The 57671-nt window shown below is 66.2% G+C and carries 52 protein-coding genes and 1 pseudogene (2 of these 53 cut by a window edge); 32 read left to right on the top strand and 21 right to left on the bottom strand.

The genetic code is table 11. The features are described from left to right. On the top strand, positions 1-129 hold the 3' end of the coding sequence (locus IU452_RS03150) for a DUF4254 domain-containing protein (RefSeq protein WP_195107304.1). 405 nt of this gene lie to the left of the window's left edge; 129 of the gene's 534 nt are visible here — the last part of the coding sequence; the start codon falls outside the window, past its left edge; it ends in the stop codon at positions 127-129. Positions 130-148: 19 nt separating this feature from the next. Here the strand turns inward: IU452_RS03150 and IU452_RS37885 are convergent, their stop codons facing one another. Continuing rightward, complete coding sequence (locus tag IU452_RS37885) at positions 149-3451, bottom strand: MinD/ParA family ATP-binding protein (RefSeq protein ID WP_324192410.1); 3303 nt, start codon at positions 3449-3451, stop codon at positions 149-151. 337 nt (positions 3452-3788) lie between these two features. Here IU452_RS37885 and IU452_RS03140 point away from each other — a divergent pair, with 337 nt between their 5' ends. After that, entirely contained in the window at positions 3789-5048 is a 1260-nt protein-coding gene (locus IU452_RS03140; protein WP_195107303.1) for an MFS transporter, read from the top strand. A gap of 6 nt (positions 5049-5054) precedes the next feature. On the opposite strand, the gene IU452_RS03135 is transcribed toward IU452_RS03140, so the two are convergent. Further along, positions 5055-5627 (bottom strand): LppA family lipoprotein, encoded by a 573-nt coding sequence (locus IU452_RS03135; RefSeq protein ID WP_195107302.1) that lies wholly within the window; start codon positions 5625-5627, stop codon positions 5055-5057. A 1-nt stretch (position 5628) separates the two neighbouring features. Beyond that, positions 5629-7335, bottom strand: a complete 1707-nt coding sequence (locus IU452_RS03130) for an alpha/beta hydrolase (protein ID WP_195107301.1) — start codon at positions 7333-7335, stop codon at positions 5629-5631. A gap of 90 nt (positions 7336-7425) precedes the next feature. On the opposite strand from IU452_RS03130, the gene IU452_RS03125 reads away from it, so the two are divergent. The 10 genes from IU452_RS03125 (at position 7426) to IU452_RS03080 (ending at position 13628) form a co-directional block, all read left to right on the top strand. Then, positions 7426-7743: a WXG100 family type VII secretion target gene (locus IU452_RS03125; RefSeq protein WP_195107300.1), complete on the top strand. Its 318-nt coding sequence runs from the start codon at positions 7426-7428 to the stop codon at positions 7741-7743. 205 nt (positions 7744-7948) lie between these two features. Further along, positions 7949-8170: a translation initiation factor IF-1 gene (gene infA / locus IU452_RS03120; protein WP_003886926.1), complete on the top strand. Its 222-nt coding sequence runs from the start codon at positions 7949-7951 to the stop codon at positions 8168-8170. A 127-nt stretch (positions 8171-8297) separates the two neighbouring features. After that, on the top strand, positions 8298-8411 hold the full coding sequence (rpmJ, locus tag IU452_RS03115; RefSeq protein ID WP_025347279.1) for a 50S ribosomal protein L36: 114 nt from the start codon (positions 8298-8300) through the stop codon (positions 8409-8411). Between the two features lie 182 nt (positions 8412-8593). Beyond that, positions 8594-8965, top strand: coding sequence for a 30S ribosomal protein S13 (rpsM, locus tag IU452_RS03110; protein WP_195107299.1), 372 nt, complete (start codon positions 8594-8596; stop codon positions 8963-8965). A gap of 9 nt (positions 8966-8974) precedes the next feature. Continuing rightward, positions 8975-9388 (top strand): 30S ribosomal protein S11, encoded by a 414-nt coding sequence (gene rpsK, locus IU452_RS03105; protein WP_019929497.1) that lies wholly within the window; start codon positions 8975-8977, stop codon positions 9386-9388. 22 nt (positions 9389-9410) lie between these two features. Beyond that, positions 9411-10016, top strand: a complete 606-nt coding sequence (gene rpsD, locus IU452_RS03100; protein ID WP_195107298.1) for a 30S ribosomal protein S4 — start codon at positions 9411-9413, stop codon at positions 10014-10016. Positions 10017-10128: 112 nt separating this feature from the next. Then, entirely contained in the window at positions 10129-11187 is a 1059-nt protein-coding gene (locus tag IU452_RS03095; RefSeq protein ID WP_062509558.1) for a DNA-directed RNA polymerase subunit alpha, read from the top strand. 62 nt (positions 11188-11249) lie between these two features. Next, entirely contained in the window at positions 11250-11783 is a 534-nt protein-coding gene (rplQ, locus tag IU452_RS03090) for a 50S ribosomal protein L17 (RefSeq protein ID WP_195107297.1), read from the top strand. Between the two features lie 78 nt (positions 11784-11861). Continuing rightward, positions 11862-12713, top strand: a complete 852-nt coding sequence (gene truA, locus IU452_RS03085) for a tRNA pseudouridine(38-40) synthase TruA (RefSeq protein ID WP_195107296.1) — start codon at positions 11862-11864, stop codon at positions 12711-12713. A gap of 51 nt (positions 12714-12764) precedes the next feature. Further along, complete coding sequence (locus IU452_RS03080) at positions 12765-13628, top strand: hypothetical protein (RefSeq protein WP_195107295.1); 864 nt, start codon at positions 12765-12767, stop codon at positions 13626-13628. A gap of 178 nt (positions 13629-13806) precedes the next feature. Here IU452_RS03080 and IU452_RS03075 read toward each other — a convergent pair whose 3' ends face one another. After that, positions 13807-14259 carry an Hsp20/alpha crystallin family protein gene (locus IU452_RS03075; RefSeq protein ID WP_195107294.1) on the bottom strand — a complete coding sequence of 151 codons (453 nt, stop codon included), beginning with the start codon at positions 14257-14259 and terminating at the stop codon, positions 13807-13809. 160 nt (positions 14260-14419) lie between these two features. On the opposite strand from IU452_RS03075, the gene IU452_RS03070 reads away from it, so the two are divergent. Further along, positions 14420-15253 carry an LLM class F420-dependent oxidoreductase gene (locus IU452_RS03070; protein WP_195107293.1) on the top strand — a complete coding sequence of 278 codons (834 nt, stop codon included), beginning with the start codon at positions 14420-14422 and terminating at the stop codon, positions 15251-15253. Positions 15254-15319: 66 nt separating this feature from the next. On the opposite strand, the gene IU452_RS03065 is transcribed toward IU452_RS03070, so the two are convergent. Further along, a complete protein-coding gene (locus IU452_RS03065; RefSeq protein ID WP_195107292.1) occupies positions 15320-15652 on the bottom strand; it encodes a metal-sensitive transcriptional regulator in 333 nt (110 codons plus the stop codon). Between the two features lie 134 nt (positions 15653-15786). Between IU452_RS03065 and IU452_RS03060 the strand changes: the two genes are divergently transcribed. The 3 genes and pseudogenes from IU452_RS03060 to IU452_RS39390 all read left to right on the top strand — a co-directional run bounded on the left by IU452_RS03060 (position 15787) and on the right by IU452_RS39390 (position 18006). Then, complete coding sequence (locus IU452_RS03060; RefSeq protein WP_195107291.1) at positions 15787-16596, top strand: S-methyl-5'-thioadenosine phosphorylase; 810 nt, start codon at positions 15787-15789, stop codon at positions 16594-16596. A 42-nt stretch (positions 16597-16638) separates the two neighbouring features. Next, positions 16639-16875 (top strand): annotated as a pseudogene (locus tag IU452_RS39395) (NAD-dependent epimerase/dehydratase family protein); the annotation flags it as partial. Between the two features lie 327 nt (positions 16876-17202). Further along, positions 17203-18006 (top strand): NAD-dependent epimerase/dehydratase family protein, encoded by an 804-nt coding sequence (locus IU452_RS39390; protein ID WP_195107505.1) that lies wholly within the window; start codon positions 17203-17205, stop codon positions 18004-18006. Between the two features lie 26 nt (positions 18007-18032). Here the strand turns inward: IU452_RS39390 and IU452_RS03045 are convergent, their stop codons facing one another. After that, on the bottom strand, positions 18033-19028 hold the full coding sequence (locus IU452_RS03045) for a GAF domain-containing protein (RefSeq protein ID WP_195107290.1): 996 nt from the start codon (positions 19026-19028) through the stop codon (positions 18033-18035). 137 nt (positions 19029-19165) lie between these two features. On the opposite strand from IU452_RS03045, the gene IU452_RS03040 reads away from it, so the two are divergent. Then, complete coding sequence (locus IU452_RS03040; RefSeq protein ID WP_195107289.1) at positions 19166-19726, top strand: NADPH-dependent FMN reductase; 561 nt, start codon at positions 19166-19168, stop codon at positions 19724-19726. On the opposite strand, the gene eccE is transcribed toward IU452_RS03040, so the two are convergent. After that, entirely contained in the window at positions 19727-21370 is a 1644-nt protein-coding gene (gene eccE / locus IU452_RS03035) for a type VII secretion protein EccE (protein WP_195107288.1), read from the bottom strand. Positions 21371-21485: 115 nt separating this feature from the next. On the opposite strand from eccE, the gene eccB reads away from it, so the two are divergent. After that, positions 21486-22997: a type VII secretion protein EccB gene (eccB, locus tag IU452_RS03030; protein ID WP_195107287.1), complete on the top strand. Its 1512-nt coding sequence runs from the start codon at positions 21486-21488 to the stop codon at positions 22995-22997. 39 nt (positions 22998-23036) lie between these two features. Here eccB and lepB read toward each other — a convergent pair whose 3' ends face one another. After that, a complete protein-coding gene (lepB, locus tag IU452_RS03025; RefSeq protein ID WP_324192408.1) occupies positions 23037-23831 on the bottom strand; it encodes a signal peptidase I in 795 nt (264 codons plus the stop codon). A 296-nt stretch (positions 23832-24127) separates the two neighbouring features. Here lepB and IU452_RS03020 point away from each other — a divergent pair, with 296 nt between their 5' ends. The 4 genes from IU452_RS03020 to IU452_RS03005 are packed head-to-tail and all read left to right on the top strand — an operon-like array spanning position 24128 to position 26824. Then, positions 24128-24439: a hypothetical protein gene (locus IU452_RS03020; RefSeq protein ID WP_195107286.1), complete on the top strand. Its 312-nt coding sequence runs from the start codon at positions 24128-24130 to the stop codon at positions 24437-24439. Further along, on the top strand, positions 24436-26322 hold the full coding sequence (locus IU452_RS03015; RefSeq protein ID WP_195107285.1) for a hypothetical protein: 1887 nt from the start codon (positions 24436-24438) through the stop codon (positions 26320-26322). Before IU452_RS03020 ends, IU452_RS03015 begins: the two co-directional genes overlap by 4 nt. Next, complete coding sequence (locus IU452_RS03010) at positions 26319-26510, top strand: hypothetical protein (RefSeq protein WP_195107284.1); 192 nt, start codon at positions 26319-26321, stop codon at positions 26508-26510. Before IU452_RS03015 ends, IU452_RS03010 begins: the two co-directional genes overlap by 4 nt. 38 nt (positions 26511-26548) lie before the next feature. After that, positions 26549-26824 carry a hypothetical protein gene (locus IU452_RS03005; RefSeq protein ID WP_195107283.1) on the top strand — a complete coding sequence of 92 codons (276 nt, stop codon included), beginning with the start codon at positions 26549-26551 and terminating at the stop codon, positions 26822-26824. Positions 26825-26908: 84 nt separating this feature from the next. On the opposite strand, the gene mycP is transcribed toward IU452_RS03005, so the two are convergent. Further along, a complete protein-coding gene (gene mycP / locus IU452_RS03000; RefSeq protein ID WP_228816293.1) occupies positions 26909-28129 on the bottom strand; it encodes a type VII secretion-associated serine protease mycosin in 1221 nt (406 codons plus the stop codon). 266 nt (positions 28130-28395) lie between these two features. Beyond that, positions 28396-29862, bottom strand: a complete 1467-nt coding sequence (gene eccD, locus IU452_RS02995) for a type VII secretion integral membrane protein EccD (protein WP_195107282.1) — start codon at positions 29860-29862, stop codon at positions 28396-28398. A gap of 158 nt (positions 29863-30020) precedes the next feature. Between eccD and eccCa the strand changes: the two genes are divergently transcribed. The 3 genes from eccCa to IU452_RS02980 all read left to right on the top strand — a co-directional run bounded on the left by eccCa (position 30021) and on the right by IU452_RS02980 (position 35019). Next, positions 30021-34055, top strand: a complete 4035-nt coding sequence (eccCa, locus tag IU452_RS02990) for a type VII secretion protein EccCa (protein ID WP_195107281.1) — start codon at positions 30021-30023, stop codon at positions 34053-34055. Positions 34056-34388: 333 nt separating this feature from the next. Next, positions 34389-34691 carry a WXG100 family type VII secretion target gene (locus IU452_RS02985; protein ID WP_195107280.1) on the top strand — a complete coding sequence of 101 codons (303 nt, stop codon included), beginning with the start codon at positions 34389-34391 and terminating at the stop codon, positions 34689-34691. A 43-nt stretch (positions 34692-34734) separates the two neighbouring features. After that, on the top strand, positions 34735-35019 hold the full coding sequence (locus IU452_RS02980; protein WP_195107279.1) for a WXG100 family type VII secretion target: 285 nt from the start codon (positions 34735-34737) through the stop codon (positions 35017-35019). Between the two features lie 90 nt (positions 35020-35109). On the opposite strand, the gene IU452_RS02975 is transcribed toward IU452_RS02980, so the two are convergent. From IU452_RS02975 to IU452_RS02950, 6 genes are all read right to left on the bottom strand, one after another. After that, entirely contained in the window at positions 35110-36270 is a 1161-nt protein-coding gene (locus IU452_RS02975) for a DUF7373 family lipoprotein (protein WP_195107278.1), read from the bottom strand. 8 nt (positions 36271-36278) lie between these two features. After that, the gene (locus tag IU452_RS02970) at positions 36279-37397 is read right to left on the bottom strand and encodes a DUF7373 family lipoprotein (RefSeq protein WP_195107277.1); all 1119 of its coding nucleotides are present in this window, start codon (positions 37395-37397) and stop codon (positions 36279-36281) included. Positions 37398-37580: 183 nt separating this feature from the next. Further along, positions 37581-39110: a serine/threonine-protein kinase gene (locus IU452_RS02965; protein ID WP_195107276.1), complete on the bottom strand. Its 1530-nt coding sequence runs from the start codon at positions 39108-39110 to the stop codon at positions 37581-37583. Between the two features lie 122 nt (positions 39111-39232). Then, positions 39233-40402: a DUF7373 family lipoprotein gene (locus IU452_RS02960; protein WP_195107275.1), complete on the bottom strand. Its 1170-nt coding sequence runs from the start codon at positions 40400-40402 to the stop codon at positions 39233-39235. Between the two features lie 43 nt (positions 40403-40445). Next, on the bottom strand, positions 40446-41681 hold the full coding sequence (locus IU452_RS02955) for a DUF7373 family lipoprotein (RefSeq protein WP_195107274.1): 1236 nt from the start codon (positions 41679-41681) through the stop codon (positions 40446-40448). Positions 41682-41694: 13 nt separating this feature from the next. Continuing rightward, on the bottom strand, positions 41695-42783 hold the full coding sequence (locus IU452_RS02950; protein ID WP_324192407.1) for a DUF7373 family lipoprotein: 1089 nt from the start codon (positions 42781-42783) through the stop codon (positions 41695-41697). Between the two features lie 415 nt (positions 42784-43198). Here IU452_RS02950 and IU452_RS02945 point away from each other — a divergent pair, with 415 nt between their 5' ends. The 3 genes from IU452_RS02945 (at position 43199) to IU452_RS02935 (ending at position 44939) form a co-directional block, all read left to right on the top strand. After that, complete coding sequence (locus IU452_RS02945) at positions 43199-43678, top strand: hypothetical protein (protein ID WP_195107272.1); 480 nt, start codon at positions 43199-43201, stop codon at positions 43676-43678. Between the two features lie 80 nt (positions 43679-43758). Then, entirely contained in the window at positions 43759-44397 is a 639-nt protein-coding gene (locus IU452_RS02940) for a hypothetical protein (protein WP_195107271.1), read from the top strand. Then, positions 44394-44939 (top strand): hypothetical protein, encoded by a 546-nt coding sequence (locus tag IU452_RS02935; protein WP_195107270.1) that lies wholly within the window; start codon positions 44394-44396, stop codon positions 44937-44939. The genes IU452_RS02940 and IU452_RS02935 overlap by 4 nt, the downstream gene beginning before the upstream one ends. Positions 44940-44999: 60 nt before the next feature. On the opposite strand, the gene IU452_RS38805 is transcribed toward IU452_RS02935, so the two are convergent. Together IU452_RS38805 and IU452_RS02925 are read right to left on the bottom strand one after the other, a co-directional pair. Then, positions 45000-46523 (bottom strand): alpha/beta fold hydrolase, encoded by a 1524-nt coding sequence (locus tag IU452_RS38805; protein WP_195107269.1) that lies wholly within the window; start codon positions 46521-46523, stop codon positions 45000-45002. 86 nt (positions 46524-46609) lie between these two features. After that, positions 46610-47515 carry a PIG-L deacetylase family protein gene (locus tag IU452_RS02925; RefSeq protein ID WP_195107268.1) on the bottom strand — a complete coding sequence of 302 codons (906 nt, stop codon included), beginning with the start codon at positions 47513-47515 and terminating at the stop codon, positions 46610-46612. A gap of 159 nt (positions 47516-47674) precedes the next feature. On the opposite strand from IU452_RS02925, the gene IU452_RS02920 reads away from it, so the two are divergent. Then, positions 47675-48847, top strand: a complete 1173-nt coding sequence (locus tag IU452_RS02920) for a metallophosphoesterase (RefSeq protein ID WP_324192406.1) — start codon at positions 47675-47677, stop codon at positions 48845-48847. On the opposite strand, the gene IU452_RS02915 is transcribed toward IU452_RS02920, so the two are convergent. Next, positions 48837-50246 (bottom strand): type VII secretion-associated protein, encoded by a 1410-nt coding sequence (locus IU452_RS02915; protein ID WP_195107266.1) that lies wholly within the window; start codon positions 50244-50246, stop codon positions 48837-48839. The two genes, IU452_RS02920 and IU452_RS02915, sit on opposite strands and share 11 nt — an antisense overlap. Positions 50247-50292: 46 nt before the next feature. Further along, positions 50293-51498, bottom strand: a complete 1206-nt coding sequence (locus IU452_RS02910) for a DUF7373 family lipoprotein (RefSeq protein WP_195107265.1) — start codon at positions 51496-51498, stop codon at positions 50293-50295. Between the two features lie 183 nt (positions 51499-51681). Between IU452_RS02910 and IU452_RS02905 the strand changes: the two genes are divergently transcribed. Next, positions 51682-52944: an FHA domain-containing protein gene (locus IU452_RS02905; protein ID WP_324192405.1), complete on the top strand. Its 1263-nt coding sequence runs from the start codon at positions 51682-51684 to the stop codon at positions 52942-52944. Between the two features lie 33 nt (positions 52945-52977). On the opposite strand, the gene IU452_RS02900 is transcribed toward IU452_RS02905, so the two are convergent. Then, a complete protein-coding gene (locus IU452_RS02900; protein WP_416382264.1) occupies positions 52978-54423 on the bottom strand; it encodes a metallopeptidase in 1446 nt (481 codons plus the stop codon). Between the two features lie 112 nt (positions 54424-54535). Between IU452_RS02900 and IU452_RS02895 the strand changes: the two genes are divergently transcribed. Beyond that, complete coding sequence (locus IU452_RS02895; RefSeq protein ID WP_195107263.1) at positions 54536-57091, top strand: FHA domain-containing protein; 2556 nt, start codon at positions 54536-54538, stop codon at positions 57089-57091. A gap of 100 nt (positions 57092-57191) precedes the next feature. Further along, on the top strand, positions 57192-57671 hold the beginning of the coding sequence (locus IU452_RS37870) for a hypothetical protein (RefSeq protein WP_228816291.1). 1572 nt of this gene lie beyond the right edge of the window; only the first 480 of its 2052 coding nucleotides appear in the window; its start codon is at positions 57192-57194; its stop codon lies beyond the right edge, outside the window.

Genomic DNA, 57671 nt, shown 5'->3' with positions numbered 1-57671 from the left:
CTGATGACCCTCGACCCGAATGACGAAGTCCTGCACTGCGCTTGGCATCACCTGGCCGAATTGGCCGACGGCTACGACGATCTCGTCAACGACGTCCTCGCCGGCCGTCGCCGCCTCCCGGCCTGGTAGAGCTCCGCCCCCGCCGGACTCAGTAGCTCATATACCGCCGATGATCCGTCGCGAAGTCGTCGGCGACGGTGGCGGCGAGCTCCACCAAGGCGCGCTTGGTGTTCTTGTGCAGGCGTCCCAGGTCGATCTCGGCGCCCTCGGACAGGTGCGGGTCGTAGGGGATGATGTGCACCGCGCGGCAGCGTGACAGGAAGTATTCGCGCAGCTGCTGGATGCCCACATTGGGCGATCCGGGCCGGGGCAGGTTGATCACCACGACCGCATTGCGCACCAGGTGGTCGTGGCCGTGCAGCGACAGCCAGTCCAGGGTGGCGGCCGCACTGCGTGCACCGTCGATGGCCGAGGACGAGATCAGCACCAGCGAATGCGCCAGATCCAGCACACCCGCCATCGCCGAATGCATCAGGCCGGTACCGCAATCGGTGAGGATGATGTTGTAGAACCGCTGCAGGATGCGGGCCACCTGCCGGTACTCGTCCTCGCTGAAGGCCTCCGACGCGGCCGGATCCCGTTCGCTGGCAAGCACTTCCAGTCGGCTGGTGGCCTGCGAGGTGTGCCGCCGCACATCCGAGTACGAGCGAATCGACTGATCCAGCAACAGGTCTCGCACCGTCGAGCGCGTCTGCAACGGCACCCGCTGGGACAGCGTGCCGAAGTCCGGGTTGGCGTCGACGGCTATCACCCGGTCGCCGCGGATCGAGGCGAAGATCGACCCGATTCCCATGGTGGTCGTGGTCTTACCGACACCACCCTTCAGCGACAGCACCGCAATGCGGTAGTCACCGCGCACCGGCTGACGGATCCGCGCGACCAACTCCTGCAGCCGCCGTTCCTCGGCCGACATCCCCGGATTGATGGCACCACCGGACATGTGGTGCACCGCGCGCCGCCATCCCGATCCGGGTGCCTTCTTGGCCCGCCGCACCGGCACATCGTCGAGCGAGGGTTGCGGCCCGGCAGGAGGCTGATACTGCGCCGGATGCTGTTGCGGCGCATACGGCGCCGCTCCCCACTGCTGCCCCGCCTGCTGCCACTGACTGCCCTGCACCGGGGGTGCCCCATTCATAGGCGCGCCCCCATGCGGCGGATACTGCCCACCGCCCTGCGAGTACCCCGGCCCGTAAGCCTCGTCCCCCGGCGCCTGCGCCCCGCCCTGATTGGCAGGACCATATCCGGCATCGGGCGCGGCATACGGCACAGGCCCTCCGGCACCGACACCATGCGGGCCGGGCCCGCCCGGCCCGTGATGCGATCCCGTCGGCGGCCCTTCGGCCGCTGCCTGTCCTCCGGTGCGCGGCCCCGGGCCACCGGCCCGGTACCCGGCATCGGGAGATGCGTACGGCGCAGGGCCGCTGTCGATCCCGTTGACGGTGGGCGCTTGCGGGCCGGGTTGGTCGCTGCCCGCGGCGGTTTCCCATTGGCCGGGCGCGCGATGCCGCTCCGGTACTTCGGTTGGTGCCTGGCCCTCGGCGTGCGGGGAGCGGCCGGTCGGCTCGTATCCCGTGCTGGGGGCGGCCTTTTCGTTGCCCACATGGGTTTCCGCAGCGGTCGCCCGTGGGCCGGGCGTCGCTTCGGTCGGGGCCTGCGGTCCGATGGGGGATGTGGGGCCGGCGGGCCCGTAACCCGGGTTCGGAGTGGGGTGCCCGCTCCCCGAAGTGGGTGCACGATGGCGTTCGGGAGCTCCTTCGACCGGAGGCCGTGCGCCGGTCTGCGGGGCACGACCAGCGGGTCCGTATCCCATGTCCGGGGCAGGCCGCCCGCCGGTTTCTCCTGCGATGGGCGCCTCGGGCGGGGGGCGAAGCCCGGAGTCCGGGGCCGGGCTGAAGGGCTCGGCGGTGGTGGGCAGTGCGGGCGTTTCGCCGCGGAGATCCGGTGCGGCAGGGCTCGTTCCGGAGGCGGTGGCTCCGGACTCCGAATCCCGGACGGCGGAGCGGGACTCCGCAGACGGGGAGTCGTCCCGCGCCTGCAGGCCCGGCCGCGCGGACGGGTCGGCGGTTACCGGCACGTGCGGTCCCGGATCGCCGTGCGGGCGAACCATGGTGGTCGGTTCGCCGTTCGGGCCCGGGATCGTCGGGATCGGGGTTTCCAGAGCACGGTGTCGGCCGCCGGTGGGCGGCTGGACCGTCTCGCTCTCCGGTGCCCGCGGTCCCGAGGACGGGCCGCTGGTAGCCACGGTGTCGACCTGCGGCTCGCTCGTCGGGCGATCGATGGTTGCCGGGCCGGGGGACATGGTCGCGGTGCCGCGCTCGGGCGTCGTCTGTCCGGCGCCCTGGGCCTCGGTGGGACGCGCTGGGTGGTCGGGTGTTATCGGGCTCGGCGGTTCGGTACCGCTGTCCGGTAGGCGGGTCGGGGACGCACCCGAAGCCGCGGGGGCCTCCGGTGTGGCGGTAGCGCTGGTCGGAGCCGGGGCGCCGGAGGCGGTCTCCGTCGGACCCATCGAGCCCAGCCACGGTGGCTGCTTGCCCTGCGGTGTGACCGGGTGGGTGGGCACCGGAGGCGGGGGAGGTTCCCACTGCGGGGAATTCGGCAGCCTCGCCGGGGCCGGAGCGGGTGCCTCACCGGTCGGTGCCGGGCGGTCGCCGGGGCCCGGTGGCTCGGGGAGCGACGGACGGGCGGACGGCTGGTCGGACGGACGCGGGGCGGGCGGTAGGTCCGGTCGGCGGGTGATCCGAACCGTCATTTCCGAAGAATCGTCCGCTTCGGGAGGCGCGGGTACGGCGGCCGTCGGCGACGCCGAGTGCGGTTGCGGGGCAGGCGGAATCGACGGCCGTTCGGGAATATCCGGATGGCCCTGCGGTCCTGGCTGCCGAAGCCCCTGCGGCCCCGATTGCCACGGGTTGTCCCCGGGCATACCGGAATCCGGGCCGGACGTGTGCGGATGCGGCCCGACCCCGCGCTGCGGCGGCGCCGCGGGCCCGCCCTGAGCGGTCGGACCGGGTGCGGGAGACCCCTGCGCGGCACCGGTGTTGCGGTGCGGCAGTTGAAATTCACCACCGGTGCGCTGGGGGAGTGGCGGCAGCTCGGTCTGCGGCTGCGAGCGCTGGAACTGCGGATCACCCTGGGTGGCACCGGCATTCGGCACCGGTTCGGCAGGGCCCGCCTCGTGGCCCTCGGGCTCGGATTTGTCCCGGCGCCAGCCTTTGCGGCGCTTCTTCCCGCTCTCGGGCTCCTCGGACTTGCGGCGGCCCTTGCGCCGAGCGGGCTCCTCGGGAATCAAATCCTCGTGCGGCAGGTTCTGGACCGGTGCCTCGTAGCCGGTGTGGGTGATCTCGCTTTCGGACAGCCACGGCGGCAGCATGGGTAGATCGTTGTTACGACTCACGGCGTCACCTCGCCGGCGCTCGGTGCCGCCGTGCGCCGTGCACGCTGTGTTGATGGTTCGTTCGCAAGGTCACTCACGACTTGCCTCGCAGACGCTCCGCTCAGCCGTACCCGAGGGCGCCGCGTCAATGGTTCGCTCGCTGCGCTCCCTCACGGATCCCCCTGGATCTGCTGGTACCGGATTACCTGGACAGCCGGTAGTTTACGCGAGCCGAATCAGGCGTGACGGACCTGCCGCCCGGTCGGGACCGGGATGACGCCCGTGGAAGTTGCTGTAGTGTGCCTCACACCCGCCGTGCCGGATTGCCGAGCTGTTGCGAGATCGGGAGCATGACGAGATGACCACAACCGTCGACGATGGTCCGAATGCCCTGCGGCTGGACGAGCTTCCGGTCCGCCCGGTGCACCGCAAGCTGGTTGCCCTCGTCGGGATGGGACTGTTCTTCGATCTCTACGAGCTGTTTCTGGCCGGGACGATCACCGGGGTGCTGAAGCAGGAACTCGACCTGTCCACCTACGAACTCAGCGGCATCCTCGCCTCGGCCTTCGCCGGTCAGTTCCTCGGTGCGCTGGTGCTGGGCCGACTGTCGGACGTGATCGGCCGCCGCCGCATGTTCTTGATCAATATCGGTATCTACGCGGTCTTCACCTTCCTCGGCGCCTTCAGTCCCAACGTGTGGTTCCTCATGGCGACCCGGGTGCTGGCAGGCCTGGGCATCGGTGCGGAGATGACGGTCTCGGACACCTACCTGTCGGAGACCATGCCACCGCAGGTGCGCGGGCGGATGATCGCCATCGCCTACACGATCGGCTTCTGCGCGGTCCCGACCGTCGGCTTCCTGGCCCGCTGGCTGGTGCCGCTGCAGCCGTTCGGCGTGGAAGGCTGGCGCTGGTTGTTCGTCATCGGCGGCATGGGCGCGGCATTGGTTTTCGTCGCGCGCAGGCATATGCCGGAATCGCCGCAGTGGCTGGCGCGGCAGAATCGGGCGGCGGGGCGGGTACCGTTCGCGCAGATCCTGCGCCCGCCGGTGCGCGCTCGCACGCTGCTGTTCGGTGCGGTGATGATCCTGCAGGTCTTCGGCTACTACGGCTTCGGCACGCTCGCCGTGCTGGTGCTGCACGCCAAGGGCTTCACGGTGGTGAACTCACTGAGCTATCTCGCGATCACCTATCTGGGCTATCCGATCGGTTCGCTGCTGACGATCCCGCTCATCGAACGCGTGGAGCGCAAATATCTGGTTATCGGGACCGCCGCCCTGATGGCGGCCTTCGGGCTGGTCTTCGGCTTCGCCACCGCGGTGCCGCTGATCCTGTTGGCCGGTGGCCTGTTCACCATGGCCAGCAACGTGTTCTCCGACTCGATCCACGCCTATCTGCCGGAATCGTTCCCGACCAGCGTGCGCGGCACGGCGTCCGGTGCCACCTACTCGCTGTCGAAGCTGAGCACCGCGGTGCAACCGTTCCTGCTGCTCCCGCTGCTGGACAACCACGGGTCGGGGGCGGTGTTCACGGTGATCACGATCGCTCTGGTCGTGATGATCGGCCTGATCGCGGTGTGGGGGCCGCTCACCGGTCGGCGCCCGCTCGACGCAGAGTGAAGGCGATCAGTTTCCCGGCTGCTTTTGTAGGTCCTCTGCGCGGAAGCGGCAGCCGGTGGTGCCCGTGATGAGGGCGGCTTTATACGTGCCGATTCCGATCTCGTTGCCGTTGTCGGGGGAATGCAGTATGACGTCGTGCCGTCCGGCGACGTCAACGCGAACGGTGAGCGTCGTTATGCCATTTTGTGCGGCGATGTCGCGTGCGACCTTCAGGACGTCGGCCCACCGGCTGTCGGGGATTGGTACCGGCGAGATGAGATCGTCCGTTGTCATCGACACCCCGTCGGTCTCCATGTAGGCGCGTGGGCAGCCCAACGTGCCTTGTCCGCGATTGGGTTTGATACGCCAGTCGAGTTCCGGTGCCACGTTTTTCGTGGCATCTGCGATTTGCTGGATGACTGTGGAGAGTTGTCGCTCGGTGTCTTCGACGGACGGCAGCTTCCGCATCTCGGCTTCGGCGTGCGCGATCTCTTCTTTGGTTACCGGGTGGTCGGGGTCGTCCAAGTTGCTTCCACATCCGCTCATGATCGTCACGGCGATGATCGATCCCAGTATTCGTGCGGCCGTCCGCTTCCCCATGTCAGCGCACCACCAGTTGCGGTAGCCCGGCGACGACTACAGCCATGTTGTATCCGGATGTGCGAAGTTCGCCCTTGTATTCGCCTTTCGAGTCGCTCGGCCTCGGATACTCGGCGTGGCCGTTCGCGTCTTCTCTGCGTACACCGTCGCTGGTCGTAGTCTCGCGAACGGAGAGCTGCTCGAGATTCGTGGTCACGGGATCGGGGCCGAACTTGCCGAAACCATCTCCCCAGCTGATCTGGTCGTCCGGTGCCCGCATCACATAGCCGTGGCCCTGCCGCAGATTGAGATCCGGTTCGTCGTCGGCGTTGATCCCGGGTGAGCCGAAGAAGACCGCGTCGTCGACCGGATGGCCAGGGCCGAGATCCTGCAACGCAAGCGCGGTCGTGTAGGACCCGTAGGAGTGGCCCAATGCCGTGATGTGTGGATCCGATTGATTCGAGGCGGCATCCAGGCCTTGGAAGAAGTTCGCCAGCTTGGGTGCACCTTCCTTGGCCCGATCGTCTTTGACTGCTTCCGGCCCGATTTCCGGCGGTGGTTCGTATCCGAGCCAAGCGATCGACGCCACCCGCTGTTCGGGGTGCCCCGCCAAACTCAATTGTTTCGACGCTTCTCGCTGTACTGCCTCTGCCTCCTTGGTCATGTCGCTGAGCGACTGCGCCGTTGTCGAGACGCCGGGCACGGCAACCGAGACATGATCGGCGTTGTCGGGGTCGCCGACGGCGATCGCTGCCATTCCCTTGTCTCCCGATTGCATGTCCAGCAACAGCAATCGCGCCCCTTTGTCCGGGTTGGCAGGGTCGAGCGGATGGTCCGCCAGTGTCTTTTCGAGCGATTCCAGGTCCTTCAACTTCGCCTCGACCCGAGACAGCTCCGCCCTCTCCTCGCCGTACGGGTCCCGTGTATTCGGGTATTTCGAACCCTCAGGTTTTCCCTCCAACTCCTCTTGCAGCCTGTCCCGTTCCTGCGTCAACCGCGCACGCTCATCGTCGATACGGCCGACATTCGCTTCGTGCCGGGCCATGGACGGTATGCCGTCCCGGTTGCCGATCCATTCGGGATGCTTCTCGATGACCTCGCGCCGCTGCTGCTTGTCCATCGCATCCCAATACTCCTTGTTCTGCTGCGGAGTCCCGTTCTCCGGGGGAGCGGGTGCGGTCAGTCCGCCCTGGGCGGCTCCTGCCGTGGACGCCGCGGCGACGTCGGCGGCCCCGTTGTCGCTGATCTGTCCGTCGGCGGCCTTGTTCAGCACTGCCGCCGCGTCCGCATCGATGTCGTCGGCCTGGCGCATGACCGCGCGTGCGGCCTGGATCAGTTCCAGCCGTAATGCCTCCACCGACGCGGCATCGGGCGCATTGGGCCGGTCGGCGATGGTCACATGCCCGTTGTCCCAGACCTCGAGTCCGTTCGCCGCGGCCTGCTGGTCGATCGTGGCCAGCGTCTGCTTCAGGTGCGCGACGGCCGCGCGGGTTTGCTTGGTCAGTTCGCGGACCGCGCCCAGCGCCGCGGCCTCGTCGGTCAGCTGATCGGCGGTGACGGTGAACCTGCGATGTGCCGCGTCGGCGGCGTCGCCGATCCAGCCAGGGAGTTTCCCGATATCCGCCAGCTGAGTCGTGACATCCTCCAGCGTGGTTATGCGGCGAGTCAGCGACGCTTCGAGCATCTCGAGTGCCAACTCGTTCCACCAGCGAATGTCCGGTAGCAGCATCGAACGGTTCCCCCACTGAATCCGTAGAGCTTGCGCTGGCCGGTAGCATATCGGGCAATCGCGACACGTCAGTGCGAACGGGGGGAATTGGTGGCCGATCAGGTTGCGGTCGATCCGCAGATGCTGCGCGCCGCGGCGGGCAGGCTCGACGTTCTGTTCAACGACTCCGGGGCGACCCTGCGCGAGACCGATCAGGCCATCGCCGACAGCCGCGACGGATGGCAGGAATCGGCGGCGAGCGCGTTCGGCCGGTTCAACACCTATCTGGAGGGCCGCCGGACCATGCTGCTGGGGAACCTTGCCGACCTCGCGGAAACGCTCAAAGCCGCGGCCGACAAGGTGCAGGCGCAAGACGCGGCGGCGGGAGCGGCGATCAGCCAGGTGGCGACACCCCGGCTCAACATCTGAGTGCCTGGCGGCCCCATTTGGCCGGATAGCGCATGCACAGGTAAGCTTGATCGGCGGTGCACCTACCCGCCGGTCGCTCATGTCCGCATGCTGCTTCCGGAGAGTATGGCACCTGGTCGACACAAGTGCACGACAAACTGCAGTGACAAGCTAGCCGAAGAGCTGGGCCCAACCCGGGACCAGCGCAAACGGGATCGCGGAGGATATGGCGAAGAAAGACGGGGCCATCGAGGTCGAGGGTCGGGTTATCGAGCCGCTGCCCAATGCGATGTTCCGGATCGAGCTGGAAAACGGTCACAAAGTGCTCGCGCACATCAGCGGGAAGATGCGGCAGCACTACATCCGTATCCTCCCCGAGGACCGTGTGGTCGTGGAGCTGTCGCCCTACGACCTGAGCCGCGGTCGGATCGTCTACCGCTACAAGTGATCCCGGCGAAAAGCACGCCGGGAACAGGGGCCGGAAACTCCGGCTCGCGACAAAAGACTTCCCCGGCCATTAGGCCGGGGAAAACCTGTGTTCACACCCCTGTGAGCCACAACCAGATTGGACGGACGTGAAGGTTCAGCCGAGCGTCAAGAAGATCTGCGAGAAGTGCAAGGTGATCCGCCGTAACGGCCGGGTCATGGTGATCTGCGACAACCTGCGCCACAAGCAGCGCCAGGGCTAGTTCACCGGCCAAGCACCGATCGCCGATCGGATTGGCAGAACAAAAAGAAGACCTCCCAGCGCCAGTGGGCATTGACGAGCCCGAAAGGGCGGATGCCCACCTACCCCCGGTTCGGAGGCCGGGGCCCCACCCGAGGGGACGGACAGGGAGCAGACCTCCGCAACAGTTAAGGAATCGCCACCATGGCACGTCTGATGGGCGTCGATCTCCCGCGCGAGAAGCGCATGGAGATCGCACTGACCTACATTTTCGGCGTCGGCCGTACCCGCGCCAAGGAGATCCTCGAGAACACCGGCGTCAGCCCGGACACTCGCGCCAAGGATCTCACCGACGACGATCTGACCAAGCTGCGCGACTACATCGAGGCGTCGGAGTTCAAGGTCGAGGGTGACCTGCGCCGCGAGGTGCAGGCCGATATCCGTCGCAAGATCGAGATCGGCTGCTACCAGGGCATCCGCCACCGTCGCCACCTCCCGGTGCGCGGCCAGCGGACCAAGACCAATGCGCGCACGCGCAAGGGTCCGAAGAAGACCGTCGCCGGCAAGAAGAAGTAGGGATAACCGATGCCTCCGAAGAGTCGGGCCTCCGGCCCCAAGAAGACCCAGAAGTCGCGGCGCCGGGACAAGAAGAACGTTCCGCACGGCAACGCGCACATCAAGTCCACGTTCAACAACACGATCGTGTCGATCACCGACCCGCAGGGCAACGTCATCTCGTGGGCGTCCTCGGGCCACGTCGGCTTCAAGGGTTCGCGCAAGTCGACCCCGTTCGCCGCCCAGCTGGCCGCGGAGAACGCCGCCCGCAAGGCGCAGGAGCACGGCGTCAAGAAGGTCGACGTGTTCGTCAAGGGCCCGGGTTCGGGCCGCGAGACCGCGATCCGCTCGCTGCAGGCCGCCGGCCTCGAGGTGGGCACGATCTCCGATGTCACCCCGCAGCCGCACAACGGTTGCCGTCCGCCCAAGCGGCGTCGCGTCTAAGCGGGAAGGAAGGTAGAGCGAAATGGCCCGTTACACCGGCCCCATCACCCGCAAGTCGCGTCGTCTGCGCGTCGACCTGGTCGGCGGTGACCAGGCGTTCGAGCGTCGTCCCTACCCGCCGGGCCAGCACGGCCGCGCGCGGATCAAGGAGAGCGAGTACCTGGTCCAGCTGCAGGAGAAGCAGAAGGCGCGCTTCACCTACGGCATCATGGAGCGGCAGTTCAGCCGCTACTACGAGGAGGCCAACCGGCAGAAGGGCAAGACCGGCGACAACCTGCTGCGTCTGCTCGAGACTCGGCTGGACAACGTCGTGTACCGCGCCGGCCTGGCCCGGACCCGTCGTCAGGCCCGTCAGCTGGTCTCGCACGGCCACTTCCTGGTCAACGGCGTCAAGGTGAACGTCCCGAGCTACCAGGTCTCCCAGTACGACATCATCGATGTCAAGGAGAAGAGCCTGCCGACGCTGCCGTTCCAGGTGGCGCGCGAGACCGTCGGCGACCGCCCGATCCCGGGCTGGCTGCAGGTCGTGCCGAACCGGTTGCGGATCCTGGTCCACCAGCTGCCGGAGCGTGCGCAGATCGACGTGCCGATCAACGAACAGCTCATCGTCGAGTACTACTCGAAGTAAGCGGTTCGAGCTTGCTGTCCTCGCCCCGGCATTCCCTCAGAGAAAATGCCGGGGACCGGGGAACCAATTCGTGGGCGTCAAATAGCGGGCGCCCCTGAAGGAGGAGATCCTCATGCTGATTTCACAGCGACCGACGCTGACCGAAGAGGTCGTGACCGAGAACCGGTCGCGGTTCACCATCGAGCCGCTGGAGCCGGGCTTCGGTTACACCCTCGGCAACTCGCTGCGCCGCACGCTGCTGTCGTCCATTCCGGGCGCGGCCGTCACCAGCATCCGCATCGACGGCGTGCTGCACGAGTTCACCACCGTCCCGGGCGTGAAGGAGGATGTCACCGACATCATCCTGAACCTCAAGGGCCTGGTCGTGTCGTCCGAAGAGGACGAGCCGGTCACCATGTACGTCCGCAAGAGTGGCCCGGGTGCCGTCATCGCCGGTGACATCGTGCCTCCGGCCGGTGTGACCGTCCACAACCCGGACATGCACATCGCCACCCTGAACGACAAGGGCAAGCTGGAGATCGAGCTCGTCGTCGAGCGCGGTCGCGGCTACGTCCCGGCCGTGCAGAACAAGGCCTCGGGCGCGGAAATCGGCCGGATCCCGGTGGATTCGATCTACTCTCCGGTGCTGAAGGTGACCTACAAGGTCGAGGCGACCCGTGTCGAGCAGCGCACCGACTTCGACCGGCTCATCCTGGATGTCGAGACCAAGAACTCGATCTCCCCGCGGGATGCGCTGGCGTCGGCCGGTAAGACCCTGGTCGAGCTGTTCGGCCTGGCGCGCGAGCTGAACGTGGAGGCCGAGGGCATCGAGATCGGACCCAGCCCGGCCGAGGCGGACCACATCGCCTCGTTCGCGCTGCCGATCGAGGACCTGGACCTCACCGTGCGGTCGTACAACTGCCTCAAGCGCGAGGGCGTGCACACCGTCGGCGAGCTGGTCGCCCGCACCGAATCGGATCTGCTGGACATCCGCAACTTCGGGCAGAAGTCCATCGACGAGGTCAAGGTCAAGCTGCACTCGCTGGGCCTCTCGCTCAAGGACAGCCCGGCCTCCTTCGATCCCTCCAGCGTCGTCGGCTACGACGCCGCCAGCGGGACCTGGAGCGACAGCGGCTCGTTCAGCGACACCGACAGCGGCGAACAGGATTACGCCGAGACCGAACAGCTCTAGGCCAACCAGCGGACGCAGCGCTGTGTCCGACTCAGGGGGCCTTCCTTAAGGAGATTCCAACAATGCCCAAGCCCAAGAAGGGTGCCCGCTTCGGCGGGTCGGCGTCGCACCAGAAGGCGATCTTCGCCAATCTGGCGACGGCGCTCTTCGAGCACGGTCGGATCACGACCACCGAGGCCAAGGCCAAGGCGCTGCGCCCGTACGCCGAGAAGCTCGTCACCAAGGCGAAGGCCGGCACCCTTGCCGACCGTCGCGAGGTGCTCAAGGTGATCCGCAACAAGGATGTGGTGCACAACCTCTTCGCGAACATCGGACCGTCGTTCGAGGGCCGCGAGGGTGGCTACACCCGGATCATCAAGACCCTGCCCCGCAAGGGCGACAACGCGCCGATGGCCATCATCGAGCTGGTCCGGGAGAAGACCGTGACCAACGAGGCCGAGCGCGCGCGCCGGGTGGCCGCGTCGCAGCAGAAGGCGGAGGCCCCGGTCGAGGAGACCAAGGCCGACGAGGCGAAGGCCGACGAGGCCAAGGCCGAGGCGACCGAGGCGGAGACCCCGGCTGCCGAGGAGAAGGCCGCCGAGGACAAGAGCGAGTAATTCGCTCCCTCACATGCCGCGTGAGCCCGCCGTCCCCTCCGGGTCGGCGGGCTCGCCCATGTTAACCAGGAGGTCGCTGTGATCGCGGAGGATCCGGCCCAGCAAACCGTTGCGGTTCGGGTACGACTGGATATCGGTTACGACGGCACCGATTTCATCGGCTGGGCCCGCCAGCCGGGCCTGCGGACCGTGCAGGGCGTGCTGGAGGAGTCGCTGAGCAAGGTCCTGCGCGAGCCGATCCAGCTCACGGTCGCCGGGCGCACCGACGCCGGAGTGCACGCCGAGGGGCAGGTCGCGCACTTCGACACCACCTCCGCACCCGACGGCCCCGCATTGATCCACCGCATGGCGCGCTTCCTGCCGAAGGATGTGCGGATCACCGGCGTCCGCGTCGTCCCGCCCGAATTCGACGCTCGATTCTCGGCGATTCGCCGTCACTACGCCTACCGGCTGACCACCGCGCCGTACGGCGCCGAACCGCTGCAGGCCCGCAGCGTGGTCCCGTGCCGTCCCGGTGTCGATCTCGCCGCCATGCGCGAGGCCTCCGCAAAGCTGCTGGGCCTGCATGATTTCGCCGCCTTCTGCCGTCGCCGTGAGGGTGCCACCACGGTCCGCGAACTGCAGCGGTTCGACTGGGAGCAGGCAGGTGACCTGCTGACCGCCCATGTCAGCGCCGACGCGTTCTGCTGGTCCATGGTCCGCAGCCTGGTCGGCGCTGTCCTGGCCGTCGGGGAAGGCCGCCGCACCCCCGAGTGGGTCGCCGCGCTGCTCGACGAACGCGAACGCTCCAGTTCGGTCACCGTCGCCCCCGCCCACGGCCTGAGCCTCGTAGCCGTCGACTATCCGCCCGATGCCGAACTGGCCGCACGCAACGCTCAGACGCGCGAAATGCGCACCGTACCGGCCGGTGAGGGCTGCTGTGGCGGCTGAGCGGCGAGTTGCCCGGAGCCTCGGGCATCGCACGTGGCAGACTCGGCCCACATGAGTCCGGTAAGTCGTGGCCGCAAGAACGGCAAGAAGAACCAGGGACGCGTGGCCGAGCAGGCGGACACGCTCGTGCCCTCGGAGGAAGGTATCGGTCCGGACCATCCCGCGGTCCGCGAGATGCTCGACAGCGCCGCCGCCACCCTCGGGGAATTCGAGAACGTGCAGGACGCGGTGGACGGGGAATACCTGGCCGGTTCGCTGCTCGCGGTCGGCTACGGCACCGGCCCGGATACCGCGGAGATCTTCGCCCGCCTGTTCATCGCCGAGGCCGAGGAACTCGCGAGCCCGGGCTCGGTGGCGTTCCTGCGCTGTGTCGCGGCGTTGACCCCGGAGCCGACGCGCTCGATCGCGATGGAGGCCGCCGACCAGCTCGTCGCGGCGGGGATCACCGCCCCGGAATGGGTGAACGAACTGGCCGAACCGGTGACCGCCGGTGATTATTTCCGCTGGTCCGAGGGGAAGGGTGTGGGTTCGGTCCTGTACGGCAGCTTTCGCCGTGCCGGGCGCAGCGACGGCTTCCTGCTCTTCGTCGACGACGAGGACTGCGGCGCCGTCAACGACCTGGCCCCCTTCGTCGGGGAGGAGGGTCTCGCCGAGGCCCGCCGCATGACCAACGAGGAAGAATCCGCCCCCGAGGCGCCCATCTCGCCCGACGAATTCCGCTGGCAGGTCGAGGCCGCCCTCGGCGTCCGCGAAGCCCACGACCGCGAAGTCATCGAACTGGGCCTCGACCCCTCCGAGCCCGAGGAAGACGACATCCCGTATGCGGTGACCGACGTCGTCCTGCGTGCCCGCCTGCGGGCGCTGCCGATGCCCGCGAAACCCGTTCCGGAACACGTCCATCCGAACTTCGCGTAGGGCCCGCCGGCACGAAGAGGCGGCCGCGGGCGAAAACCGCGGCCGCCGTTGCCTATTCGAAGGTCGTGTCTTCTGTATTCGAGGTCGTCACTATGCGGCCACCACCTCCTTCACTTCTCGAGGGACGCCCCCGCCGGTGTCACCGTGACAGCGGTAGCCAGCGGGGGAGCTTGGCTCTTCAGCTGCTGCCCGAAGAGCCGGCCTCGATGGTCTTGGGGCCCTTCCCCATTCCGCTGATCTCGATCCGGCGCGGCTTGGCCTTCTCCACGATCGGGAGAGTGACCGACAGCACCCCGTCGTTGTAGGTGGCGGAGATGTTGTCGGTGTCGATGCCCTCACCGAGGGTGAGTTGGCGCATGTAGGTGCCCGCGAAGCGCTCGGACGCGACCCACTGCACGTTCTGATCGCTGGGCAGGCTGCGCTGGGCCTTCAGGGTGAGGGTGCCGTTGTCGACGCTGACATCCACCGAACCGGGGTCGACGCCCGGCAGGTCGGCGTTGAGCACATAGTGATCGCCGGCCTTGAACAGATCCATCGGCATGAAACGTGGCGCGCGTGCTGTGCCGGCAGTCTCTCCCAGGAGCTGGCGGGCAACGGTGTCGATGTCGTGGAACGGATCGAACCTCAGCACAGGAATCACCTCCATATCCAGTGGCGACACCCGCCACGGCGGCGGGCGCCGTATGCTGTCCACCGACAAATTTAGCACTCTCACCGCTAGAGTGCTAGGTCCCGGTGCGGCGTATTCGAGCCGCGGAATACTCTCGGGCGCACCGCGGTTCGGATCGAACATGACGACTCAGGGACTCGGACGGTACGGAGTATGGGCGCACTACTCGGTGTTCACGCCGGAGGCGGCGCGCGAGCTGGAAGGCCTCGGATACGACACGCTGTGGCTGGGCGGCTCGCCGGTGGCCGAGCTGCCGGGGGTCGAGGCCCTGCTGGAGGCGACCGAGGCCCAGCGCGTCGGCACCAGCATCGTCAATATCTGGTCGGCCCCGGCCAAGCAGGTCGCCGAATCGTTCCACCGGATCGACAAGCGGTTCCCGGGCCGCTTCATCCTGGGTGTCGGTGCCGGGCATCCCGAGCACACCGACGTCTACCGCAAGCCCTATGACGCTCTCGTCGAATATCTCGACGTGCTCGACGAGGCCGGGGTGCCGAAGGAGCGCCGCGCCCTCGCCGCCCTCGGCCCGCGCGTGCTGGAGCTGGCGCGCGACCGCACGGCGGGCGCCCTGCCGTACCTGACCACGGCCGAACACACCCGCCAGGCGCGCGAGATTCTGGGCGACGGGTCCCTCCTGGTCGCCGAGCACAAGGTGGTGCTGGATACCGATCCGGTGCAGGCGCGCCTGACCGCCCGGCCGCGGGTGGAGTTCTACCTGGGCCTGAAGAACTACGTATCGAATCTGAAGCGACTCGGCTTCACCGACGAGGACGTGGCCGCACCCGGCAGCGACCGCCTGATCGACGCGCTCGCGCTGCACGGCACCGCGGACCAGATCGCCGACTCCCTGGTGGCCCATCTCGCGGCGGGCGCCGACCAGGTCGCGATCCAGGTCGCCTCCGACGAATTCCTGCCGACCCTGCGCGCGCTGGCCCCCGCCCTCGCCGAACGGGCCTGACGTCACGAGGCCCCGGCGCACCACCCGAACACCTCGGCCCCGGCATGCTCTTGGCCGGGGCCGAGGTCAGGAGCGGACCAGGCGGGCTATGGCGTCGGTGGCCTCTTTGATCTTGGCCTCGGCGTCCGGCCCGCCTTTCACCGCGGCGTCGACCACGCAGTGGCTGATGTGATCCTCGAGCAGGCCCATGGCCACGGCCTGCAGGGCCTTGGTCATCGCCGAGACCTGGGTGAGGATGTCGATGCAGTACTTTTCCTCCTCGACCATGCGCTGCAGGCCGCGGGCCTGGCCCTCGATCCGGCGCAGGCGCTTGAGGTAGTCGTCCTTGGCGGTGATGTAGCCGTGCGTGGCGTGGTCGTGGCAGGGCTGGTCCGCCGTGGTGATCTGGTCCTCGGTCATCCTCGCTCCGCCTTTGCTCGGTCTGATACCCCCCTAGGGTACAACGTATTGTACGAATTGTCAGGTCGGCACGGATGCGCGCGTTCGCATGAGGCGATGCGTCCCGGCGATCCCGGGTGCGCGAGAATCGGCACATGAGTTCGGTTCCCCGGCCCGCGCTGGCCATCATCGGCGGCAGCGGCTTCTACGATTTCTTCGGCGACGACGCGACCACCCTCGAGATCGACACACCCTACGGTGCGCCGAGCGCACCGATCACCGTCGGCGACATCGACGGCCGCCAGGTGGCGTTCCTGCCGCGGCACGGCCGCAAACACGAATACTCTCCGCACACCGTGCCGTATCAGGCCAATCTGTGGGCGCTGCGGTCGATCGGCGTGCGCCGCGTCTTCGCGCCGTGCGCGGTGGGCAGCCTGCGTGCCGACTGGGGGCCGGGCACCGTCGCCGTCCCCGATCAGCTGGTGGACCGGACGTCGGGCCGGCCCCAGACCTACTTCGACAACGGCGGCATCCACGTCTCCTTCGCCGATCCCTACTGTGAGGAGCTGCGAGCATCGGCCATCGCGTCGGCGGTCCCGGAGCTGCCGCTGAAAGCCGCGGGGACGATGGTCGTGGTGCAGGGGCCGCGTTTCTCCACCCGCGCCGAGAGCCGCTGGTTCGCCGCGCAGGGCTGGGAGCTGGTCAATATGACCGGTTTTCCGGAGGCCGTCCTCGCCCGTGAACTCGAAATGTGCTACGCCGCCATCGCTTTGGTCACCGATCTGGATGCCGGGCTGGAGGCCGGTACGGGTGTGAGCGCCGTGGAGGTCTTCGCCGAATTCGAGAAGAATCTGGTGCCGTTCAAGAAGCTTGTCCGGCAGGCGGTGTCGGCGGCCGAGGGCACCGAGACCTGCGAACGCTGCCGTGTTCATGCGGGGGTCGCGCTGCCTTTCGAACTACCCTGAGCCCATGAGCACTCGGACGGCACAGGACGAGGGGGCGACATCATGCGCGTGCTGCTGACCGGGGCCGCCGGATTCATCGGATCGCATGTCCACCGGGTTCTCGCCGCGGCCGGGCATGACGTGGTGGCCATCGATGCCATGGTCGCCGCCGTCCATGGCCCAGATCCCGCTGTGCCCGAAGGTGTTTCGCTGATCGATATCCGCGACCCCGAGGCGCTGGACCCGCTGCTGCGAGGGGTCGAGGTGGTGTGTCACCTCGCCGCGGCCGTCCCGCCGGGTTCGGTGGCCTTCGGCCGTGAGGGTGCGGATGCTGCGGTGGGCGCGGTCGGGTCTGCCGCCGCGGGCTCGACCGAGGCCGGGGAACGCGGTTCGTCGGAACCGGGCCGGAAGGTGGTCGATCGAGGTAGCGCGGACTCGTCGGGGTCGGGTGACTCGGCCGAGGTCGGGCCCGGCACCCCCGACTCGGATTCGCCAGCGGTTTCCTCCGCCGAATCGCCCAGTGCATCAACGGGTTCCAACGCCGCACCGGATGGCGAGCGGGGGACCGAACCGACAGCGCGGCCGGTGAGCCGACCGAGCTCGGCGGTACGGCCCGGCGAGCCGACCATGCAGGACGCCTCGGTTTTCGCATCGCACAACGACTTCGGCACCGCGGTCCTGCTCGCGGCCATGGAACGAGCCGGGATTCGGCGGTTGGTGCTCGGCTCCTCGGTGTCGGTGTACGGGGAGGGGCGCTACCGCGGAGCACACAGCGGGCCGTTCTTTCCCGGCGTGCGGCGGCGCGCCGATCTCGACCGCGGCATGTTCGACCACCGGGCCCCGCGCACCGGGGAGATCCTGACCTGGGAGCCGGTCGGCGAGGACTCCCCGCTGCGTCCCCGGACCGCCTATGCCGCAAGCAAAGTCGCGCAGGAGCACTACTCGCTGGCCTGGGGTATCACCACCGGCGCGGCGGTCACCGTGCTGCGCTACCACCATGTGTACGGCGACCCGGTCAACGAGAATGCCGCCCTGGCCGCCCATTCCGGGGTGGCGGCCCGATTCCGCGCCGAACTCGAGGCCGGTCGTGCTCCGTTCGTCTTCGAAGACGGCGGCCAGGCCCGGGATTTCGTGCACGTCCGCGATGCCGCCGCCGCCACGCTCGCCGCCGTGGAACGTCCGCTCCCGGGCTTCGTCCCGCTGAACATCGCCTCCGGCCATCCGATCACGCTGTGGGAGGTGGCCTCCATCATGTCCCGCGCCCGCGGCGGCCCGGAACCGGTGGTCAGCGGCCAATACCGCGTCACCGACGTCCGCCACATCGTCGCCCACCCGGAGCGCGCCCGCCACGCCCTCGCCTTCACCGCCGAAATCGCCCCTGCCGAGGGCCTGGCGGACTACGCGACAGCCCGCACCTTCGCTCGCCCCTGACCCGAAGCTTTCTCGCCCGGGATGGGCTATGCGGTACCCGGGGTCGACCGCAATTCGATGCGGACGAGGGCGAATTCGGGTGGGCTGCCGTCGGGTGGGCCGTACGGGAGGGGAGAGACCTCGGCGTCGACGGTCAACCAGCCGCCGTCCACCGCGGCCAGACGCAGGCCGGGGACGGCGCGGAAGGGCATTCCGGCCAGAATGTCGCTGCGGGCGGCGAGGATTCGAGCACGGTCGCCGGGATGCGGCATGGTCCGCTCGTCGGTGTCGCCCGCCCAGCGCAACCCCGGCACCGGTGCGCTGATCCACCGGATCAACCGCACCCGTGCCGTATCGACCACCGCCAGATAGAGGCCCGGATTCGTACTGACCAGGGCATCGACCGTCGTCGCCTCGAACGATTTGCCCTGCGGCGGAACGCTGTCGGTGACATCGGCGAGTAGACCACGCCAGCGGTACCGATCGCCCGTGATGTTGCGGGTGGCCAGCAGCAGCGTCCGCAGGCCGTCGCGGGCGCGCACCGAGACCTCGCCGAGCCAGCGCGCGCCGGGCGCCGCGCGGCTCACCGTGGCGACCAGATCCAGCGCCCCGTCGAACCGTTCGACGTGTTCGAACGATTCCGCCCCGAACCACACCGACCGCCCGTGGTCGAACGCCGGCCCCAGCCCGGCCGACAGCACCTGGGTGCGGCGGCTGTTCGAGTCGAGCAACAACGGCGCCACCGGCGGCGGTTGCGGCGGATCGTCGCCGCCCACCCAGAACTGCACGCCGTGCACGCATCCGTCCGGCCCAGCAATGGGAACCGCACGCGCGTGTCGGCGCGACCAGGCGTGCCGGGACCTGGGCAACTCCCGGGCGACGGGCAGACGGCTCTCGAAGGCCTCGGCGACCAGCGGCAGCAGCCGTGCAGGCACGGTCCGCGACAGCGACTTCCACTGCCTCGGCGCGGTACCGACCGCCAGCACCGATCCACTCTCGAGACCGTCGAGCGTCTCGATCAGCAGCCACTCCCCGATAGTCACCGCATCCGCCCCCTTCCCGAGATCGCCGGTTCCGCCGCACGGCCGTGATAGCCGGCGAATATCGTGCACCATCACCGCCGCGGCGGTGTACGAGGGTGGTCCCTCCCCGTCGTCCGGGCCGCTATTAGGCTCGCGCCATGGACAATCCGCTGCGGCTCGAGGTCATCGTCGCCAGCGTGCGGCCCGAACGGTTCGCACCGGTGGTCGCCGACTGGTTTCTGCGCACCGCCCGCGCGGATCACCGATTCGACGTCGGCGTCATCGATCTCAGGGATACCCCGCTACCGGCGGATCTGTCGCCGACACCCGAGTCGCAGGCCTACCGCGAACGCCTCGCCGCCGCAGACGCGTTCGTGGTCGTCACCTCCGAATACAACCACGGCTATCCGGCGTCGCTGAAGACCGCGCTGGACACCGCCAAGCACGAGTGGCGGGCCAAGCCCATCGGATTCGTCGGCTACGGCGGCCTGTCCGGGGGCCTGCGCGCCATCGAGCAGCTGCGTCAGGTCGTGGCCGAGATCCACATGGTGTCGATCCGCGAGAGCGTCAGCTTCCACGAGGCCAAACGCAAGTTCGACGCCGACGGCGAAACCCGGGACGGCGCGGCCGTGGATGCGGCTCAGCGCCTGCTGCGCCAGTTGGCATGGTGGGCCCGGCATCTGCGGACGGCCCGCGAGACCGATCCGTATCCGGGCTGACTACTGGGTGGCCATTGCGCGACGGCCGCGGGGCTGGCCGATGTAGGTCGTCTCGCGCGGAATCGATACCAGGGTCAAATCCACCTGAGCGGTGCCGGTGCGCAGGACCACGCGGTTGCCGATCGCGCCGGGCTGGTAGATCGACAGGTCGGGACGGCCGCCGGGCCAGCTGCGCGGGTCGCCGCTGACATAGATCGTGGTGACGCCGGCGTGCGGTGCCGGCGCGAGGACCCCGTCGACCACGGCGGCGGTGAAATCGGCGTCGCTCTGGTGGGTTTCGACGGCAATGGCCAGCCGCTGCGGATTGCCGATGGTGGTGACCAGCTGCTCCCAGGCCTCCGGGCGATCGGTGCGGATCAGGATGCGTTCGCCGACGGCCAGCGCCCGGAACACGATCTGCTGCGCCAGATACAGCTCACCGGCCACGTACACGGTGGAAATGCCCTGGCCGACAAGCCGGATCGCCACACCGTTGCCCTCGTCGTCGGAGCCGATCAGCTGACCGCAGCCCGAGGACGGCAGCCGCAGCGCGTCCACGACATCGATCGGATATTCGGCCAGCGGTACCGTATCGTCCACGCTCCCGACGGCGATCGGCAGATGCGCGAGCAGGCCCTGGCGATGCCGCCCGTTCATCGAGACCATGGCCTTGCGCCTGGCCTTCTCCGGCAGCTCCCGCGCGGTCAATCGCCATGCGGCGCCGAGGTTCACGGTGTCGGCGGCGCTGCCCGGGCGCAGCCGCACCGCGACCGTGGTACCCCGCGACGGCGCCACCCACAGCTGGGCCAGCAGATCCGAATCCAAGCGCCGGGGATCGACGGCGGCGCCGATGTTGACGCTGTTGCCGAGTTCGGCGTAACGCCAGTGATGAGTGATGGTGCGCGGATCGGCACCGCCGGTGATCTGCCAAACCGCCGTGCGGATTTCGGGTGCCGTCAGGACGCGCGCGGAGCAGTCGGCGTCCTCGAGCGCCCGCACGATGCGCTGGGTGGCGATGGTGATGGCACGACTCGCGCCCTCGGTCCCGCCGCCGCGGCGGTCGGCGGCTTCCGGGCAGGCCAGCGCGTCGTAGCTGATGGCCAGCCACACCGTGCGATGGGCGGTGGCCGGCAGCGGACCCAGCAGCGACTCGTAGATCGGCCCGGCGGGCGTGCCGGAGCGGCTGCGGTGGCCGTGGCTGATGATGTCGATGCCGCTGAGCAGGATGTCGTGCTGGCTGAGGCACTGCGCCAGCTCGGGTAGCGGCAGCAGGTGCGAGGCGTGCACGGTATTGCGGTCGATGCGGGTGAGCCCGCCCTTGGGCGGCAGCACCTCGACCACCGCGACCACTCGGCTGCCCTCCCAGTACAGACCGAGCGAGCGGCCGTCCGGGCCACGGAAATCGACGGTGTCGCCGAGTTCGTAATCGGTGCGCGTCCAATACCGCCACACGGTGGCGATCCAGTCGGCGAGTGTGCGCTTGCCCAGGGGAATCAACAGCAGCAGACCGGCCGCGACCGCTCCACCCAGCGCGTACCACCACTGCACGCGCACGGCCAGTACTGTCAGCCCGACGGCCAATCCGAGCAGCTGCGCCGCCAACAGATTCGGCAGCGAAATCCGTCCAAACAGCCGGCGAGTGTTCGTCCCGCCCGGTTCGGCCATCGTCGTCGTCCCCCAAGTACCCCGTGTCGGCCTGTTCTCGGCGGCCGAGCTGAACTTCGGTCCTGCTGAACTGTACTGTGTTGAGCGAACGCGAGCACTGTTCGGGGGAGGACTCATGCCTTCAAAACCCACCACTCGCTGGCAGGTGAGCGGTTACCGCTTCCTGGTCCGGCGGATGGAGCATGCCCTGGTGCGCCGGGACGTGCGGATGTTGCACGACCCGATGCGCTCGCAGTCGCGCGCCTACGCGGCCGGCGTCATTCTGGGCTGCCTGGTCCTGGCGGGCGCCGGAGTGCTGGCGTTGCTGCGCCCCCAGGGTTCCATCGGCGACAACAAGATCCTCATCGGCAAGGACTCCGGCGCGGTCTACGCCGTCGTCGACGGCGTCGTCCACCCGGCCCTGAACCTCGCCTCGGCCCGCCTGGCGGTCGGCGAACCGGCGAAAGCCGTCTCCATCAAGGAATCCGAGCTGTCGAAGAAGCCCCTGGGCGCCCTGATCGGCATCCCGGGCGCACCGAGCTCCCTGAACTTCGCCACCGACGGCAAGGGAAGAGCGTGGACGATCTGCGATGAGTTGAAGGTCGACGGCAGCCGTGACCTGACCACGACGGTGATCGCGGACGATCCGGTTCTCGGCACCAAGGCCACGGTCATGGATCACGGTAAGGCTCTGCTGGTGCAGGGTAAGGACGCCGTCTACCTGATCTACGACAACAAGCGCGCCAGGGTGAACATGACCGAACCGGCCGTCACGAATGCATTGCAGATCCGTGGCATAACCCCGCGGCCCATCAGCGAAGGTCTGCTCAACGCGATCCCCGAGGTGCTGCCGATCGACGCGCCGAAGATCAACGATCCCGGCGGCATCCCGACCTATCCGATCGCCAACCACCGGATCAGCGATGTCGTCCAGACCCAGAACAACGACGGCAAGCACTATTTCGTGGTGCTCTACGAGGGCCTGCAGCCGATCTCGCCGCTGACCGCCGAAATCATCCGTGGCAAGTTTCCGCAGTCCACGCCGGATGAATTGATCGACAACTCCGTGCGCACGTATGCACCGCCCGCATCGGCACTGCCCGTGGACAAGTTCCCGGAGACTGCGCCGACGATTGTGGAGGGCAAGGATCAGCCGGTCGGCTGCATGTCCTGGAAGCCGATCGCGGGTGCGGAGGACAAGGCGGGCGCCACCAGCCACGCCGAATTGTCGGTGCTCACCGGCCATGTGCTGCCGCTGCCCGACGATGCCCGGACCGTGCAGCTGGCCCAGGCCGACGGCTCGGGCCCGAATGTCGACGCCTTCTACAAGACCCCGGGTTCCGGTGTCTTCGTCCAGACCACCGGCATCGAACCGGACAGCCAACGCAAGGACGCCAAGTTCTTCATCGCCGACACCGGCGTCCGCTACGGCATCAAGGACCCCGAGGCCGAGAAGGCCCTCGGGATGGACGCCGAAAAGGCCAAGCCGGAACCGGCCCCCTACGCCATCGTCGGCGGGCTCGCCCCCGGCCCCTCCCTCGGCCGCGAGGAGGCCATGGTCGCCCACGACGGCGTGGCACCGGACCCCAACCCCGCCAAGCAGTTGGTGAAGCCGAAGCAGGAGGGCCAGCAGGTCCCGCAGAACTGACAGCCGTCGGAGACGGTGAAGCCACCGCTGGCGTTTCGACTAGTGCTGGTGGTTTCGGGAGCTCAGCGGGCCGATGCGGTTCGGGGGCCAGATCTTGAAGACGGCCTTGCCGCGGACGGCCGATACCGGGACCGTGCCGTTGAATTCGTCGCTTTGGTGAAAGCGGGAATCGGAGGAGTTGCGGCGGTTGTCGCCCATGACCCACAGGTGGTCCGGTGGGATGGGGATCGGGCCGAAGGCTCGGCCCTTGTTCTCCACGGTCACATTCGGGTCGTTGGGGTCGAACGGGCTGTCGTTGATGACGTAGGGCTCGTCCAGGGGCTTTCCGTCGACCATGACTCGTCCGCGGCTGTCGCAGCATTGGACGGTTTGGCCGCCCACCGCGATGACCCGTTTCACCAGATCCTTTTCGTCGGGCGGGATAAGGCCGAAGTAGGAAAGAAAGTTCTGCACGGCGCGCAACACGGAATTGCTGGATCGAACCGAACGGTAATCCGAATTCCACGACTCGGTCGGGGCGGCGAACACCACCACATCACCGGGTTGGGGATCGCTCCAGTAGGACTCGATCTTCTCCGCGAAGATTCGATCTCCGGTGCAGCCGTAACAACCGTGCAGAGTCGGCTCCATCGATTCGGACGGAATAACGTACGGCCGGCCGATGAAATTCACCACCAGGGCCGCGATCACCGCGGTGGCCAGGACGAGTATGGGAAGTTCCCGGAGGAACGAACGTTTCTTCCGTTCCTTCGCTCGCTCTTCGGTTTCCGTCGACTCTTCGCTTGATCTGTCATCGGTCCCGGTCATGCGTGCCCACTCGCTCTCCTCGGCCACGGCGGACACGTTATACCGCAGTCACGAAAATGTCTTCGGTATCAAGGGTTTTCGGTGTAATCGATGGATTTGACGCATCATCCGACGAAAGCGTTCCATGGTGTGATGCAAGTCACAGACGTGGCTATTAGTTGCGGCTGCGAATGATTCGCCGAGGTGCGATGAAATGTATTATCCGGCTTGACATTCGAAGGTCGCTGTGCGACTTTGAGGCCGGGAGTCTGGGGGGAGTTGAACCTCGCAGATGCCTGCTGTTGAGATCGTTGGACGCAGGTGCGCGGACGGGGGAGGGCCCAATGAGAATGGATGTTCCAGCGACGCAAGCGATTGCGCGCGAGTTGAAGTCGTCGGCGCAGGTCGTCAACGACAGCGCCCGGCAGATCGCCGGGGCGGTGCAGGCCTTCGCGGCCGCCGATGCGGGTAGTGAGTACCGGACGCAGGGCGACCGGATCGGACGGGCCTTGGGCGGCATCGGCCAGCGCCTGTACGCGTGGGCGAACTGCGTGCACGACACCGGTACCGCGCTCGATCGGGCGGCGGCGTCGAACGAAAACGTCGACCGGTCGTCCTCCGCGGCGCTGGCGGCGGTGGGGAGTGAGTTGGTATGAGGTCGGGGGAGGCGTCGGTCACGGGCGTGGACAAGATCCTCGACTCGGGCCGCGACGGCTTGCGGTTCTTCACCACGTTCGTCCCGCGCTATCGCGACTGGACGGGCACGAATCCGCAAGGGAAGGACGAGAATTCGCTGACCGCGCGCTACGACCAGCAGCGTGGGATGAACGTGGATCCGCTGCGCGCCTTCGCGACCCTGCTCCGTCAGCAGCTCTCGGGCACCGTGGGCGACCAAATCGGAATCCAGCAGGCGCGCTTCGCCGAACTCCCCGCGCGGTGGAGCGATTCGGAAGGTGCGAACAGCGCGGTCCAGCACGCGCAGACGGTGAGCGGCCAGGTGGCAGCGGACCGCGACGCGTTGGGCGGCGTCGCGCAGGCGGTGACGACGGCGGCCGATAAACTGGAAGAGGTCGTGCGCACGAAGGCCGACGCCGTCCGGACCGATCTCTCCACCAAGAATGCGGCGGGCAAATCCGGCGAGCAGGTCGACAAGATCATCGCCTATGCGCGAGGGAATTTCGGCGCGGCGGCCGACGCGGACGCGCAGACCCAATTGGTGCAGCAGGTGCTCCCCGAGTTCACCTCCGGCGACCCGAAGGCATATTGCGAGCAATGGCTGAACGGGGTGTTCGTGCCGACCGTGGACAGCACGGTTCAGGCGTACACCGGGTTGACCGATGCGACACATACCGCGGTGACCGGGATCTACGACCAGCTGGCCGGCGCGCTGGAGAGTGTGAATTCCGCCGCCCCGTACAACTCGCCGGGTGGAACGCCTTCGGCGACAACGGATCTCGGCGACAATGCGGTGCCCGCAGTCACGCAGACCTTGTTCAGCGGCGGCAAACCCACCGACGGCACCGAGCCTGCCGCCACCAGCCCGGCCGCAGTGACGCCGGCCGCGGCGGATGTGCCGGTAGCGACACAGGTTTCAGCGTCCATGCCGACCGACACCAATCCGCAGCAGCCCGCTACCACCAATGCCAGCTTCATCGCCGGTAATACGGATCCGTCGAAGACCGGCACGGATCCGTCGAAGACCGGCACGGTCCCGTCGAAGACCGGCACCGATCCGTCCAAGACCGGCACGGACCCGTCGAAGACCGCCACCGATCCCTCCAAGACTGTCATACCGGAAACCCCGAAGATGCCCACGACCACAGGCGATATGGGCAAGGAGGGCGTCTGGCGCCCTGGCGACATCGCCAACGTGATCACGGCGACCAGCCAGATCACCGGCAAGGTCCCGGACATCCTGACCCATCTCGGCGATCCACTCAAAGCCGTCGGCTCCACCGCCGAAAGCTTCGGCAACGCATTCAAGTCCGTCATCGGCACCGATGGCATCACCGGCCTGATGAAGGAAGGCATCGACGTCGTGGAGCGGATCGACAAGATGATCGATCACCATGTGAACCCGACAGACGCGTCGACGGGCGCCTCCGGCCATCCGCCTTCGGGCCAACCGGGCGACAACGGCCAGAGCCACGGCAACGGACAGGGCCAACAACAACCGGGTCAGCAACAGCCCGGCCCGCAGCAGCCGGGGAACAATCCGCAGGCCCAACCACCCACGAGCAACGCGCAGACCCAGCACCAGACCGGAGGCACCGAAACCGGACGACCGCCGCAACCGGGAACATCCCAGCCACCAACCGCACAGGCGTCCTATGCGTCCGCCGACTCCGCCGCTCTATCCACCGCTGCCCCCGCCACCCCCACGGCGGCAACCCAACCCAGCGGCTTCTTCGGCTCCCCGGCAATGGCCTCTGCCTCCCGCACCGACGACGAGACCGACCACCGCTCAAAGGTCCAGTACGCCCCACCGATCATCGATTCACCCCCGCAGGACCCCGAGACCGAGGTGAAACAGCCGTGACCTGGACCCAGAAAATCGAACAGATAGCCGACGACCACGCCACCGAGGTCCGCCGAATCCGCTACCGCATAGAGGAAATCGACGACGAGGCGCGCGACGCCAACGCCCGACTGGGAATACTCGAGCCCGAGCCTATCGAAGACGTAGCGGTGGAACCGTCCGCAGCATCGGCGCGTCCAAACATATGACGGCACCTGCCGTCTGATGATGGGGGTAAGGAGATTGCATGAGTAAGAGAGTCTCGGCACTGGCATCGTTTGCTGCGTCGGTGGCCGTAATCGGGGGGATCTGCCTGATCAATGCCGGGTCGGCATCCGCGGATCCGATTGCGAAATTCGGCAGTCCGGAAGCCTGCGACCAGGCTGCCGCGCAGCGAAATGCCGAGTATCAGAGCCAACATCAGGATTCGACCGCGCCCGGCATCACCTACTACTGTGAGCCATACGAATGGGTGGAAAACAGGTCGTGGGGGCTGTACGTCAGGGAGAATCCCTGGCCCTGACCATCAGGCCGTGAGATTTTCTGGTAGCTGTGGGCCGTCGGAAGGCGGCCCACAGTTGTATCCGACTGTGCCGTATGGCGATTCTTACTCGTTCTCGCGGACGCCCAACATGCGGCGGACCGGGAACGAAGCCAGGTACCCGAGGATCACCAGCACGGCGACGATGCCGGTACCGATCAGCGCGACATTCCGTGCCGTATGGTCAGGTGGGGGAGGCGTCGCGGGCACCGGCAGCTGCGTCGACCGGTTGACCAGGCTGGTGGGCTTCTTCACCAGCTGAATGTTCGGGTCGACCTGATGCGTCAGTGCCGCAACGGGATCGACGATGCCGAAGCCGAGCCAGGGATTCCAGCCGTCCGGCGGCCGGTGCGCGGTGGCCTGGATGCGTTCGATGACTTCCTGCGCTGACAGTTCGGGGAAGCGGGCGCGTACGAGCGCTGCCACCCCCGCTACGTACGGTGCGGCGAAACTGGTGCCGCGCAGTGAATTCGGTTGTCCGTTGCGTCCTTGGAACTGATTGGTCAGGCCGGAAGAGTTGGGGTCCAGGCTGACGATGTCTTCGCCGGGGGCAGCGACACCGACCCACGGACCGGGGATGGTGAATTTCGATGGTTGCCCATTGAGGTCGACCGATCCGACGGCGAGTACAAGTCCGTAGCGGTCGTACCAGGCAGGACTCACCGCGGCCTTGACGTTGTCCCACGGATCCGCGGCCGGATTCAACGGGTCGATGCCGGTATTTCCCAGGCAGTCCTTATTGTCGTCATTTCCTGCGGCGACAACGACTACTACGTTCTTTACCTGCACGGCGTACTGCACGGCTGCGCCCACACTGGGGTCGTAAAGAGTGGGCGGCCCGCAGGCAACTTCGCTGATGTTGATTACCGTGGCACCCGCGTCGGCCGCATGGCGGATGGCCGACGCGAGTGTGTTGATATCGCCAAAATTTCCGATCGTGGGGTTGTTGGGATCCTTTGGCGCAGCACCTTTCTCACGGAAATATTGAGTGGTTTGACGTATGGCCATGATCTGCGCCGCCGGTGCGACGCCGGAGAATCCGTCTTCGGGAGACGGTTGTCCGGCGATGAGACCGGCCACGACCGTGCCGTGCCCGTCGCAGTCGACGGTACCGTCGTCAGTGCTCACATAGTCCCCGCCCGGTTCGAGATTCGGCAGTCGGGGATGCCGGTTGACACCGGTGTCGATTACGGCGACTTTTTGCCCTTCACCTCGGCTGAACTTCCAGGCGTCGGCGAGCCCTAGATATGCCTGCGCGGGTGGGACTCCCGGCGACTTCGTCGACATCGACCGGACACAGGCATCGGTCGGTTCAGTCGGTCTCGGCGGAGCGGGAGGGCCGTCCGGGGGTACCGGCGCTGAACCCAGCGGCAGTGGTCCCACCGCGGCAGCGGCGGGAGTGCCGATCGCGGCAGACAGACCTGCCATGGCTGCTACCAGCACGACACCGGCGGCCCGGCGCGCACTCTGCCGACCGGTCATTCCGCTACGCGCATCGCGCCTGTCCACCGCGCGTTTGCCCCTGTGCCCGAACACCTCTGCCCCCAACCCGCTCAGAGCGACCGAATCAGCGCGTACAGCTCCGCCACCCAGAACACCAGCGGCACCACCGCGGCGACGAAGGCGTATTCGAGCAGTTCCACCGCCCGGCGCATGGGTGGGGTGGCCTGCTGGTTGGGGACGATGATGCCGAGGATCAGTGCGCCGATCAGCATGACCATGGCGGCGCCGAAGACCGCCAGCGGCTGCTCCTGGGTGAAGGCGGCGCCGATCATCATGGTCAGCAGGATGGCGGCACCGCCGGCGATCAGCACGACAGCCTGCTCGGCGCCCGCGTAGGTGCGGCTGCGGAACATCAGGACCACCGCGCACACCAGCGCCAGCGCCACGCCCGGCCAGTACGGCGTGGTCGCCTTCGCATCGACGGCGGCCAGCGCGCCGACGACGGTCACCAGCGTGGTGGCGGCGACCAGACCCGCCAGATACATCCGGGCGCGTTCGGATTTCGCGCGCAACGCCTCCAGCGAGGGCAGCGCGCGATGATCGTCCGGATCGTCCTCGGTCGGATCGATCGGCGTGCCCGGCGACGGCACCGGAGGCAAGGGCAGCTTCGACAGCAGGATCGACACCCGCGGCGCCAGCGCCAGCCCGCCCAGCGCCAGCGCGGCCGCGACGGCCCCGATCGCCTTGACCGGCTGTGCGGTCAGCAGTCCCACCAGCGCCGCCGGAATCGCGAACACCGCAAGGGTTGTCACGCCGATGAACAACGCCAGACCCACGCCGCTGACCCGCCACGCGAGCACCGCGGTGGCACCCACGAGCACCGAACCCAGCAGCAGATTCGCCCAGCCATAGTGATCGGGCACGAACAACATGCCCGCGGTGAACGCCGTGGGCAGCGCGCAGCCGCCGAGGACCAGCGCCGTGGTGCGGTCGCCGTACATGCGGCTCAGCACGGTGCCGGCGACGACCAGCAGAAGTGTGATGAAGGCCGCCACCGCGCCCGGAATCCAGCCCGGCAGTGCGTCGGGCGCGGCCAGCAGACCGAGGCAGCCGACCAACATTGTCGCAATCGCGATGAGTGAACCGGTGATTCGCGCGACCTTCGGCGACCATGCGCGGAAATGGTCGGCGTCGGCAATCGCGACGTTGTACATGATGTCGTCGAACAGCGGGGTCGGCGCCACGTGATCGGCGCTTTCGAGCATGAGCAACTCGCCGTCGCGCACGCCTTGCTCGCCCAAACTCAAAGAATTCGAAAAGGGCGGTTGACCGATGCGCGCCAACACCCATTCGGCCGGTTCGAACTGTTCGCCCGTGTTGTCGAAATCATTGGTGCGGCTGTGTTGGGCAACCATGTCGACCACGCTGGGAATCACCAGCGCAACCGGTACGTCGACCGGAATCGCCATATCGACCTGGGTGTGTTTGGCCAGAATCGTGACCCGTGCCAGGTCCGGTGCGCGGACGATGCCGCGGCTCGCATCCTCTTCGATGTGATCAAGTCGCGCGTGCGTCACGCTTCCCCCAACCTCGTCTCTACCTCGTGTTTCCGCAAGCGCACCGGTTTGCGGTCCCGCGGCCGTCCGTGCAGAATGCTGCCCGAACTGTACGACATGTCGGCGCGGCCCTCTACACTGAGGCCGCAGTACAGTCGCCGAAGGGGGAACTTCCGTCGATGAGCACAGTCCGGTTCCAGCGTCGTCAGCGCCGGGAGGTTCCACGGTCTCCGGGCGGCGAGGTGACGCTGCAGCCGCCGCCGGAGATTCCGCGCGCGATACCGGCCAGCCTCATCAGCAAACTCATGCCCGTCGTGATGATCGTCGGCATGGTCGGGATGATGGCCCTGTTGTTCACTCGCGGTGGAGGTATTGCCTCCAACCCGATGAACATGATGTTCCCGATGATGATGGTCTTCTCGATGATCGGCATGTTCGCCGGCCAGGGCAGCGGGAAGGGCCAGAAGGCGGCCGAGGCCAACGAGGATCGCAAGGACTATCTGCGCTATCTCGACCAGGTCCGCAAGGACGTCGACGAGACCGCCAAACAGCAGCGCGCCGCCGTCGAGTGGAGTCACCCGGAGCCGGGACTGATCTGGATGCTCGCCGGCACCAGCCGCATGTGGGAACGCCGCCCCGGCGACAAGGACTTCTGCCATGCCCGCATCGGCCTGGGCGGTCAGCGACTCGCAACCCGCCTGGTCGCACCGGAAACCGGTCCGGTCGAGGAGCTCGAGCCGATCGCCGCGGTCTCGCTGCGCCGGTTCGTGCGCACCCACTCCACGGTCCCGGACCTGCCGACCGCGGTCGCGGTGAAGGGTTTCGCGACGATCCAACTCAACGGCGACCGCGCCCAGGCCCGCGATATGACCCGCGCGTTGCTGTTGCAGCTATGCATGTTCCAGGCGCCCGACCAGGTGTTGGTCGCGGTGGTCTGCGGCGCCGACACCTCCCGCGAATGGGAATGGGTCAAATGGCTGCCGCACACCCAGCATCCGGAGGCGCAGGACGGCGTCGGCGCCCAGCGCATGGTCTACGGCTCGATCCGTGCGATGGCCGCGGGCCTGAACCCGCTGCTGCACAACCGCGTCCGCTACTCGCGTAACCAGCCCGCCAACCAGAACCTGGTGCACATCGTCATCGTCGTCGACGGCGGCCTGCTCGAGGCCGAGGAGGATCACCTCCGCGAATCCGGCTACGAGGGCGTCACCATCATCGACCTGTGCAATTACGCCCCCCGCCTGGCGGTTTCGCGCGGCATCCAAATGGTCGTCGAGAACGGCGAATGCGTGGGCCGCGGTGCCACGGGCAATATGGAGCGCTTCGCGATGATCGACCGCATCAGTGCGCGGCAGGCCGAGCAGGCGGCGCGGCGGTTGGCGCCGTACCGGGTTGCGCCGGTCCAGCGCGGCGGTGAGGTCGTCGCCGAAGAGACCGAAGTGATTTCGTCCTGGTCCCAGCTGATGGGCCTGGGTGATATCGGAACCTTCAACCCGGCCACCGCCTGGAAACCGCGCTACAACCGCGATCGGCTCCGGGTGCCGTTCGGTGTCGGAACCGATGGCCTGCCGGTGTACCTGGATATCAAGGAGGCCGCCGAGAACGGTATGGGCCCGCACGGCCTGTGCATCGGCGCCACCGGTTCGGGTAAGTCGGAATTCCTGCGCACCCTGGTGCTGTCGATGCTGGCCACGCACTCGCCCGATCAGCTGAACTTCGTGCTGGTCGACTTCAAGGGCGGTGCCACCTTCCTCGGCCTGGAAGGCGTTCCGCACGTCGCGGCGATCATCACCAACCTCGAGGAAGAGGCCGATCTCGTCGATCGTATGGCGGACGCCCTGAAGGGTGAGATGAACCGCCGCCAGGAAATGCTGCGCACGAACGGCAATTTCAAGAACGTCGCCGAATACGAGGAGGCCCGCGCGTCCGGCGCCGAGCTGGACCCGCTCCCGGCGCTGTTCGTGGTGCTCGACGAGTTCTCCGAACTGCTCGCCCAGCACCCCGATTTCGCGGACCTGTTCGTGATGATCGGCCGCCTCGGCCGCTCGCTGCACGTGCACCTGCTGCTGGCCTCGCAGCGTCTGGAGGAGGGCAGGCTGAAGGGCCTGGAGGCGCACCTGTCCTATCGGATCGGCCTGAAGACCTTCTCCGCCAACGAATCCCGGCAGGTCCTCGGCGTGCCCGACGCCTACAACCTGCCCAACACCCCGGGTGGCGGTTACCTGAAGACCGACGCGGGCGAGATCGTCCGCTTCCAGGCGTCCTATGTCTCCGGCCCGTACGTCGGCGGCGGTGCGCAACGCGAGATCACCCAGGCCGGTATCGCGGGCGGCGAAATCGACATCAAGGCACGTCAGTTCACCGCCGACCAGGTCCCGTTCCGTGCCAGCGACCGCGTCCCCATGCCCCAGCAGGTCGTGGTCGAGGAAGCGAAGGAAGAGGGCGAGAAGATCTCCAACCTGGAGATGCTGGTCTCCCGCATTCGTGGCCACGGCCGCCCGGCGCACGAGATCTGGCTCCCCCCGCTGAACGAGCCCCCTACCCTCGATCAGCTCAGCCCGCGCTCGATCCTCACCGGCGACTACAACCGTGCGGCCACCCTGTCCGCCCCGATCGGCATCGTCGACCGCCCCTTCGACCAGATCCGCGACGTCATGACGGTCGACCTCGCAGGTGCCCGAGGCAATGTCGCGGTCGTCGGTGGTCCCCAGTCGGGTAAGTCGACCGCGCTGCGCACACTGATCATGGCGATGTCGCTGACCCACACCGCCGAGCAGGTGCAGTTCTACTGCCTGGACTTCGGTGGTGGCACGTTGGCCAGCCTCGAGGGACTGCCGCACGTCGGCTCGGTCGCGGCTCGGTTGGATCCGGACAAGGTCCGCCGCACGGTCGCCGAGATGCAAACCATCGTCCGGCAGCGCGAATTGCGCTTCCGCCAGCTGGGCATCGAGTCGATGGCCGACTTCCGCCGTCTGCGAGGGATGGATCCGAACAGCAGCCCGGCAGCAGCGGGCGCCCATCAGGATCCGTTCGGCGATGTGTTCCTGGTGATCGATGGCTTCGGGTCGATCCGCCAGGACTTCGACGCCCTAGAGCAGCCGATCATGAATCTGGCGACGCAGGGTCTGTCCTACGGCGTGCACGTCGTCATCTCGCTGAACCGCTGGATGGAGGCCCGCCCGGCACTGAAGGACCAGATCGGCACCCGAATCGAACTGCGCCTGGGCGACCCGATGGACTCCGACTTCGGCCGCAAGGTCGCCGCCCTCGTCCCGCAGGGCCGCCCCGGCCGCGGCATCACGCCGGAGCATCTGCACATGCTCACGGCTCTCCCGCGAGTAGACGGAAGTTCCGATCCGACCGACCTCAGCATGGCTGTGGCGAATGCCGTCACCCAGATAGCGGCACGGACGCCGGGGCGCCCGGCCCCAGCGGTGCGAATGCTGCCGGATCTGTTCACCAGGGAGCAGCTGCTCCAGATGCTCAACGGCTGGCCTGCCGGAATGGATCCGACGCGCAAGTGCACTCAGATCCCGATCGGGCTCAACGAATCCGAATTGGCGCCCGTCTTCCTCAATATGGACGAGCTGTCGCACTTCCTGGTGCTCGGTGACAGCGAATGCGGTAAGACGAACCTGCTGCGGGTCATCTGCCAGGGCATCGTGCAATCCAATTCGCCGAGCCAGGCGAAGCTCATCATCGCCGACTACCGTCGGACGATGCTCGGATTGGTGGAGACCGAACATCTCGCCGGATATGCACCCTCGGACGAGGTGCTGCAGACGATGATGTCCGAGCTGGCCACCATCCTCAAGAGCCGCATGCCCGGCCCGAACGTCACCCAGCAGGAGCTTCGCGACCGATCGTGGTGGTCGGGCCCCGATATCTATGTGCTCGTCGACGATTACGACCTGGTCGTGACCTCCACGGCGAATCCGATCAGCGTGCTGGTGGAATATCTGGCCCACGCCAAGGACATCGGCTTCCACCTGCTCGTGGCACGCCGTTCGGGCGGCGCCTCGCGGGCGATGTACGACCCGGTCCTGTCGCGCATGCGCGACGTGGGCACCACGGGCCTGATCATGAGCGGCAATCGCGACGAAGGCCAGCTGCTCGGAAATGTCCGGCCGAGTGAGATGCCGCCCGGCCGCGGCACTCTCATCACGCGAGCCGGTAACAACCTTTTCCAAGCGGCATGGAGCTCGATGCCATGACTGTCGACCGGGCCGCCAGCCCCGACCAAAAGTCCCGCACCCCGAGTGCCGGGGCCGGTCCCAATCGCTGGTGGCCCCCCATTCGACATGCATATACTCACGACCACGGCCACGAACCACGGTGCGTCGGAACCACGAAGGGGGGTGCGATCCTGTCCAGGCCGCACGCGATCAGGTGACGATCGACGCTGCGCTTCCGGAGGGGATCTCGAGACTTCGGAAGTCGAGGGAACCAACGACGTCATCAGTGCGTCGAATCAGTATGAAGAGGACCGAGGTGCTTAAGCATCTGACCGGACCGATCCAAGGCTATACCCAGGGAAGGGGACTTCAATGAGCCAGCCAACGCATGTAGATGATCAGGCGATTGCACGGGGCGCCCAGCAGGTGGTGGATGCCATCGAGAGAATGCGCGCGCACATCAACAAGGTGACCGCAACGGCCGAGGAAATGAAGGCCGGCTGGAAGGGTGATGCGTACAACGCATTCGTGGGTGTTGCCGACAGCTGGAAGCAGGAGGGTATCCGCCTGAATGCTCGTCTGAATGACATCAGCGACACTCTCACCACTGTTATCAAGAAGACCAATGCAAGCGAGGACCAGTCCAGCGGCTCCATCGGCGCGCTGCGGATGTGATTGTCGGCGGTAGTCGAACATTAGACTTGGAACGGAGTAGAAAATGTCAGTAAAAGAATACAACCTGGCTGTCATCACCCCAGGTCTCCAGCAGCTTCGGTCGGAGTTGGGCGGTCTCACGGCCGCGAACAACGATGTCGAATCGTCGGCCAAGAACCTGTTGGCAATCTGGACGGGTGCGGCCGCAGACGGCTTCAATAACGCCCACATCGCGTGGAAGCAGGAGTTTTCCGACACCCTCGCCATGCTGCAGAAGCTGATCGACGTGTCGGACCAGGCCGTGGCCGATGCCATCGCACTGGATGCCTCTCTGGGACAGAGCTTCTGAGTTCTGCTTCGGCTTGTACGACTGCGGCCGACTGGTATCAGTTCAGGATACCGGTCGGCCGCAGCTCATTGTCAGTGGTGAGTGACGAATTCAGCTTCCCGACGCCAAGAGCTTATATTGTGCCGCAGTTTGCTGATAGAGGTTTTGAGGCTGGTCGTCGGCCAGTTCGGCTACGAATCGGCCGTATGGGAAGTAGCAGATATAGCGGCCATCGATGGCGACCTGATCGGTCGTCTTCAGGCATTTGGCGGACGGGAGCCCGGGCGGCCCGTCCATCGGCTGATACTTATCGGCGCGTTCGGTAACAAATGTGGCGAGGAGCCGCTTGGCGGCTCCGGGATCTGCGGTGCGATAGACCGTAGCGGCTCGCTCCGCCACCAAATCGACTCCAGCATCCTCGAAGGCTCTCTTCGATAGCTCGGAATTCAGATGCCGATGCAGGGCTGCGTGTAGCGTATATACTCCGCCGCTAGAAGACGGCCCGTCAGTCGGAAGCGTTCGGCCCAGTAATCCGTCTACGTCCGCAGGCACTTCACTCAGCTTGTCCGCCGCGGTAGGCCTATAGTTCTCGAGAGAATCGAATAGTCGATCCAAGTAGCTCTTTGTGTAATTAATCAGAGGAGTCGGATCCGGAGGTATAGTTAGGTTATTGCTAACGTAGGTGTAAGCCATGTAGTTATTGCGCGCGACGATTGTCCGGACGCTGGCGAACGGATCGACGACAGCTCGCGATTCCGGATACCCAGGGATATCGACAGCTCCTTTCGGTGGGTACTTCGCATCGGAATCGTGAGTAACCACTTCGGTCGCTCGCGCGGCCTGTTCTGCTGTCGTAAATCGCATTACGCGTACCTCGACCTGGAAGCCGAGGAGAAGCTCTTTGTGTCTTTCCCCGTAGGTTCTCCAGCCGGCCACCAGCCCTGGGGCCAGGTCGTTGAAATTCGCCTGGCTATTCAGGCGCGGTGGAAAAGTCGGGGTAAGGGCGGAACTTTTCCGATGGCCATAGACCAGACGGTTGTCGATGTCATGTGCGAGCGGAATATGTTCGGCCATGCGGATCGACTCCTGGACCGCGCCTGCCTTCTCGTCCCTGGTAGTCGCCACGTCCTGCGGAACAACCGGATAATTTCCGGAATCGAGCTTGGCGACGTCAACAGTGGGAGACGATTCCAGTGACGGTTTTCCGCATCCAACTGTGCCGGTCAGCATGGCCGACGTAATGCAGAGGGCAATCATCAGGCGTGGATTCATCGGAGTGGTTATCCGCTCTTGGCGAGTATGGAGTACTGGGCGGTGACGCGCTCGAAAAAGGAAGGATCGGCGACTTCGGAGAAACCTCTTCTCGCGCCAACAACCGCAACATAGCGTCCATAGACCACGGCGCAAATGTAAATGTAGTCGCGAATGGGCTCCTTAACGTCCAGTTTGATGCAGCGTGCGTCCGTGATACCCGGAGGGTTGGGAATCTCCTCGTCGTCGCGCCCCAACTTTGTCAGGGCAGCCTGCAGTTTGAACGCGGATGCAAGATCCCGAACTCGGTATACGGTTCCGTCGTTCCATGCAACCAGATCGGCTCCGGTCTCTGCAAAGATCCGACGCAGACCGGTGATGTCGCGCTCGAAATGCAGGGCTCCGGCCGCAGCATAAAATCCTATGGCCTCCTTCTGCAGCCAGGCGTCGCCTCCCTTGTTCGGTTGTTGCAGCGCCAAGCGCATGATTCCCTCGGGGTTCTGCGGCAGGTCGAGCATGTCATCCGTTTGCGTCGGTTTCGTATTATTCAATCTTGCGGTCTGAGCCTCCAAAGTCTTATTGAGACCGTGCGTGAGCGCCGTGCGATCCGGCTGCGGGAGAGCGAGCAGCGCAGTGATCATATATGGGCCGTGTTGGGCAAATAGAGTTCCGCTCGAGTCGGAAAACAAAATTGCATGGGTATCGCCGTTGGTGGTCAGAGGGATCAAGAGGGCAAGGGGGTTCCCGGTTGTTATCACCTGCTCGAACTCTGCGGCTGCAGTTCGCGCGGAGCTGTCGGACGGGAATCGCATGACAGTTATATTCAAGGATTTTTTCGCGCGGATGCTACCGTTTGTTCTGGAGGTGAAGACCCCACCCAGCATGTTGTTTCTCTCGGCAACCGGCTGAAAAGACGAGGGCATCACGCCGAGTACGTCGTTGAAGGTGCCGTACGAAGTGTTCAGGATTCGAGTATTGGCCAGCACGTTGATATCCGGATCTATTTCGTCCGGCGCGACTAGGTAAGCGAGCAGCCGTCTCGATTCTATGGCGAACACATCGTCCTTTGTCCGGATCTCGGGCTTGTAATCAGTTGGAGCCCCGGTATACGGTCCGGTATTCAGCCTCGAAAGATCTGCAGGAGTCATTCCCGGTGTGGGGTGTCCTGTGGTTGAGACGCCACAGCCAGTGAGTACCCCGAGCAGCCCTCCGACGAGGAAAATGACGGTCCATCTTCTGAAGGCGGCGACAGCCCGCCCGGACTTATTTGTCCGGCACCCTTCCACACTCTCCCCCTTCTTGTGTAAGTCTCGGGCTGTATCCGAGACCGTTTAGGTGACGACCTTCCCAATTGCCGGAACCATCTTGTCTATCAATGTTTTCGTCGACTGGTCGGTCCAGACCTGGAAGGCTTGTATTGCTGATGGGTCGTCGATCGCTACGACCGTTGCATTGGTAGGCAGGAGCTTGCTGGGGAGACCGCCGAGGCCGCCGTTACCGGCCTTGTCGTCGGTGCGAAGGATGATAACGACGTCGGAGTCGATCAAATCCGAACTATAGCCGCCGGCCGAGAGTTGACGTGGAGACTTCTCGTCTCCCACAGCCTTGTACTTGTTGGCGTAGCGAAACCCGATGCCCTGGAGGAACTTTGACTGCTCGCTCGGCGTGAGCACGACAGACAAGGTCCCGTTCCCATAATTGAAGGCCGTCACCGACTTTCCGTCGAACTGGGGATATTTGCTCCTGACCTGAGCGAGCTCATCACTCCCGCCCGTAGCAGGTGACCGTGCTCCCTGAGTCGTGAAGTAGAAGACACCGGCCGCCACCGCCAGAATCGCGATGAGCGCTGCCGATGCCCAAGTAAGGGTCTTGCGCCGGCTGGGGTTCGACGTGGCGCCGCCGTTCCTCAATGTCTCGATGAGGTGCTCGTTCGTATCTTGCCGCCGTGGCGGCGGATAACCGACCGGTGCCCGCGGATCGGTTCTGAAATGCGATATCTGGGCGGGGAATTGGGGACGAGCCCCGAACAACGCGGCCTCGGCGTCCTGGACGAACTCCCGGCAGCTGTTGTATCGGTACGCCGGATCCTTCGACATCACTCGCGCGATAACACCGTCCAACCCTGCGGGCAGGTCCGGCCTGATCGCGCTGATCTTGGGCGGAGCTTCGTGCAGGTGTCCCATCATGACGACTGCGGGCATAGGTGCCGGGTACGGATTTTGCCCCGTCAACAGCCGGTAGAACGAGCAGCCGAGACTGTATATGTCGGAACGGTGGTCCAGCCGATCACCGGTCAATTGTTCCGGTGACGCGTAGGCGACCGTCGCCATGAACTGCCCGGTCGTGGTGAGGTCCTGCCCGTCCTCCGCAGACTTTGCGACGCCGAAATCCGTCAGGAGCACGCGCTCCTCGTCACCGTCGGCAGTCGAGAGAAGAAAGTTGGCGGGTTTTACGTCGCGGTGCAACAGGCCGCGGCGGTGCGCGTAGTCCAGGCCCTTGCCCACCTCGGAGACAATGCGGAGAGCGCGCTGCGCAGGCATGGCCGCCGGCCCCTTCTTGGCCTCCTCAGCGGCGTCTGTGCCCTCGACGTACTGCATTGCGATCCAGAGCTGTCCGTGCTCCTCGCCTCGGTTGTAGACGGTCACGATATTGGGATGATCAAGTCCCGCGGCTAGATTCGCTTCTCGCTCGAAGCGAGCGCGGAACTCGGGATCGGTCGAGAGGTCGGCGCTCAGCACCTTCAAGGCGTCACGTCTGGGGAGGGTAGGGTTCTGAGCCAGATACACAGTCCCCATACCGCCGCTGCCCAGAACCCGAAGCACCCGGTAGCCGCCTACGATTGCGCCCGGCTGCAACGGCATTCGATCCTCCTACATGTTGTCCGACACCCCGAGCGGGGCCAGCTCGCTCGAAAGAAACCTAGCACTGTGGTCGGCATGCGGTGGCCGTGCGGAAGTGCGAGGACCATCGGGATGCCGAAGTGTCAACGGCCATAAGCCAGGAGCTTGTACTGGGCTGCAGTGCGTTGATAGAGATCTTGCAAATTGGAGCCCCGTACAGTAGCTACATACCGGTCATAGGCGATGTAGCAGGCTGGTGGAGCAGTCCAGGAATTTTCGATTTCCGGCTTCGCTTTGAAGCACTGGGCGCCCGGCATATTCGGCGGGCCATCGATCTTGTCGTAGCTGTCTGCGCCTTCGTTCACCAGCGCGGCGATCAGCCTCGCCCCAGCTCTCGAGTCCCGCGTCCGGTACACCAATGCACTGCCGACCGCGACGTAGTCGACTCCCGCATCGTCGTAGGCGGCTTTCCTGAGGTCCGGGCGGTTGGCGAAATGTAGGGCAGCTTGTCTCGGATAGACGCCTGCCGGCTCTTGACCGCCCACAGGGCGTGTGTTCTTGTCGAAGGGCAGAGTACGGCTGAGTAACCCGTCGACGTCCGGCGGCAATGACTCGATCTCGTCGGGTGGAGTGGGCGAATACGCATCCGACATGGTGATCCATCTGTCGAATGCTTTCTTGGTGAACTCGATCAGCGGAGCGGGATCGAGCGGTACGCTGACGGGGTCATTGACGCGGACATGGAAAACCATGTCGCCACGTGACAACCAAGAGCTGGTGAAACCCCCTCCGTACAGTTTAGCTTGATGTAGTGCCGCCACGGCGGCAGGATAGCCGGGTATCTGGAGCGGATCGCCTTGTTCCCGGTTCGATAGAGCCTGCACCGCTGCATTTGCTTGATCGGAATTAGAGAACCGCAAGGAACGCATGAGGACGTAGCGGCCCAACTTGTCCTCTTCACGCCGCTGGCCCTGGGTGTACCAGCCCGCTATGAACCCGGGCGCGAGTTTATGGAAGTCATCGCTGTTTTCTTCTACAGTCGAAAGCTCGGGTGGTTCTTTGGGTGTGTAAAAACGGGACAAGAACCGGTGCGGTTCGTAAATGAACCTACTATCGACGTCCATTGCCGTCGGCATGGCATTGCCAATCCTGATGGCCTCCTGGATGAAACCTGATTGATCGTTTCGAATCCTCTGGACGTCAATCGGTTCAGCGGTGTAGTTTCCGGAGTCGATTTTTGTCACATCGATGGCCGGTGCTGTGGGGGGCGATGCTTGTTTGTCTCCGCCGCAGGCTCCCGCGAGCAGCATCATCGAAAGTGCGGCCAGGCAAGATACGAACCTAGATGATTTCATTCTATCGCTCGGCCTTCTCCAGAATCGCGTACTGCGCAGCGGCACGTTCGTAAAGGGATGTCTGGATCAGCTTGCCTGCAGGAATCGTGTCCGAGACAACGGCGACGTACCGGCCGTAGACGATTACACACTGAGCGTTGTAGCTCCTGTTCGGATCACGTGAATCATATTTCAGGCATTTCGCATCCGGCAATCCGGGAGGCGGTTCGAGTATGTCATCGTCCTTCCCGGCGAGAGAGAGGGCGCTCTGAAGGCGGAAGGCTGCAGCCAGATCGCGCGTGCGGTAGACGATCCCGCCCCGGCGGCCGACCAAGTCCACTCCGCCCTCTTCGAACGCTTTCTTCACTTCTATGGGGTTGCGCTGGTAGTGCAGTTCGGCATCGGGATCGAGCGGACCCACATCCGTCTGGTCGGTTGATTCCAAGGCGTCTTTCGACACCGGAGCTGCCCTGCGCATGATCCCGTCGGGATCGGTCGGGAGATCGAGAATATCGTCCAGAGGTGTGGGTTGCAGCTTGTCCAGTTTGGCGAATTGGAGGTCTATCGTCTTTTTCACGACATTCGCGAGCGCAGACTTATCCGGCTTGGGTATGCCGACATTTATGAGAACCATGTAGGGTCCCCGTGCGATAGTCGATATCGAAAGTGCGTCGTTCGATGATCTAGTACGGGCGTCGGGGTAGCCTTCGATGTCGATCGGATGGCGACCCGGTTCGGAGTTCGTTATCCGATCGAACTCTTCCGCTGCGCCATGACTGTCGGCCTCGGTTGGAAACCTGAGGATGGATACAATGAGCTTTTTCCTACCCCGAAGGTCGCCGTTCGTTCGGGATGCATATACGCCTGCAAGCACTTGATACTTATCGCCTACCGGCTGGTACTGGCTGGGAATGCCATCGGGACTGACCAGGTCAGCGGATGAGGTTATCAGTTTCACCGGGCCCCAGTCGGTGATGTCAGGGTCCACATCGAAAGAGTGGATCAGGTAGCCGAGCATTCTCCTCGACTCGATGCGACGAAATTCGGTGGTTCCTACTAATCTAGGCTTGAACGTGGTCGGCTGGGTCGTAAAGGAGCCTGTCTTCAATTTGTTTATATCGACGGGCGTCATGCCGGGTTGCGGGTGTCCGGCTACTCCGGCGGAGCAGCTGCTGAACCCGGCGATCAACAACACGGCAAGCACAATCGCAGTCCCTGCGATCCACAAAGGTTTCTTGCGAATGAGATTATTGTTCACTGTGGCCGCACCCTCATTCGGCGGTAAGAAGGGCATACTGGGCGGCCGTCTTCTGGTGTAGGTTCTGCAACTGCTTACCCGCCGTCTGAACGACATATCGGTCCACTTGAAGTACGCAGAGGTTCATGATCGGCGCGCCATCTTTGGAGAGGTCCGCGTAACATTCGACATGGCTTCCCAGGCCTTTCGGCGCCGCAACCAGTTTCTGATCGGGCTCGGGACGTGTCGAGGGCCGCCACTTGTTCCAGAGTGCGAGAGCACCCTTCTCAGATCTGCTACGGAAGACGGCTCCGTCTCCGAACGCGACTAGGTCGATATCGCCGTCCTTCATGAAATCCAAATTTTGTTCTTTCATTCCGCTGGCAACGCCCCGGCCGGTATAGACTCCGTCCGGATCGGCACGTAGTTGCTCTTCGGAACTGGTCGGAAGCGTGCGCCCCAGAAGACCACCGGGGTCGAGTGGAATCTTCTCGAGTTGATCGGAGGGTGTTGGAACGAACTTATTCAGCAAGGGAATCTGGACATCCAGCATGCGTTCGACCTGAGATACCAAGGCAGGCAGGTCAGGTGCGGAGGTATCGTCGACGACCTTGATGAAAATGACGTAACGATCGTGCACCGTCCATGACCCGATCGATGAAACGTTCGGCCGCCAATGGGCTTTGGCATCTTTATATTTCGGGATCTCTACCGGCTGGTTTTCCGGATTGTAGGTGAAGTCGTCGTGCTCGAGCGCCGGTCCTACGCTCGACGCGATCTTGGCCTCGGGGAACTCCAAGACAGCGATCGACAAGATACGCCGAGGGGCGTCCGGATCGGCTGCGTCCGTCGCCATCGCGTTCGTCCACCCAGCAACCAGATCCTTGGCGACCTCATCGAATGTGTCGTTGATGACCAGATCGCCCATTCCCTTACGGTTGAGCACCACACGTGGTTTGAACGGCCCGACCGCGTTGTCGGTGTAGGTCGGATCCGCCTCCGACGGCAGCGCGACGAAGTCGGCCAACCGCTGAGCTTCCCGAACCCGAGCTTGCTTGAGGTTCTTGGCATTCCCGATCAGCCGAGGTTTGGTTGGATAGTTCCCCACGTCGAGCTGCGACACATCCGGTACCACCCGAACGGCTCGGCCCGAAACCTCCGCACCGCACCCACCCGTCATCACGCCAACCGCCCCCGCCACCAGGACGGCAGACACCATCCGGCTCCGAGCTGATCTCGTGAGCTGCACGCCCTCCCCCTCTTCGTGTAGGTCTCGCGGCATCCTACTTCAGACACCCGCCCAGGTCAGGTTCGAGAGGGGATCGGGGAGGTGCTGAGACGACCCGTATCCACGCGGGTAGGAAGCTCCCGTAGTACACCAACACGAGCAAGCACGGTACCCACGTCTATGTCCGGTCACCAGCAGGCAAGATCGCTTGGTGGCCAAAAGCTTTCGTTAAGCCACCGCCAAGTGGGGGAGCTGACGATGTGCAGCAACCCGGGAATCTCAACAACTGTAGCTCGCTCGAGGGGGGAGCATGATGGAGTTCAAATTCGTAAACAGGATGCGATCACGGTCTTTCCGGGCAATTACTGTAATTGCCGGGTTGGTGCCGCTGGTTATGTTTCTCGGTGCAGGCGTCAGCAGTGCGGAAGGAAGGTCGGCGAGTGGGCGGACCGTGGTGGGGATAGAGCTGGAGCAGCTGCCGGTGGATTTAGCTGCTGGATGGTACCGGTTCGAGGTGAACGCCCTCACGGGGCAATGGCCTCCCGGCGATAAAGTTCGATTGTTTGTCAAGGTTTCAGACAGCTCCGGCCGCGTGATCGCCTCGGACGATACCTCGTGCGGGGAGAATAATCGGACTGGGTTCTGTACGTATCCCTCATTCATGCACTCATTCGATTCCGCGGAATTCGACAACGATATCTGTGCCCGCGCCGTGGTGATGATTGGCGGGATATCCGAGGAGGCCGTGGAATGCGTCCAAATCGCACCGACGGCATGGCGGTCGAGCTAGCGGCCTGAGGGCAACGCGTGTTCAAAGCGCCGCGTAGTGACTCACTGTCTGCGGGCATTACAAGAAATGGGTATTTTATCATGATTGCGAACAACATGAAAACCACCGGAAAGAATCGAATTCTCGCTCGGCGTCTCTGGACTACGGCCGCGGCTCTGATGCTGGCAGTCGGAGGAGTTGCCGCCACAACAGTGCAGGCTGCCGCGGAGACGGCTGTCGCCGCGGTTTCGGATCAATCTGCTCGGCAGGCCACGCAGGGCACCCGGATGCTAGGCTGGACTGACCGCCGGTTTGCTGTAGGGGTCGACGAATGCCTGCATCTGCCTAACCTGATGTCAGAAAAGTTGCCAGATGAACTCAATCTCGCCAGTCAGCTCGGCGTCAGTCCTGCCCGGCCTAGAAGCGCGGATTTCGACAACGCGATCGGCGAGGGCACGGTGAAATGGGCTGTGCTCTTGGATGGATCGGTCGTGGTCATGCCAGCTGTCGTCATGGGAGTTGAAATCCATCACCCTGTACTCTCCGGTGGCGATCCAGTGTGCGCGGCGGGTGAGGCCCAAATCGAAGGAACTGCGTTTACCGGTTACCTGGGTAACAAGATTAATTCAAATAGTGGCCATTTTCGGCCGCAGCCGAGGGAGGTCAACATCCGAATCGGCCTCGCCGCCTTCGAGGCGGCAGGAGTGCACTTCAAACTTTCAGGAATCGAGAAACAGTGACGCGATTCTATTACGACATTGCCATGCTCGAAGTTCGCGAGCTGATTCAGAGGCTTGTGGATGGAATACCGCTGGATCAGTTGACTGATTCGAACGAATGGCTAGCGATAGTCGAGCAATTGACTGAGAAAATAAGGCTCAACTGTCGGTCGTTCTCATCGCAGGATTGGCAGCGTGCTTCCATTGCGCTGGAAAAGGCCTTCGAGACTGGGGAATCGGTAGGGGCATTCGATCACAACCGAGGCCTGGCACGTCGGCTGAACCTTACGTGGGCCCTGTTGCAACAGGTGGAGCCGAACGAAGGTATCGATATTCTGAACCCTGGTCATGCGGCCGCTACCTACTTGCGGGAGGTGTCGATGACCGCGAAGCAAGCACGTGAACTGGCGGCCAACAGACAACCGCTTGATGAATCTTTCCTTACTCTGCGAAATATCAAGGAAATTCTTAAGCCGATTGTGGGGATCCGCTCGATTTGTCGGATCGACCGGTATGAGGCCGAACTCGATGAATGGGAGCAGGTTCTTCCGCTACTGCCGTGAGCCGCGGACGGGCACGGCAGAAATCAGGGCCTTCGATCCGGAAGGATCGAAGGCCCTTCGCTACTCAGGGATGAAGCTTGGGTCGGGGTGGCAGGTGAGGTCGTTATCAGGGAGAAGCCCGTCGGCCAAGTACCCGTTCACGACAGCGTTCAGGCACGGGCTCAACCCCGGTCGGAATGTCCCGTGAATTCTGGTGTCTGCCAAAGTGATCAGGCGGGAGGCGGTCAGGTCGGCGTGCAGGCCGAGGCCTGACTGGTATGGCGTGCGGGTGTCGCGGGTGGCCTGGAGGATCAGGGCGGGGACCGCGTTGTGGATGGTTGTGGGCGGTTCTACCGGGTCCGGCCAGAAGGCGCAGGCGGTGATGTTGTTGGCGAAGGCGCCGAAGACCGGTTGGGTGGGGCGGGCGCGTTCGATGTTGGTGTAGTACCAGGTGGGGTCGCGGGGGGCCGGCTTGTCGCCGCACATGACGGCGGCCATGCCGGAGGCTTCGAGGGGGACGGCTGCGGTGATTTTGGCTTTCAGGCGTTCCATGTCGAGGGGGTGGCCCGAGACCCCATCGGCGACCATGCGGATGACCTCGGCCAGGTCGGCGTTGAGTTTGGGGTTCAGGAGCAGGGCCAGCAGCATCATCGGGACGGTGTGTTCGTCGACGAGGTAACCGCTGTCGACGATGGGGTGGGCGGCGGCGCGGCGGATGACGTCCTCGACGAAGGCGCGGACCTGGGGAGCGGTGGTGCCGAAGTGGTAGTCGGCGTCGTGGCGGGCGGCCCAGAGTGCCCAGTCGTCGAGTCCGGCCTCGTTGGCGGGGCCCATATCTTGGAACATGCCCAGCCAGTAGCGATCCGGGTCGACGCCGCTGTCCAGCACGATGCGGTCGCTGCGCTCGGGGAACAGTTGGGTGTACACCGCGCCGAGGTAGGTGCCGTAGGAGGCGCCGAAGTAGTTGAGGGTGCGTTCGCCGAAGGCACCGCGGATGACATCCATATCGCGGGCGGTGTTGCGGGTGGTGATGTAGCGGGCCTTCTCCGGGTCCGGGGCGACACAGGAGGTGGCCAGCGCCGCGGCCAGCGTGGTGTCGCGCGCATAACCGAACAGATCGAAACCGGCCGAGAACAGCATGGTGGGCAGCGGCAGCACGCAATTCACGCGATCGGAGCGGCCGATACCGCGCGGATCCATCCCGATCAGGTCGTATTCGGCTTGGACCTCGGCGGACAGCGTCTTGCGGACGTTGACCATCATGCGCAGCCCCGGCCCGCCGGGACCCCCCGGATTCGACAGCAGAATCCCGCGCCGCCGCTGCGGATCGGTGGCGGGGATGCGCGAAATCGCCACGGTCAGCGTGCGTCCCGTCGGTCGGCTGTAATCCAGCGGAACGACCACGCCCGCACACTGTGCCCCGGCCTCGTCGAGAACCGGGTCGGCACAGGGCTTCCAGTCCAGGCTCTGGTGATAGAACCGCTCCAGCCCGGCCGGGGCGTCGCCGGCGGGAGCCGCGCCCGCCGCACCCGTCGGCAGTCCGGCGGCGAACCCGGCCACCGACACCACACCGATCACGAACCGTCGAACCCACCCGACCGGCATCGAAACTCCTGTCCGCGCCAAGGATTCCCCTCCCGGCGGAACGTTACCGCGCCCGACGCATGCGGAGAACAACCGGCCACCACAGATCAGCCGGGCGGCGTCGCGCCGTCGCCTCCCCGGAACCGCCACACCAGCTCGCCGCCGCGGCGGGCATGGGCACGATGGATCACCGCATGCAGCCGCGGCTCACCGCCCAATGCCCTGGTCTGCGTCCGATACTCGGCCAAGGCGCAGAACTGGGTGGACTCGTGACCGGGGCCGACCGGAAGCACGCACATCTCCCACTGCTCGGGCCGCACCGAGAGACCGACCGCGGCCGCCGGATCCGGCCCGCCCGCCAGCACGGACGCCGCGGCCATCGCGCACCCGACCCGCGGGCTGGCCCAGCCGGGTGCGTCACGGAACGGGAAGGGATGCAGCCGGGAAATCGGATGGTGGCGTCGGCACCGTTCCGAGACGGCATTGAAATCCTCGTAGAACAGCAGCCGATCCGTGCCCGGCCGCTGCAGCGCGGTCTGCAGCGCCGCGGCGGCGACCATCACATGATCGACGTGATGGCCGATCCCCAAGGGCGCCAGCACCATCGCGTCGTCGTCGACGAGGTTCGTGAGCGTAGTCCGGATCGCGTAGACCTCGTCGCTGCGAGCGATATCGGCCGGGGTGCGGAACATACTCGACGGCCCGCGCGGCGGCGGCTCGCGAAAGATGCGTTCGAACAACCCGAGCCGACGCGCCTCGGTGCCGAGCACGCGCATCGCCCGATCGTCCTCCGCGCGTCGAACGACATAGTCCGCGAACGCCTGGCGCCGCTCGCCGTGCCGCTCGTCGTCGCGGGCACCGGAGAAGACGGTGAGCACCTGCACGGGCTTACCGCCCGCGACCAGTGCCGCGATCGAGGCACCCAACGCCAGCACCGCATCGTCGAAATGCGGTGCGACGACGACGACCCGACCGGCCGTCGTGAGCACCAGGTCCGCGCCGAAACCCGCCATAGGCAACTCCTCTCGCTGAGCGCGAGAGCTGCCTCCATCACAAGCCGTCCGCACAGTGAGCCTCCTCACCGTACCGATGCCCCGGATCGCGCTCAACGGAATCCCCCCAATTCGGACAGCCGAGACGGCGCGTCCCGACGGGTATCGTCGACAGAACCCGTGGCCGCGAACCCGTGCGCCCGCGTCGAGGACGGACACCCGGTGAAGTACGTTCCCCGCTTACTGCTGTTCCTGGCGATCCCCGCCGTACTGTTCCTGGTCCCGTGGTGGCTACTGGTCCGGACCGCGACCACCGGCCCCCTGCTCTGGATCGGCACGGCGATCTTCGTGCTCGGATTCCTCGCCCTGCCCGCGACGATGATCCTCGGCCACGGACGGGTGCATTCGGATGCGGCTGCCGTCGTGGCCCACACCCTGCTCGGTGTGGCGTGGGTGCTGTTCAGCTGGTCGGTGATCGGGGCGCTCGCGCGGGCGGCGTTGATCGTCGCCGGGGTCGACGACCCGGCGCGGTCCCGGATCGTCGCGGCCGGTGTTCTCGCCATCGCGGTGGCGCTGATCGGCTGGGGCACGGTGGAGGCCCGCCGGGTCCCCCGGGTGCGCACGGTCGAGGTGCCGATCGCGGGCCTGGGACCGGGCATGGACGGGTTGCGCACGGTGGTGGTCACCGATACCCATTTCGGTCCGCTGAACCGACTGCGCTGGTCGGAGCGGGTCGTCGAGGTGGTCAACGCGCAACGGCCCGATATCGTCTGCCACACCGGCGATCTCGCGGACGGCCCGGTGGCTCGTCGGCGCACCCAGGTCGACCCGCTCGGCAAGGTCGAGGCGGCGCTCGGCAGGTTCTACATCACCGGCAACCACGAGTACTACGGCGACGCCCCCGGCTGGATCGAGTACATGACCTCGCTGGGCTGGCAGCCCCTGCGCAATGCCCACGAGATCATCGATCGCGGGGGTGCGCGGCTGGTGATCGCGGGCATCGACGATCCCACCGGCGTCGTGGTCCCCGGACACGGACCCGACCTGCCCACGGCCCTCGCGGGCGTGGACCCGCGGCTGCCGGTGGTGCTGCTCGCCCACCAGCCGAAACAGATCGGTGACGCGGTGAAAGCCGGTGTCGCACTGCAGATCTCGGGGCACACCCACGGCGGCCAGATCTGGCCGTTCCACTACCTGGTGCGGCTGGATCAGCCCGTCGTCGCGGGCCTGAGCCGACACGGCGAGCGCACCCGTCTCTACACCAGCCGCGGCACCGGGTTCTGGGGACCTCCCCTGCGGATCTTCGCGCCGAGCGAGATCACGGTCCTGGTGCTGCGCGCCGCTACGGAGTGACCCGGACGTCGTGCACGAACTGCGCGCAGGTCGCGGCGAGCGGTTGCCAGCCGTCGGACGGGGTTTGGCAACCGACGCTCACCTGCATCCCCGACACCACCTGCACATGCCAGCGGACCGTGCTGCCGTCGCCGGGGAATTCCTCATAGGACAGGCCGGTGCGGTTACCGAAGACGACGTCGCGGCGCACCTCCCCGAATGTTCCGGCCGGTTGGCGGCCGATCTGGGCCTCGAGGTCGGCGGCGACCTCGTCGCTGCCGGCGCCGGGGGCCAGTGACCGCTGGACGAGCGTGATCCGTTGGCGTGCGCCATTGTCCGGCGACAGGTCGACCCGGTTGTCGGACTGCTTCGACAGATGCCACCCGTCGGGCATGCGCAGCTGCACGCGCCCGAAGCTGTGTGTCGCGGAACGGCCGTCGCCCGGCGTCGGCGAGACCGCGGCCGAGGACGGCGACGCCGCCGAGGGGCCGGAGTCCCGGCGCGCCCACCACACGCCCGTCCCCGCCGCGGCGGCGATGACGACGACCGCGACGGCGGCGAGAATCACCGGAAGACGGCGACGCGACGGCCGGTCGGCGCGGGCGCGCTCCCGTAACGACCCCACCCACTCGGTCGGTGGCACCCGGGTGACCGGCTCGAACTGCCGGTGCTGCACGCGCGGCCGCTCGGCACGGATGAGTTCCGCCCCGGGAAGTGGACGCACGTCGACCGGGAAGCCGCACTGCACAGCGATCGCCGAGCGCAGCGCCTCGAGCTGTCCTGGCTCCGAAACACCCTCGACCAGCAGGTAATTCGGCGGATGCCCGGCAAGCAGCCGGGCCACCACCGCGGCGACCGGCCCCGGCCCTCGCTCCTCGATATCCGCGGCGCCCACCGTCGGCTCGTGTTCGCACGCCTCGATCCACACCTGCTGCCCGGACCGGCCGACCAGGCTCACCGTCGTGGTCAGCGGCGCGAGTTCGAGGACCGCGATCCGCTGCTGCTGGCCGGTGCTCGCGCCGAGGGCGGCCGCCCGCAGCGCGATCGGTTCCACCGCAACCTCCGAGACCAGCCGCCGCGCCGCCGCCTCGACCGCGAAACGCCGCCGCATCCCCCACTCCGACGGCACCAGGACGGTGAGCCGGTCACACCGATCCGGCATCCGGAGGTTGGTCAGCACCGTCTCGAACAACACCGCCAGCGCGTCGGAGACCGTCGGCAGGGCCGGTCCGAATGCGATCCGATCGGCCGCCGCCAACCGGACCACCGACACGGCGGGGTAGCGCGGGTGCAGCGGTTCGCCCACAACGAAAGTGGTGCCGTCGCTGGCGGGCACGATCGAGGGCGGGCCGTCCCAGTGCGTGGACTCGCTGCGTGCCCAGACGTGCGCATCGGTGAGGACCACCTCGACTGCCGACATCAGGCTTGACCGGTCCGGCCGAACTCACGCATGGGCGCGATCGTACTCACAGGCTGTTGGCCAGCAGCGCATAAGCGGCCGCCGATCGCTGCAGCGCATCGGTGCGCTCCTGGGCCGTGATCACCTCGACATAGCGCTTGTACGGGATGTAGCAGCGGAACTTGGTTTCGCGCGCCGGATCGCCACTGCTGGTGAACTGCAGGCATTTCGCGCCGGGAACGTTCTTCGGGCCGTCGGTCGGCTCGTATCCCTGCCCCGCACCGGCCATCAGGCCGGTGATCAGCCGCTGACCGGCATCGGCATCGCGCACCCGCACCACCGAACTGTTCTCGGCGACGGCGAGGGCATCCAGGCCGGTGTCGTCGATCAGCCGCTGGCGTTCGGCTTCGTCGGTGGCGATGTGTACGAAGGCCGGGGGAGCGTAGACGGCGAAGCGGTCCGGATCGGGCGTCTGATCGGCGCGGTCACGCACCACGGCCCGGGCCAGCAGCCCGTCCGGATCGACCGGCAGCTCATCGATCCGATCCTGCGGCGTGGGCTGGAACCTGTCCAGCGCCGGGACCTGGGCATCGAGAGTCTTCTTCACCCAGGCCAGCAGATCCGGTTCCTCGGCGCGCGGACGCTCGATGAACAGCGAGATCACGAATTCCCGGTAGGCCATGAAGGTTCCGATGGTGGGAACACCGGGCCGGTAGTGGATGTGGGCGTCGGGATATTTCGACAGGGTGAGTTTGCGGTTCAGGTCCGGGGCGACGCCGAAATCGACGTCCTCGAGTTCGCGTGCGGCCGTGCGGGCGGTGTCGGCATCGGGGAACCGCAGGAGCATGTTGGTGACCGCGGTGGCATCGGGCACCGGGGGAGCGCCTGCCGAATAGTCGCGGTCGGTGCCGCCGGCGGCATAGCCGACGAGCATCTTGCGGTTGTCGAGCACCGGTTTGGACACTCCGGCAAGCAGTTTCCGGGTGGCATCGTCGCTGTCGCGGACGACTCGGCCGCCCTGCCCGACCCGCAGCGACGGGTCGATGCGCACGGCGGGCACCACCGCCTGCGACATCCGCATGCCCTCCAAGAGCGCGCCCTTACCGTTCGCGCGCTGGTCGTACCTGTGCCGGTCGACGGCGTAGGGGCCCACATCCAAGGTGCGGACATCGAGTTCGGCGGCGTGCGGTGTGCCCTGCACGGCGCAACCGGCGAGCAGCCCGGCCGCGGCCACGCAGGCGACGACGACCCGCGGCGCACGTATTCCCTTCATGGACAGCCCCCGTCCCTCACGGTGCGTGATTCACAAATTACCGGACCGCGGCGACGGTCGGAGGCCGCCGAGAATCGGGTGCCTTAACCTGGTGCATGTGGTGACGACCGGGCAGACGTTCTCCGGGGGCCGGTTCCGTTGAAGGGTCGGCAGGTCGAAGTTGTCGCGGGCAACCATGTCGCCGTGCGGATCGCGGGCGCGCTCGTGCTGGTCGCGCATCGCGAACCCGGCCGGGTGAGCGTGGATTCGCCCGCGATGCGGGCGGCCGAGGCGCTGGCGCAGCTGGTGCACGAGGCCTCCGAACGGGTTCCGGGTGGGCCGGGTCGGCTGGTCGCGCGCGAGGCGACGCGCTGGCTCATGCGCGACGCCGAACAGATCAGTCCGGGACGGCCGATCGAGCTGGGCATCCTGTCGCAGGCCGATACCGGCGGGTTGGCGATCTTCCTGCACGGTGGGGTGAGCGCGGTCCTGTCCGGCAGCCGTGGTGCGGAGTACTACCGCGGAGTGGATGCCGCCTTCACGGTCGACCGGGTGGCCGAACCACCCGAGCGGGCCGCCGCGCTCTTCATCGATGACGAGCGCGGCCAGCTGCCGGAGTTGCCCGAGCGCGGCATCGGATCGCTGGCCGAGGGCGTGGCGCCCGCGGCCGGTGCGATCGTGTGGTTCGAGGGCGAGCGCATCCGCGCCCGCGGCCGCGCCACGGCAGGCGCGCACCGCCGCACCGAACCGCGGCAGGACTCCGGTCCGGACGTGCCGACGGAGATGATTGCGGATTCCCCGCGCTCACAGCCGGAACGCTCACAGCCGGAACATGGTCGGCAGCGGCCTTTTCCGGGTCCGCCGGAGCCCATACACGCCGGAGCCGATCCGGAGCCGCTCGCCGCCCCACACGGGGGTACCAACCCCGCGCCGCGACCGGATCCGGAGTTGGAGCGGCGGATGGAGGCGACCGCGCGCGCGACCTCCCTGACGGTGAAGGTCATGGGATTCAAATGCGCGCGAGCCCATCCCAGCGATCCGCGCTCGGCGTTCTGCACCGTCTGCGGGATGCCGGTGGACCAGACCCAGCCGCCCGCCGAGGTGATCCGCCCGCCGCTGGGCCTGCTGGTGCTCGACGACGGAATGACCTTCATGGTGGCCGCGGACGCGGTGATCGGCCGGGACCCGGAGAATTCCGAGGCCGCCCGGCACGGCCTGGTGCCGCTGCGAGTGGAGGACACCTCGGGCGGCATGTCGCGCGCGCACGCCGAAATCCGGCTGGTGAATTGGGATGTGACCGTCGTCGACCGCGGCTCCACCAACGGCACCCGCGCCCGCCCGCCCGGCTACCGCGACTGGATCCGCCTGCAGCCCAATCAACCACTGGCCCTGGCCCACGGCGCGGAGATCATGCTCGGCAACCGCGTCCTGCGTTTCGAACCCGCCGCCCCACCCCCGTTCGGCTGAGACGCTCCAGGAATACCGCTCGGTCGACCCGCCCTACGAATACCGTGCGAAGCACGTATTCGATTCGCCGAGGACGCCCGCGCGGAAGGCGTCGACGCGGGAGAATCCGCTGCGGACGGTCTGTCCCTGGACGTCGCTCGCGGCGAGTCCGTCGGCGAGCAGGCCCGATACGGCCTTGTCCAGATCGCCGGGGGAGAGGGTGAGATCGTCCGGCGCGAAATGATGGCTCGGATCGGCGAGTTTGGCGGTGATCACCCCGGACAGGCAGGCGGCGCGCAGGCCGGTTTTGGCGCCGGTGAGCGGTTGGCCCGCATTCCGTTGCACCGCAAGGGTGTATCGGGAGACGAAGACCACGTAGGCGTCGTAGTCGCCGCCCACCCGGGTCGGGAATCCGTCCTGCTCATCGTCGTTGACGAGGCCGCGCTCGGCGAGGGCGGGGATGTCGGTGCCGATGGTGTTGGTGGCCGGGCAGTAGGTGACCGGGACCGTGTCGGCGCCGTTGCGGCAGTGCAGGTTGGCGCCGTGGTAGTCGTAGCTCGGCTCGTTGCGGACCGGCATGATAGCGGCCATCTGCTTGCTGAGCTTGATCAGGTTTTCCTTGCTGACCTCGAGTTGTTGAGTGGGATCGTAGGACCCGAAGGACTGCGGCAGATTCTTGCGGCGGCTGGTGATGTCGTCCATATCGATCTTCTTGCACGCCTTGGGACCGTCGGTGAAGCCGATCTGCACGGCGGTGACGCGTTCGAAGGCCGAACCGTGCACGGCCTCGGGATCCTCGGGGTTGGCGTCACGGATCGCCACCGTCGCGGCCAGCACGTTGTTCAGCCCGTCGGAGGTGTTGATCGTGAAGTGCGGCGACTTGCCCTCGGCCACATGGCGAATGAACGCCCCCGCGAAGCAGTCGGCCTGCTGCTCCTTGACGATCACCGGATCCTTGGCGGTGACGATGCGGGACATGGTCTGGATGGCGTGCCCGTACTCGTGGGCCAGCACCATCACCACCGCCATCTTGCCGAAGCTGTCCTGCATCATCGGCAGCAGCACGCCGCGATCCCAGCCGATCGTGTTGTCCAGCCGGCAATATGCGGCGTTCACCAGGTGATAGGTGGTCTCCTTGCAGAATTGGGTCTCCTGCGCGCGCGGCGCCTTCGCCGTCCAGGAGAAGAACTTGGTGACCGGGACGAAATCGCCCTCGAACTCGTTGTGATATTCGCCCCGCCAATAGCTCTGGATATCGTCGAGAGCGTTGAGGGCGAGGGTGTCCAATTCGCTCTTGTCGCCGCCGATTGCGGTGAGGCCGGCGTCGGGCACCCCGGGGCGGGGGCCGCTGGGTCCGTCGGTGATGGGCAGCCCGGCCACCTTGAACGGGTCGTCGTAGATGGACACCGCGCGGCCACCGACGGTCCTGGTGCAGCCCGCGAGCAGGGTGGCTGCCAGGGCCAGCACCGCTATCGCGGCCATCATCCGGCGCTTCGCCACGTCCACTCCCTCCCCGGAGGCCGGTCATATATCGGTTTCGAGTGCCGGGCGCGACGGTGCGCGGCAGCATCGAGCCCCACCGATGTCCCAGCCATCGAATATATTCCATCCCATGTCACAACCGGGGGCGCAGACGATCACCGTGCGTCATGAGGGAACCGATCGCGTTTTCGATGTCACTCAGCGCATCACCATGGGCCGTGCACCGGAGGTGACACTGTTCGTGGACAGCCCGCTCGTCTCCCGCGTGCACGCCACCCTCGCCTGGCAGGGCAGTACCTGGGTGCTCACCGACAACGGCAGCACCAACGGCGTATTCGTGGACGCCCAGCGGTTGACGCGGCCGGCCACGATCGATCGTCCGACCCTGGTGCGACTCGGCGATGCGATCACCGGCCCGCTGCTGCACCTGCTGCCCGAGGTCGCCTCGCATCCGGCCCGGCATCGGCCCGCACCGCCGCACCGGATGTCGCATCCGCAGACGCCACCGCAGGCCCGGCCCCAGACGCCGCCACCCGGCCGCGGTAAGGCCCCGTCGCACCCGCAGCGCCCGGCGATGCGGCCCAATTACCCACCGCAGCAACCGGTTGCGTCGGTGCCCAACATCAGCTCGGTGCCCAGCATCAACTCGGCGCCCAATATCAACATGACCACCAAGGCCGACACCTCGGCGCTGCCGCCCGTGCGGGCGCGCGCCTCCACCGCCCCCATCGCCCGCGCCGATCGGATCCCCGCCGCCGGGCTGGCCATCGGCCGCACCAGCGACAACCAGATCGTCGTCAACGATCCGCTGGCCTCGCGCCGGCACGCCCGGCTCGTCAAGGGCGGCGAGGGCCTGGTCATCGAGGATGTGGGCTCGGCCAACGGCACCTTCGTCAACGGCCGCCGCGAGCAGCGCACGGTGCTGCGCGAACGCGACATCGTCACCATCGGCAATGTCGACTTCGTCGTGCAGGACGGCACTCTCGTGCACCGGAAGAAGCCGGTCACCGAGCAGGGACTGCACGTGCACGGGGTCGGGTTCGCCGTCGAGGGCAACAAGCAGCTGCTCGTCGATGTCAACATGCAGGCCGGGCGCGGCACGCTCACCGCACTCATCGGACCCTCCGGCGCGGGCAAGTCGACGCTGTCGAAACTCATTGCGGGCACGACCCATCCGTCCGCGGGCGTGGTGACCTTCGAGGGCCGCGACCTACACGCCGAATACGAGGCCATGCGCAGCCGAATCGGCATGGTGCCGCAGGACGATGTGCTGCACCGGCAGCTCACCGTGCGCCAGGCGCTGGGATTCGCCGCCGAGCTGCGGCTGCCGCCCGACTCGAGCAAGGAAGACCGGCAGCGGGTGATCGACGGTGTGCTGAAGGAACTTTCGCTCACCGAACACGCCGACACCCGGGTGGACCGGCTGTCCGGCGGACAGCGCAAGCGGGCCTCGGTGGCGCTGGAGCTGCTCACCGGTCCGGCGCTGCTGCTGCTCGACGAACCCACCTCGGGCCTGGATCCGGCGCTGGACCGTCAGGTCATGACCATGCTGCGGGAACTGGCCGACGCCGGGCGCACCGTCATCGTGGTGACCCACTCGGTGGCCTGCCTGGACATGTGCGATCAGGTGCTGCTGCTGGCGCCCGGCGGGAAGACCGCATTCTGCGGACATCCGGCCGCGGTGGGTGATTTCCTGGGCACCAGCGACTGGGCGGAGATCTTCGCGCGGGTCGCGGCCGATCCGGATCGCGCCTTCGCCAACTACCGGTCGCGGCAGGCCGCCGCGCTGCCGTCGCCTCCGCCGACGGCTCCCCGTGGACATGCCGGGCAGCCGCCGAAATCCAGTGGGTGGAAGCAGTTCTCGACGCTGTCGCGACGGCAGATCAGGCTCATTCTCGCCGACCGCGGATATCTGGCGTTCCTGGTCGTCCTGCCGTTCGTGCTGGGTGCGATCGCGCTGGTGGTCCCGGGTAACAACGGGTTCGCGGCCGGTCCGCTGACGCGGCTGCCGGACGGGACGTTCGTGCCCAGCGGCGGTAGTGAAACGCAGCAGCTGCTGGTGGTGCTCATTCTGAGCGCCTGCTTCATGGGTTCCACGCTGACGGTGCGCGATCTCGTGGGGGAGCGGCCGATCTTCTATCGCGAACGCGCCGTCGGACTGTTGCCGTCGGCCTACCTGATGGCGAAGGTCATGGTGTTCGGCGCCGCCGCGCTGTTGCAGTCGGCGGTACTGGTGGCCATCGTGCTCGCGGGCAAGAACCCGCCGGACAAGGGTGCGGTGCTGCCCTCGGGCTCCGTGGAGCTGTATATCGACCTCGCCTTCACCGCGGTGACCTGTGTGGTCATCGGCCTGCTGCTGTCCACCATCGCCAAATCCAACGAGCAGGTGATGCCGCTTTTGGTGGTCGCGATCATGTGTCAGCTGGTAATGGCGGGCGGCCTGATTCCGGTCACCGATCGGGTTGTGCTCGATCAGCTTTCGTATGTGTTTCCGGCCCGGTGGGGTTTCGCCTCGGGTGCCTCGACCGTCGATCTTCGGACGCTGTTCGCCAACGCCCAGCCCGATGCGCTGTGGCAGCACAAGCCCGGCTTCTGGTTGCTCGACATCGCGATGCTGCTGATACTCACGGCGCTGCTGTCGGTGTACACCTGGTGGCGGCTGCGGCTGAAGAAGACGACGGCATGACGCAGCTCGGACCCTGTCAACACCGCCGAAAACGGCACGGACCAGGGCATGTACCGGCCCCGTCGCGCGTGTCCGAGGAATGGCAGGCACACTAGTGCGTGTGACGGCTCGAGTTGGGGCAGTACATCTCGGCTGGGATGTGGTGTCCGTGGCCGCCGGCGGCGGTGCGACACCGATCCGCCCGGTCCAGGTGGAAGGCACATACACGCCGCCGGCGTACCTGCTGGCGGATTCGTCGGGTCGGCTGCACACCGCGGGTGTGGACCGGCAACGGCCCGATCTGGGTATCGCGATCTCCGATATCCGTGACGTGCTGGGCCATCAGCAGATCCGGATCGCCGGCGCCACCTGGCCGGTGGAGTTGGTGTTCCGGGCGCGGCTGTACAACCCGCTCGCGGCGGTGGGGAAGTATCTGCGCGGCAAACCGGACGTGGTCGCGCTGCCGTACCCCGACGACTGGCCCGACGAGAAGGTCGACGAATACTGCCGGCTCGTGGAGCTGCTGGACGTCGCCACCGAACCGCTACCGGAGTCGGTGGCGCTGTCGGGATATGTGCGTGCGCTCGGTCTGGTGCATCCC

Source organism: Nocardia transvalensis, from assembly GCF_015477765.1.
GTDB lineage: Bacteria > Actinomycetota > Actinomycetes > Mycobacteriales > Mycobacteriaceae > Nocardia > Nocardia transvalensis_A.
This window is presented reverse-complemented; position numbering and strand designations above follow the sequence as displayed.

Bases quoted from the DNA above. Each gene is read 5' to 3' on its own strand.
- eccE (WP_195107288.1), bottom strand. From the start codon at position 21,370: ATGGCCGAACCGGGCGGGACGAACACTCGCCGGCTGTTTGGACGGATT.
- IU452_RS03130 (WP_195107301.1), bottom strand. From the start codon at position 7,335: ATGCTGCTACCGGACATTCGCTGGTGGAACGAGTTGGCACTCGAGATG.
- rplQ (WP_195107297.1), top strand. From the start codon at position 11,250: ATGCCCAAGCCCAAGAAGGGTGCCCGCTTCGGCGGGTCGGCGTCGCAC.
- eccCa (WP_195107281.1), top strand. From the start codon at position 30,021: ATGAGCACAGTCCGGTTCCAGCGTCGTCAGCGCCGGGAGGTTCCACGG.
- IU452_RS02985 (WP_195107280.1), top strand. From the start codon at position 34,389: ATGAGCCAGCCAACGCATGTAGATGATCAGGCGATTGCACGGGGCGCC.
- IU452_RS03065 (WP_195107292.1), bottom strand. From the start codon at position 15,652: ATGACCGAGGACCAGATCACCACGGCGGACCAGCCCTGCCACGACCAC.
- IU452_RS02970 (WP_195107277.1), bottom strand. From the start codon at position 37,397: ATGACTCCTGCAGATCTTTCGAGGCTGAATACCGGACCGTATACCGGG.
- IU452_RS02910 (WP_195107265.1), bottom strand. From the start codon at position 51,498: ATGAAGGGAATACGTGCGCCGCGGGTCGTCGTCGCCTGCGTGGCCGCG.
- IU452_RS02965 (WP_195107276.1), bottom strand. From the start codon at position 39,110: ATGCCGTTGCAGCCGGGCGCAATCGTAGGCGGCTACCGGGTGCTTCGG.
- IU452_RS03140 (WP_195107303.1), top strand. From the start codon at position 3,789: ATGACCACAACCGTCGACGATGGTCCGAATGCCCTGCGGCTGGACGAG.
- IU452_RS02940 (WP_195107271.1), top strand. From the start codon at position 43,759: ATGATTGCGAACAACATGAAAACCACCGGAAAGAATCGAATTCTCGCT.
- IU452_RS38805 (WP_195107269.1), bottom strand. From the start codon at position 46,523: ATGCCGGTCGGGTGGGTTCGACGGTTCGTGATCGGTGTGGTGTCGGTG.
- IU452_RS03060 (WP_195107291.1), top strand. From the start codon at position 15,787: ATGAGTTCGGTTCCCCGGCCCGCGCTGGCCATCATCGGCGGCAGCGGC.
- IU452_RS03040 (WP_195107289.1), top strand. From the start codon at position 19,166: ATGGACAATCCGCTGCGGCTCGAGGTCATCGTCGCCAGCGTGCGGCCC.
- IU452_RS02975 (WP_195107278.1), bottom strand. From the start codon at position 36,270: ATGAATCCACGCCTGATGATTGCCCTCTGCATTACGTCGGCCATGCTG.
- rpsM (WP_195107299.1), top strand. From the start codon at position 8,594: ATGGCACGTCTGATGGGCGTCGATCTCCCGCGCGAGAAGCGCATGGAG.
- eccB (WP_195107287.1), top strand. From the start codon at position 21,486: ATGCCTTCAAAACCCACCACTCGCTGGCAGGTGAGCGGTTACCGCTTC.
- rpsD (WP_195107298.1), top strand. From the start codon at position 9,411: ATGGCCCGTTACACCGGCCCCATCACCCGCAAGTCGCGTCGTCTGCGC.
- IU452_RS02945 (WP_195107272.1), top strand. From the start codon at position 43,199: ATGATGGAGTTCAAATTCGTAAACAGGATGCGATCACGGTCTTTCCGG.
- IU452_RS02925 (WP_195107268.1), bottom strand. From the start codon at position 47,515: ATGGCGGGTTTCGGCGCGGACCTGGTGCTCACGACGGCCGGTCGGGTC.
- IU452_RS02895 (WP_195107263.1), top strand. From the start codon at position 54,536: ATGTCACAACCGGGGGCGCAGACGATCACCGTGCGTCATGAGGGAACC.
- IU452_RS03070 (WP_195107293.1), top strand. From the start codon at position 14,420: ATGACGACTCAGGGACTCGGACGGTACGGAGTATGGGCGCACTACTCG.
- IU452_RS39390 (WP_195107505.1), top strand. From the start codon at position 17,203: ATGCAGGACGCCTCGGTTTTCGCATCGCACAACGACTTCGGCACCGCG.
- IU452_RS02960 (WP_195107275.1), bottom strand. From the start codon at position 40,402: ATGATGCTGCTCGCGGGAGCCTGCGGCGGAGACAAACAAGCATCGCCC.
- IU452_RS03005 (WP_195107283.1), top strand. From the start codon at position 26,549: ATGAGTAAGAGAGTCTCGGCACTGGCATCGTTTGCTGCGTCGGTGGCC.
- mycP (WP_228816293.1), bottom strand. From the start codon at position 28,129: ATGTCGACGAAGTCGCCGGGAGTCCCACCCGCGCAGGCATATCTAGGG.
- IU452_RS03020 (WP_195107286.1), top strand. From the start codon at position 24,128: ATGAGAATGGATGTTCCAGCGACGCAAGCGATTGCGCGCGAGTTGAAG.
- IU452_RS03080 (WP_195107295.1), top strand. From the start codon at position 12,765: ATGAGTCCGGTAAGTCGTGGCCGCAAGAACGGCAAGAAGAACCAGGGA.
- IU452_RS03015 (WP_195107285.1), top strand. From the start codon at position 24,436: ATGAGGTCGGGGGAGGCGTCGGTCACGGGCGTGGACAAGATCCTCGAC.
- IU452_RS02980 (WP_195107279.1), top strand. From the start codon at position 34,735: ATGTCAGTAAAAGAATACAACCTGGCTGTCATCACCCCAGGTCTCCAG.
- IU452_RS02915 (WP_195107266.1), bottom strand. From the start codon at position 50,246: ATGTCGGCAGTCGAGGTGGTCCTCACCGATGCGCACGTCTGGGCACGC.
- infA (WP_003886926.1), top strand. From the start codon at position 7,949: ATGGCGAAGAAAGACGGGGCCATCGAGGTCGAGGGTCGGGTTATCGAG.
- IU452_RS03095 (WP_062509558.1), top strand. From the start codon at position 10,129: ATGCTGATTTCACAGCGACCGACGCTGACCGAAGAGGTCGTGACCGAG.
- IU452_RS03135 (WP_195107302.1), bottom strand. From the start codon at position 5,627: ATGGGGAAGCGGACGGCCGCACGAATACTGGGATCGATCATCGCCGTG.
- rpsK (WP_019929497.1), top strand. From the start codon at position 8,975: ATGCCTCCGAAGAGTCGGGCCTCCGGCCCCAAGAAGACCCAGAAGTCG.